This is a genomic window from Tatumella sp. UCD-D_suzukii (assembly GCF_000611875.2).
Classification (GTDB): Bacteria; Pseudomonadota; Gammaproteobacteria; order Enterobacterales; family Enterobacteriaceae; genus Tatumella; species Tatumella ptyseos.
This window is the reverse complement of record NZ_JFJX01000038.1, coordinates 1-56,658: the sequence shown is the minus strand read 5'-3', so window position 1 is coordinate 56,658 and position 56,658 is coordinate 1. Positions and strand designations below refer to the sequence as shown.

57 protein-coding genes and 1 other annotated feature (1 of these 58 only partly in view) are annotated in these 56,658 nt (G+C 53.0%); of the genes, 33 read left to right on the top strand and 24 right to left on the bottom strand.

Annotated elements, in window-relative coordinates; genetic code table 11:
- The 7 genes from emrB to CG67_RS07495 all read right to left on the bottom strand — a co-directional run.
- Positions 1-21, bottom strand: the 5' portion of a protein-coding gene (gene emrB / locus CG67_RS07525) for a multidrug efflux MFS transporter permease subunit EmrB (RefSeq protein ID WP_025902344.1). It extends 1,521 nt beyond the left edge of the window; only the first 21 of its 1,542 coding nucleotides appear in the window; it begins with the start codon at positions 19-21; the stop codon falls past the left edge of the window.
- Positions 22-38: 17 nt separating this feature from the next.
- Positions 39-1,205: a multidrug efflux MFS transporter periplasmic adaptor subunit EmrA gene (emrA, locus tag CG67_RS07520; RefSeq protein WP_025902343.1), complete on the bottom strand. Its 1,167-nt coding sequence runs from the start codon at positions 1,203-1,205 to the stop codon at positions 39-41.
- Positions 1,206-1,357: 152 nt separating this feature from the next.
- A complete protein-coding gene (gene mprA, locus CG67_RS07515) occupies positions 1,358-1,867 on the bottom strand; it encodes a transcriptional repressor MprA (protein WP_029991197.1) in 510 nt (169 codons plus the stop codon).
- Between the two features lie 367 nt (positions 1,868-2,234).
- The gene (gene proX, locus CG67_RS07510; RefSeq protein WP_025902342.1) at positions 2,235-3,230 is read right to left on the bottom strand and encodes a glycine betaine/L-proline ABC transporter substrate-binding protein ProX; all 996 of its coding nucleotides are present in this window, start codon (positions 3,228-3,230) and stop codon (positions 2,235-2,237) included.
- Between the two features lie 50 nt (positions 3,231-3,280).
- Positions 3,281-4,480 (bottom strand): glycine betaine/L-proline ABC transporter permease ProW, encoded by a 1,200-nt coding sequence (proW, locus tag CG67_RS07505; protein WP_025902341.1) that lies wholly within the window; start codon positions 4,478-4,480, stop codon positions 3,281-3,283.
- Complete coding sequence (proV, locus tag CG67_RS07500; protein ID WP_025902340.1) at positions 4,480-5,673, bottom strand: glycine betaine/L-proline ABC transporter ATP-binding protein ProV; 1,194 nt, start codon at positions 5,671-5,673, stop codon at positions 4,480-4,482. Before proV ends, proW begins: the two co-directional genes overlap by 1 nt.
- Before the next feature lie 1,093 nt (positions 5,674-6,766).
- Complete coding sequence (locus CG67_RS07495; protein WP_025902339.1) at positions 6,767-7,057, bottom strand: DUF883 family protein; 291 nt, start codon at positions 7,055-7,057, stop codon at positions 6,767-6,769.
- Positions 7,058-7,209: 152 nt separating this feature from the next.
- On the opposite strand from CG67_RS07495, the gene CG67_RS07490 reads away from it, so the two are divergent.
- Positions 7,210-7,545 carry a DUF2002 family protein gene (locus CG67_RS07490; RefSeq protein ID WP_025902338.1) on the top strand — a complete coding sequence of 112 codons (336 nt, stop codon included), beginning with the start codon at positions 7,210-7,212 and terminating at the stop codon, positions 7,543-7,545.
- 57 nt (positions 7,546-7,602) lie between these two features.
- Here the strand turns inward: CG67_RS07490 and speG are convergent, their stop codons facing one another.
- Entirely contained in the window at positions 7,603-8,151 is a 549-nt protein-coding gene (gene speG / locus CG67_RS07485) for a spermidine N1-acetyltransferase (protein ID WP_025902337.1), read from the bottom strand.
- Positions 8,152-8,340: 189 nt separating this feature from the next.
- Between speG and puuE the strand changes: the two genes are divergently transcribed.
- Positions 8,341-9,294 (top strand): allantoinase PuuE, encoded by a 954-nt coding sequence (gene puuE / locus CG67_RS07480; RefSeq protein WP_025902336.1) that lies wholly within the window; start codon positions 8,341-8,343, stop codon positions 9,292-9,294.
- A 39-nt stretch (positions 9,295-9,333) separates the two neighbouring features.
- Here the strand turns inward: puuE and hpxZ are convergent, their stop codons facing one another.
- Genes hpxZ through CG67_RS07460 form a run of 4 tightly spaced genes read right to left on the bottom strand, consistent with a single transcriptional unit; the run spans position 9,334 to position 12,896 of the window.
- Positions 9,334-9,717, bottom strand: a complete 384-nt coding sequence (gene hpxZ, locus CG67_RS07475; RefSeq protein ID WP_025902335.1) for an oxalurate catabolism protein HpxZ — start codon at positions 9,715-9,717, stop codon at positions 9,334-9,336.
- The gene (locus CG67_RS07470; RefSeq protein ID WP_025902334.1) at positions 9,714-11,117 is read right to left on the bottom strand and encodes an AtzE family amidohydrolase; all 1,404 of its coding nucleotides are present in this window, start codon (positions 11,115-11,117) and stop codon (positions 9,714-9,716) included. The genes hpxZ and CG67_RS07470 overlap by 4 nt, the downstream gene beginning before the upstream one ends.
- On the bottom strand, positions 11,114-11,299 hold the full coding sequence (hpxX, locus tag CG67_RS07465; protein WP_025902333.1) for an oxalurate catabolism protein HpxX: 186 nt from the start codon (positions 11,297-11,299) through the stop codon (positions 11,114-11,116). The genes CG67_RS07470 and hpxX overlap by 4 nt, the downstream gene beginning before the upstream one ends.
- Positions 11,300-11,309: 10 nt before the next feature.
- The gene (locus tag CG67_RS07460) at positions 11,310-12,896 is read right to left on the bottom strand and encodes a gamma-glutamyltransferase family protein (RefSeq protein ID WP_025902332.1); all 1,587 of its coding nucleotides are present in this window, start codon (positions 12,894-12,896) and stop codon (positions 11,310-11,312) included.
- A 137-nt stretch (positions 12,897-13,033) separates the two neighbouring features.
- Between CG67_RS07460 and CG67_RS07455 the strand changes: the two genes are divergently transcribed.
- From CG67_RS07455 to uraH, 9 genes are all read left to right on the top strand, one after another.
- On the top strand, positions 13,034-13,873 hold the full coding sequence (locus tag CG67_RS07455; RefSeq protein ID WP_025902331.1) for a MurR/RpiR family transcriptional regulator: 840 nt from the start codon (positions 13,034-13,036) through the stop codon (positions 13,871-13,873).
- Between the two features lie 186 nt (positions 13,874-14,059).
- Positions 14,060-14,845, top strand: a complete 786-nt coding sequence (locus CG67_RS07450; RefSeq protein WP_025902330.1) for a transporter substrate-binding domain-containing protein — start codon at positions 14,060-14,062, stop codon at positions 14,843-14,845.
- 9 nt (positions 14,846-14,854) lie between these two features.
- The gene (locus tag CG67_RS07445) at positions 14,855-15,523 is read left to right on the top strand and encodes an amino acid ABC transporter permease (protein WP_025902329.1); all 669 of its coding nucleotides are present in this window, start codon (positions 14,855-14,857) and stop codon (positions 15,521-15,523) included.
- A complete protein-coding gene (locus tag CG67_RS07440) occupies positions 15,520-16,176 on the top strand; it encodes an amino acid ABC transporter permease (RefSeq protein ID WP_025902328.1) in 657 nt (218 codons plus the stop codon). The genes CG67_RS07445 and CG67_RS07440 overlap by 4 nt, the downstream gene beginning before the upstream one ends.
- A complete protein-coding gene (locus tag CG67_RS07435; RefSeq protein ID WP_025902327.1) occupies positions 16,157-16,888 on the top strand; it encodes an amino acid ABC transporter ATP-binding protein in 732 nt (243 codons plus the stop codon). Before CG67_RS07440 ends, CG67_RS07435 begins: the two co-directional genes overlap by 20 nt.
- A gap of 23 nt (positions 16,889-16,911) precedes the next feature.
- Positions 16,912-18,159, top strand: coding sequence for an alanine--glyoxylate aminotransferase family protein (locus CG67_RS07430; protein ID WP_025902326.1), 1,248 nt, complete (start codon positions 16,912-16,914; stop codon positions 18,157-18,159).
- Positions 18,149-19,441: an allantoate amidohydrolase gene (gene hpxK / locus CG67_RS07425; RefSeq protein WP_025902325.1), complete on the top strand. Its 1,293-nt coding sequence runs from the start codon at positions 18,149-18,151 to the stop codon at positions 19,439-19,441. Before CG67_RS07430 ends, hpxK begins: the two co-directional genes overlap by 11 nt.
- Entirely contained in the window at positions 19,441-19,935 is a 495-nt protein-coding gene (gene uraD, locus CG67_RS07420) for a 2-oxo-4-hydroxy-4-carboxy-5-ureidoimidazoline decarboxylase (RefSeq protein WP_025902324.1), read from the top strand. Before hpxK ends, uraD begins: the two co-directional genes overlap by 1 nt.
- Entirely contained in the window at positions 19,932-20,267 is a 336-nt protein-coding gene (uraH, locus tag CG67_RS07415; RefSeq protein ID WP_025902323.1) for a hydroxyisourate hydrolase, read from the top strand. The genes uraD and uraH overlap by 4 nt, the downstream gene beginning before the upstream one ends.
- A gap of 48 nt (positions 20,268-20,315) precedes the next feature.
- Here the strand turns inward: uraH and CG67_RS07410 are convergent, their stop codons facing one another.
- Positions 20,316-21,086, bottom strand: coding sequence for an amidohydrolase (locus tag CG67_RS07410; protein WP_025902322.1), 771 nt, complete (start codon positions 21,084-21,086; stop codon positions 20,316-20,318).
- Entirely contained in the window at positions 21,074-22,234 is a 1,161-nt protein-coding gene (locus CG67_RS07405; RefSeq protein ID WP_025902321.1) for a pyridoxal phosphate-dependent aminotransferase, read from the bottom strand. The genes CG67_RS07410 and CG67_RS07405 overlap by 13 nt, the downstream gene beginning before the upstream one ends.
- A 202-nt stretch (positions 22,235-22,436) precedes the next feature.
- On the opposite strand from CG67_RS07405, the gene mtnC reads away from it, so the two are divergent.
- Both mtnC and CG67_RS07395 read left to right on the top strand, forming a co-directional pair.
- Positions 22,437-23,120, top strand: coding sequence for an acireductone synthase (gene mtnC, locus CG67_RS07400; protein ID WP_025902320.1), 684 nt, complete (start codon positions 22,437-22,439; stop codon positions 23,118-23,120).
- A gap of 1 nt (position 23,121) precedes the next feature.
- Entirely contained in the window at positions 23,122-23,664 is a 543-nt protein-coding gene (locus CG67_RS07395) for an acireductone dioxygenase (RefSeq protein ID WP_025902319.1), read from the top strand.
- 16 nt (positions 23,665-23,680) lie between these two features.
- Here CG67_RS07395 and mtnA read toward each other — a convergent pair whose 3' ends face one another.
- Positions 23,681-24,709, bottom strand: a complete 1,029-nt coding sequence (mtnA, locus tag CG67_RS07390) for an S-methyl-5-thioribose-1-phosphate isomerase (protein WP_025902318.1) — start codon at positions 24,707-24,709, stop codon at positions 23,681-23,683.
- Between the two features lie 115 nt (positions 24,710-24,824).
- Between mtnA and mtnK the strand changes: the two genes are divergently transcribed.
- From mtnK to CG67_RS07375, 3 genes are all read left to right on the top strand, one after another.
- The gene (gene mtnK / locus CG67_RS07385) at positions 24,825-26,024 is read left to right on the top strand and encodes an S-methyl-5-thioribose kinase (RefSeq protein ID WP_025902317.1); all 1,200 of its coding nucleotides are present in this window, start codon (positions 24,825-24,827) and stop codon (positions 26,022-26,024) included.
- Between the two features lie 330 nt (positions 26,025-26,354).
- Complete coding sequence (gene lpcA, locus CG67_RS07380; protein WP_025902316.1) at positions 26,355-26,933, top strand: D-sedoheptulose 7-phosphate isomerase; 579 nt, start codon at positions 26,355-26,357, stop codon at positions 26,931-26,933.
- A gap of 135 nt (positions 26,934-27,068) precedes the next feature.
- On the top strand, positions 27,069-27,833 hold the full coding sequence (locus CG67_RS07375; RefSeq protein ID WP_025902315.1) for a class II glutamine amidotransferase: 765 nt from the start codon (positions 27,069-27,071) through the stop codon (positions 27,831-27,833).
- On the opposite strand, the gene dpaA is transcribed toward CG67_RS07375, so the two are convergent.
- A complete protein-coding gene (gene dpaA / locus CG67_RS07370) occupies positions 27,807-28,547 on the bottom strand; it encodes a peptidoglycan meso-diaminopimelic acid protein amidase (protein WP_025902314.1) in 741 nt (246 codons plus the stop codon). The genes CG67_RS07375 and dpaA overlap by 27 nt on opposite strands.
- Positions 28,548-28,814: 267 nt before the next feature.
- Between dpaA and dinB the strand changes: the two genes are divergently transcribed.
- Entirely contained in the window at positions 28,815-29,870 is a 1,056-nt protein-coding gene (dinB, locus tag CG67_RS07365; RefSeq protein ID WP_025902313.1) for a DNA polymerase IV, read from the top strand.
- Between the two features lie 167 nt (positions 29,871-30,037).
- Here the strand turns inward: dinB and CG67_RS07360 are convergent, their stop codons facing one another.
- The 3 genes from CG67_RS07360 to pepD form a co-directional block, all read right to left on the bottom strand.
- On the bottom strand, positions 30,038-31,042 hold the full coding sequence (locus CG67_RS07360; RefSeq protein WP_025902312.1) for an ABC transporter permease: 1,005 nt from the start codon (positions 31,040-31,042) through the stop codon (positions 30,038-30,040).
- On the bottom strand, positions 31,039-32,544 hold the full coding sequence (locus tag CG67_RS07355; protein WP_025902311.1) for a sugar ABC transporter ATP-binding protein: 1,506 nt from the start codon (positions 32,542-32,544) through the stop codon (positions 31,039-31,041). Before CG67_RS07355 ends, CG67_RS07360 begins: the two co-directional genes overlap by 4 nt.
- Positions 32,545-32,866: 322 nt before the next feature.
- Positions 32,867-34,324 (bottom strand): beta-Ala-His dipeptidase, encoded by a 1,458-nt coding sequence (gene pepD, locus CG67_RS07350; protein ID WP_025902310.1) that lies wholly within the window; start codon positions 34,322-34,324, stop codon positions 32,867-32,869.
- Positions 34,325-34,577: 253 nt separating this feature from the next.
- On the opposite strand from pepD, the gene gpt reads away from it, so the two are divergent.
- The 3 genes from gpt to crl all read left to right on the top strand — a co-directional run bounded on the left by gpt (position 34,578) and on the right by crl (position 36,832).
- A complete protein-coding gene (gene gpt, locus CG67_RS07340) occupies positions 34,578-35,036 on the top strand; it encodes a xanthine phosphoribosyltransferase (protein ID WP_025902308.1) in 459 nt (152 codons plus the stop codon).
- A gap of 106 nt (positions 35,037-35,142) precedes the next feature.
- The gene (gene frsA, locus CG67_RS07335; protein WP_025902307.1) at positions 35,143-36,387 is read left to right on the top strand and encodes an esterase FrsA; all 1,245 of its coding nucleotides are present in this window, start codon (positions 35,143-35,145) and stop codon (positions 36,385-36,387) included.
- 58 nt (positions 36,388-36,445) lie between these two features.
- Positions 36,446-36,832: a sigma factor-binding protein Crl gene (gene crl, locus CG67_RS07330; RefSeq protein ID WP_025902306.1), complete on the top strand. Its 387-nt coding sequence runs from the start codon at positions 36,446-36,448 to the stop codon at positions 36,830-36,832.
- A gap of 63 nt (positions 36,833-36,895) precedes the next feature.
- On the opposite strand, the gene CG67_RS07325 is transcribed toward crl, so the two are convergent.
- A complete protein-coding gene (locus tag CG67_RS07325; RefSeq protein ID WP_025902305.1) occupies positions 36,896-38,002 on the bottom strand; it encodes a porin in 1,107 nt (368 codons plus the stop codon).
- 232 nt (positions 38,003-38,234) lie between these two features.
- On the opposite strand from CG67_RS07325, the gene proB reads away from it, so the two are divergent.
- From proB to CG67_RS07300, 5 genes are all read left to right on the top strand, one after another.
- The gene (proB, locus tag CG67_RS07320) at positions 38,235-39,338 is read left to right on the top strand and encodes a glutamate 5-kinase (RefSeq protein ID WP_025902304.1); all 1,104 of its coding nucleotides are present in this window, start codon (positions 38,235-38,237) and stop codon (positions 39,336-39,338) included.
- Positions 39,339-39,347: 9 nt separating this feature from the next.
- Positions 39,348-40,601, top strand: a complete 1,254-nt coding sequence (gene proA / locus CG67_RS07315; RefSeq protein ID WP_025902303.1) for a glutamate-5-semialdehyde dehydrogenase — start codon at positions 39,348-39,350, stop codon at positions 40,599-40,601.
- 394 nt (positions 40,602-40,995) lie between these two features.
- Positions 40,996-41,469, top strand: coding sequence for an RcnB family protein (locus CG67_RS07310; RefSeq protein WP_025902302.1), 474 nt, complete (start codon positions 40,996-40,998; stop codon positions 41,467-41,469).
- A 40-nt stretch (positions 41,470-41,509) separates the two neighbouring features.
- Complete coding sequence (locus tag CG67_RS07305) at positions 41,510-41,989, top strand: RcnB family protein (RefSeq protein ID WP_025902301.1); 480 nt, start codon at positions 41,510-41,512, stop codon at positions 41,987-41,989.
- A 257-nt stretch (positions 41,990-42,246) separates the two neighbouring features.
- The gene (locus CG67_RS07300) at positions 42,247-42,792 is read left to right on the top strand and encodes an isochorismatase family protein (RefSeq protein WP_025902300.1); all 546 of its coding nucleotides are present in this window, start codon (positions 42,247-42,249) and stop codon (positions 42,790-42,792) included.
- Here the strand turns inward: CG67_RS07300 and CG67_RS07295 are convergent.
- Entirely contained in the window at positions 42,746-43,612 is an 867-nt protein-coding gene (locus CG67_RS07295) for a LysR substrate-binding domain-containing protein (protein ID WP_025902299.1), read from the bottom strand. The two genes, CG67_RS07300 and CG67_RS07295, sit on opposite strands and share 47 nt — an antisense overlap.
- A 127-nt stretch (positions 43,613-43,739) precedes the next feature.
- Between CG67_RS07295 and CG67_RS07290 the strand changes: the two genes are divergently transcribed.
- From CG67_RS07290 to tyrA, 4 genes are all read left to right on the top strand, one after another.
- A complete protein-coding gene (locus CG67_RS07290; RefSeq protein WP_025902298.1) occupies positions 43,740-44,906 on the top strand; it encodes a methionine aminotransferase in 1,167 nt (388 codons plus the stop codon).
- A gap of 110 nt (positions 44,907-45,016) precedes the next feature.
- Positions 45,017-45,772, top strand: a complete 756-nt coding sequence (locus CG67_RS07285; protein WP_371190678.1) for an ABC transporter substrate-binding protein — start codon at positions 45,017-45,019, stop codon at positions 45,770-45,772.
- 346 nt (positions 45,773-46,118) lie between these two features.
- A complete protein-coding gene (locus tag CG67_RS07280) occupies positions 46,119-47,183 on the top strand; it encodes a 3-deoxy-7-phosphoheptulonate synthase (protein ID WP_025902296.1) in 1,065 nt (354 codons plus the stop codon).
- A gap of 15 nt (positions 47,184-47,198) precedes the next feature.
- Positions 47,199-48,320 carry a bifunctional chorismate mutase/prephenate dehydrogenase gene (gene tyrA, locus CG67_RS07275; RefSeq protein WP_025902295.1) on the top strand — a complete coding sequence of 374 codons (1,122 nt, stop codon included), beginning with the start codon at positions 47,199-47,201 and terminating at the stop codon, positions 48,318-48,320.
- Positions 48,321-48,359: 39 nt separating this feature from the next.
- On the opposite strand, the gene pheA is transcribed toward tyrA, so the two are convergent.
- On the bottom strand, positions 48,360-49,520 hold the full coding sequence (pheA, locus tag CG67_RS07270) for a bifunctional chorismate mutase/prephenate dehydratase (RefSeq protein ID WP_025902294.1): 1,161 nt from the start codon (positions 49,518-49,520) through the stop codon (positions 48,360-48,362).
- A gap of 34 nt (positions 49,521-49,554) precedes the next feature.
- Positions 49,555-49,680: a sequence feature (Phe leader region), on the bottom strand.
- 97 nt (positions 49,681-49,777) lie between these two features.
- Complete coding sequence (gene raiA, locus CG67_RS07265) at positions 49,778-50,110, bottom strand: ribosome-associated translation inhibitor RaiA (RefSeq protein WP_025902293.1); 333 nt, start codon at positions 50,108-50,110, stop codon at positions 49,778-49,780.
- A gap of 318 nt (positions 50,111-50,428) precedes the next feature.
- On the opposite strand from raiA, the gene CG67_RS07260 reads away from it, so the two are divergent.
- Complete coding sequence (locus CG67_RS07260; RefSeq protein WP_051546364.1) at positions 50,429-50,779, top strand: DUF6404 family protein; 351 nt, start codon at positions 50,429-50,431, stop codon at positions 50,777-50,779.
- Positions 50,780-50,995: 216 nt separating this feature from the next.
- Here the strand turns inward: CG67_RS07260 and bamD are convergent, their stop codons facing one another.
- Positions 50,996-51,730: an outer membrane protein assembly factor BamD gene (gene bamD / locus CG67_RS07255; protein ID WP_025902291.1), complete on the bottom strand. Its 735-nt coding sequence runs from the start codon at positions 51,728-51,730 to the stop codon at positions 50,996-50,998.
- 128 nt (positions 51,731-51,858) lie between these two features.
- On the opposite strand from bamD, the gene rluD reads away from it, so the two are divergent.
- From rluD to clpB, 3 genes are all read left to right on the top strand, one after another.
- Positions 51,859-52,839, top strand: coding sequence for a 23S rRNA pseudouridine(1911/1915/1917) synthase RluD (gene rluD / locus CG67_RS07250; RefSeq protein ID WP_025902290.1), 981 nt, complete (start codon positions 51,859-51,861; stop codon positions 52,837-52,839).
- A complete protein-coding gene (gene yfiH, locus CG67_RS07245) occupies positions 52,836-53,567 on the top strand; it encodes a purine nucleoside phosphorylase YfiH (protein WP_025902289.1) in 732 nt (243 codons plus the stop codon). The genes rluD and yfiH overlap by 4 nt, the downstream gene beginning before the upstream one ends.
- A 125-nt stretch (positions 53,568-53,692) precedes the next feature.
- Positions 53,693-56,266 carry an ATP-dependent chaperone ClpB gene (clpB, locus tag CG67_RS07240; RefSeq protein WP_025902288.1) on the top strand — a complete coding sequence of 858 codons (2,574 nt, stop codon included), beginning with the start codon at positions 53,693-53,695 and terminating at the stop codon, positions 56,264-56,266.
- The last annotated feature ends 392 nt before the right edge of the window (positions 56,267-56,658 follow it).

Here is a 56,658-nt window from a genome sequence, read left to right as displayed (position 1 = left end):
TTCCAGTGGTTTCTGTGGCATGACTTTATCCCCGGCCATTAACCGGCATTCGCCCTGATAACGTCAGAGATGACCTGGTTGACCTGGCCCAGTTGTAACTCAAGCGCGTTACTTTGATAGGCCGGTGTTTTGCGCACTGTACTGGCCAATACCGCCCCGCTCTGGTCACTGGTATCCACGGTGACCAGCGTAGATAAGCCGATACGCAGCGGATGTTTTGCTAAGTCGGCCGGGTCGATATCCACACGGACAGGTAAACGTTGTACCACTTTAATCCAGTTACCGGTCGCATTCTGGGCCGGAAGCAGAGAGAAGGCGCTACCGGTCCCCATATCCAGACCGACGACTTTACCGTGATAGACCACATTGTCGCCGTAGAGGTCAGAAACAATGGTCGCCGGTTGTCCGATACGGACACCCGCAAGTTGCGTTTCCTTAAAGTTAGCATCCACCCACAGTTGTTTATCCGGCACGACAGCCATCAGTGAACTTGAGGGGGAAATCTGTGCGCCGACCTGAACTGCACGGCGTGAAATATACCCATCAATCGGGCTGCGGATGTCGGTACGTTGCAGTGCCAGCCAGGCATCGCGTACGGCTGTCGCGGCTTGCTGAACGGCCGGCTGATTTTCCAGCGACGTATCCAGCAATATCGCCTGATTAGCATTGTATTGTTGTGTAGCGACATCCAGAGCAGCCTGAGCACTGGTTACCGCATCACGTGCGTGTTGCAGGTCTTCACGGCCGATTAACTGTGCTTTCCCTAAAGGGATCCGCCGTTGTAAATCTTCCTGAGCCTGCGAGAGGGCTATTTTTTTGAGGGTAATGTTGGCCAGGTACTGTTTACTGTTGATCATCGCCTGGCGGGTCTGACGCACGCTGGTGGCGAGTGCAGTGAGCGATTTTTCATACGCCTGTTCGGCGTCAGTTTTGTCCAGAGTGACCAGAACGTCGCCCTGTTTAACGTAATCGGTATCATCAAACCAGACCTTAGTCACACTCCCTGAGACCTGCGGCATGACCTGAACCTGATTGCCTGCGACATAAGCATCATCTGTATCCTGATAATGGCTCAGGACCAGGAACCAGTAGGCGAAATATCCGATGGCGATGACAACACACAAAACGGCCAGAAGCGTTAATAATGTTTTACGCGTTTTCTTTTTCTTACTTTGGGGCTGCAGAGTTTCCTCACCTGCACTCATAGAATTCTCCACCTATGATAAAATTTAAAATTCCAGCCCCGCTTTTCTGAATAAAGAACAGACGCCGCAGCCGGAAAAGGCACGGAAGCATAACCAAAACTGAATTACATGATTTAGCACTTCATGACATATTACGTCTTTTCAATCACATCTCAGGATTTACTGCCCATTTCATCCAGCCGGCCCAGTAATTTTCTTGATAACGTCTCCAGCTGTTGCTGTTCTTCTGCTGTCAGTACACTCCACAAATGCTTGAGGCTTTCATGCTGTGGCGGAAGCACTTCACACAGAAAATCATAGCCTTTTTGTGTCAGGTGCAGATGCAGGCAGCGCCTGTCGTTATCGCTTTCCTTACGTTCAATCCAGCCTCTCTTTTCCAGCTCATCGGCAATCCGTGTCGCGTTGGTGCGGGAAGACCCCAGTGCAGAACTCAGCTCAGAGGGCTGAATACTTTGATTTTCACGCGCGTCCAGTGTCATCAGCGCGGTAAACAGGGTGTCATTAATTCCGCGATCTTTTAGCATCTTATTACGATTATCGAGCAGTTTGCCCTGAATATGCATACATAGTCGTGTCAGCAGGACTTCATGAACCGGATAATTGGTATGACGTTCTGCCAGAACATCCAGCATTTTTTCAATCGGAGAAAATGAACTTTCCATGGAGTGACCTCACTGATAATAATTATTTTGGTTTCCATTCCCGTCAGTGACTGCTCCCTATCTCTGGCTCAGAAGAGAATCAGGTAATTTTGCAAGGCTAATAATTACTTGTGGGAAAGTCACCCGACTAAAAGAATATGCCGCTAACGATAGCAAACCCATCCGACACTTAATAGTACGGAACGATATTTTTGTTGTTTTATACGTTTGTTGGTGGCGGAATCGCACCATATGTTTACTGCATTGATATCAGGGCAGGGGCGGGGAACGTCAGTAAGGGTATCAATCCGGCGGAGAGGTTTTTGGTGAACAAAATGAAGATAAAAAAAGGGACAGCACCAGGCTGTCCCTTGTCTGACACGTTAAATCAGGATTTCGCGGCGGCTAAAGCATCGCTTACCCATTGATTAAAGACGGCCTGATGAGCGTGGATCCATCCGTCTACCTGACGGTTGATATCTGCATCACTGCTTTCACCTGCGTACATACGGGCATTCTGAGCATTGATGTCAGCCAGCGGCAGGCGCATCTCAGAGAAAAGCTTCGCAGCGGCCGGGTTTTTCAGTGCCCATGCTTTGTTTGCCACAATGTGCATGGTGTTTACCGGGAACCCATAGTTGGCGCCATTCGGTAATTGAGTGTTCACATTTTTCTGTGCACCCGGTAATGACGAGAACGGTACCTGTAACCAGACAACATCGCGTCCCGGTTTCAGGATATCGCTCACCCAATAAGGGGTCCAGGTGTAGTAAAAGATCGGTTTCCCTTGTTTGTAGCGGGAAATCGTATCGGCCATCATCGCGGAATAGTTACCCATGTTCGCCTGTACGGTATTCTGCAGCGAGTAAGCTTTGACCTGATGATTAATCACGGTTTCACAGCCCCAGCCCGGCGTACAACCCGTCAGGTCGGCTTTTCCGTCACCGTTGGTATCGAATAATTTCGCAATCTTAGGGTCTTTGAACTGAGCAATATTGGTAATGTGGTATTTATCGGCGGTTTTCTTATCGATCAGGTAACCCTGAGCCGCACCGGTCACATAAGTCCCTTCACGGTAAAAGACTTTATCGCCGCCTGCCGCCTGATACATATCATCATGCAGGGGCTGCCAGTTAACGGCAGTGAAGGTGGCATCCCCGGAGGCTATCGAGGTATATCCCACGTTATAGTCCACTTCATCCGGAGCATCGACGGTATAGCCCAGCTTTTCCAGCGCGCGGCTGACCAGTAATGTCTGGAACGTTTCGCCGCTGATGGTACTTTGAACCGGTTTTACGGTAATCCCTTTACCCGGCAGATCGGCCGCGTAGGTCTGACCCGCCATCAGCAAAGTCAGGGTTGTCGCTGTGAGTAATTTGCGCATAGTCTTTCCTCAGTTATCGGGATACCCGCAGGGGGCGGGTATTCGCTTGATTATTTGGTCGCTGAAGGTTTAACAAAGGGACGTAACAGTAATCCGACAGGACCCGTGAGATACCAATGACGCTGCAGACGATTACGTTTGCTGCTACCGACAGATTGCGTCAGGCGGTCGAGAATAATCGCCAGGATAACGATGCCGACACCGCCGACAGTGGCCAGACCCATATCCAGTCGACCAATACCCCGCAGAACCATCTGCCCCAGTCCGCCGACAGCGATCATGGACGCAATCACGACCATCGACAGGGATAACATCAGCGTCTGGTTCACGCCGGCCATGATGGTAGGCATGGCCAGAGGCAACTGAACTTTAAACAGCATCTGACGCGGGCTGGCACCGAAGGATTCGCTCGCTTCAATCAGGTCAGCCGGGACTTGTTTAATCCCCAGGATGGTCAGTCTGACAATCGGAGGAAGCGCGAAGATAATGGTAACCACGACCCCGGGCACATTACCGATACCAAACAACATCACGATCGGTACCAGGTAGACGAATGCCGGCGTTGTTTGCATAGCATCCAGGATCGGTCTGATGATTTTTGCTGCCCGGTCACTGCGTGCCAGCCAGATACCCAGAGGTAAACCGATGACAATACAGAACAGCAGGGAGGTCAGTACCAGAGAGAGCGTAACCATCGCATCCCCCCAGGCACCGATAGCCCCGATGACCACCAGTGATACCAGGGTAGCGATGCCCATCCCGCCGGTTGTCATCTGCCAGGCTATCAGGGTGAAGATCAGGATAGCGACAGGTGACGGCATTGACGTCAGTAAATGCTGGAACGCACTCAATATGTAATCAATCGGTACACGTATCCCCTGGAATAACGGACGGAAATTATTCACCACCCAGTCAATGCCGTGTGTCACCCAGCTATCCAAAGGAATTAACGTTTTATGGAACGGGTCCATAATATTAAAGTGTTCATGGGCGGGAGCTGCAGGGGCATTCAGCCAGCTGTCATTTGACGCTGCCGCGTGGCTGCTGCTGTCCCCGCCGCTGCTCCATGCATCACCCGCACTGCTGCTATCGGGAGTCCCGCTGGCAGGTGCTGAGCTTGCCGGTGCAGAAGAGGTTGTCGACCAGGGATCGCTTGCGCTGCTGTCAGCCGCCGGGGCCGCGGTATGTGCCGGTGCTGCACTGCCGGTCGCTGCAGAATCACCCCATGGATTAGTGTCTGGTTTACTCATTACTGATTACCCTCGCGATCCAGAGCCTTTAACAGACTGCTCTTTGAAATTATGCCGATATACTGGTTATCTTCGTCAGTGACAGGGACAGCACAAGGTGCTGCTGCAATGTGCGAAAATATTTCATTCAATGGTGTCGTTGCCGGAATCGGCTCAGGGTTTTCCAGGAATGCGCTTTCCAGAGGGGCACCGTCTTCCAGAGCTTTTTGTAACGAATCACCGGAAACAATCCCGGCAAACTTCTGTTTGTCCAGCACGTAACCGTATTCCCTGTCTTTGTCCCGCAGCAACTGCAATGCTGAGCGCGGGCCAAAGCCTGGGGTTTTTCGCAGCAGTCCGTCTGCACCACGGCGGGCGATGTCTTTCGCACTAAAGACCTGACTGATATCCACCCCCCGGAAGAAGGTTTTGACATAGTCATTGGCCGGGTTATTCAGGATTTCATCCGGCGTACCGACCTGAACAACTTCGCCGTTTTGCATAATGGCAATTCTGTCCCCGATACGCATCGCTTCGTCTAAATCATGGGAGATAAAGACAATGGTACGTTGCTGACGGGTCTGGAGTTTGACTAACTCATCCTGCATTTCAGTACGAATTAACGGGTCAAGTGCAGAGAAAGCCTCATCCATCAACAGGATATCAGGGTTGATAGCCAGTGCGCGGGCAAGACCAACACGCTGGCGCATTCCCCCGGAGAGTTCATCGGGGAATGAATGTGCATATTTATCAAGCCCTACCTGACGCAAGGCATCCATAGCTTTGGTTTCACGCTCTTTTGGCGGAACGCCAGCCAGTTCCATCCCAAAGGCCGTATTATTAACGACGTTCATATGGGGCATCAGTGCAAAAGACTGGAAGACCATGCTGATTTTACTGCGGCGAATATCTCTCAGTTGAGATTCCGGTATTTTCGCGATATCCAGGCCATCAATGAGAACCTGACCGCGGGTGGGTTCGATCAGACGATTGAGAAGGCGAACCATGGTTGATTTTCCGGAACCGGATAATCCCATGATCACAAAAATCTCGCCTTCTTCAATGGCCAGACTGGCGTTATTAACACCCACAGAAAGCCCGGTTTTTTCCAGGATCTGCTCTTTGTTGAGCCCCTGGTCCAGATATTTAAAGGCTTTGCCCGGGTGATCGCCAAAAATTTTATATAAATTTTTTACTTCAAGTTTAATTGCCATTCGGTCGTATTATCCTGGTTATATTTATTTTTTCATGGGTTTATATTGTCCGGAGGGTGATGTACTTATATAACCGTACCATACTCAGAATATCTGACAACCCTTGACTTTGTTAATTCCCGCGGGTGTCGGGTGCCCTATTTCCCGCTAGCGCAGTGCTGGCAAGGGATACGCGGCATCCGGGAAACGGATATATTATTTACCGTCGAGGCCCTATTCTTTGGTAATAATAAACAGAGTGACTTGATCCAACTGGCTGAAATTCATCAGTAAAAAAAGTCGTTATTTTAACCGGAAGCCACTTTCACCTTCTGTACACTATTTATGACCCAGGCTACAGATAATTGAGTGAATGCCGTGATATTTATGGGGAATAATACCTTTGTGAAATAACGATTTATTTTTGCAGTGTTATCTCTGTAGTTATTGGTTTATTGTCCTGACTTATACCTCATTCATTGGTGTTTAATTCTTGATATTGTTTTGTTTTTGGATTTTTGTGTTGGTTCGGTTTTCGGAAATACCCTTCTGTTTTTCGGACGGAAAGCATTAATTACCGATAGCTTTGAGGGGAGGTGACATTAGCGAAAAATGGCTTGAAATAATATCAATCAGCCACATTCCCGATGATGATTATTCAGCCCTCACCCGATGAAATATCAGTAACAGTATCGCCTCATATGTTATGGCGACAGTGGGCGGATATTGCCGGAATGTTATCTTTATTATTTTCTGTCTTTGAGGCGGGTAAGGGTAAATATAGGATGTCTGCAGCGTGTCAGAGGGGTACCGATATTTTTTACAGTCACCGGAAAATACCTGGCCGATCCGGGAGGGCATAGCAGACAGAATTCCGTTCAAAAAACAGGAGTATCCGGCCCCGTGCAGTCAGGGGAAATAGCCGGTTAACTGTAGAGAATACAGGGATAATATCAGAGGTCAGGGGGCATCAGCAGAGCAGAAATAACGGCAGCAGAGAGCGGGTGGAATTTCGAAACAATTTGGCAGGAAAACGACGTAAATATTTGGGTGAAAAGTTCCCGGTTAACGGGATAACTTACATTAACCGGGAGCTGATATCCTGGAATTAATATTAACGTTTCGCTAACAAAATCCCAAAGACAACACCGACAGCGGCACTGATACCGGCGGCAGGAAGCGGATTTTCACGGATCCAGTTACCTGCGCAACAGGTTTCACCGTCATCCCCCTTCAGGGTCGCACGGGCTTTTTTCAGTAACTGCTGTGCATTTTTTTGTGCTTCTTCCAGGCCATCCTGAGCATCATCCGAATAAGACTTCAGTAATGCTTCAAGGCTGTCCGCAAGTTCGCCCACTTCCAGTTCACTTTCTTCAGCTTCAGATTTTTTGTATTTCGTTGGCATGTGTTCTCTCCGTGTTATCTCAACCTGGTAATAAGCATAGCCCAATATTTAGGCTATGCTGTGAGTTAAGGAAAATTCCGAATGCTCTGAGCCACAATACAGGGTGGCTGCGTTACAGTGGGCGGGCATGATAAGAATTAAGGGGATTTGCTATGTACTTACGTCCGGATGAAGTGGCCCGTGTTCTGGAAAAAGCGGGTTTTGAAATGGACCTGGTCACACCCAAAGCTTACGGGTACCGCAGGGGTGAAAGCTATGTCTATGTCAACCGGGAAGCCCGGCTGGGGAGAACGGCGTTAGTCATTCATCCGACATTGAAGGAAAAAAGCCAGCATTTTGCTGAACCTGCATCCGAAATTAAAACCAGTGACCATTATAAAGAGTTCCCGGTCTATCTCGCGGCAGATGAGCAGGAGCATTACGGTATTCCTCATGGGTTCAGTTCCAGAATGGCTTTGGAACGCTATATCAGCGGAGTCTTTGGTTAAATCGTGACTCCGGTAGTGACAAACAGCACAGGGAGTGGCTGTTTGTCACTCTGCAACCTACTGAGCTGTCGGCTTAACCATCGGTGCCCGGTGAGGCTTGAACTTCTCCAGAAACTGATGCTGAAAAATACACATACGGATAGTGTTACGGTATTCCCCGTTAATGAAAAATTCGTGCTTCAACACTCCCTCGGTTTCAAATCCCAGCTTGCTATAAATATGAATCGCTTTCTCGTTTTCCTCATCAACGATGAGATAGAGCTTATAGAGATTAAGCACCGAGAAGCCGTATTCCATTGCCAGCCTGGCGGCCTGACTGGCCAGCCCTTTTCCCTGATGTGCCGGGTCGATAATTATCTGAAATTCAGCACGCCGGTGGACATGATTGATTTCGACCAGTTCCACCAGTCCTGCGTTCACACCCGCATGCTCTACCACAAACCGCCGCTCTGTCTGATCATGGATATGCTTATTATAAAGGTCGGTAAGCTCCACGAAGGCTTCATACGGTTCTTCAAACCAGTAGCGCATTACACTGGCATTGTTGTCCAGCTGGTGGACAAAGTGCAGGTCTTCCCGCTCCAGCGGGCGTAGTTTTATCGTCATTTGCGGTTCCTGAAATACTGAGTTGCTTTGCGTCAGAAAATTGTGCCGCGCCTGCTGTCTTCCCTGAAAACCAGGAGGGGCGACCTGAAGCGACTATAGTTCAGGATATCGCGCTCTGGCACAAGGATTGCATTGAAATAACTGATTAATTTGCAGAGGAGGCCAGCTCCTCTGATTCAGGAGATCAGCATGATGAAAAACAACGATTGCCGGCAATATGGTCTGGCAGAACCTTATCCGCGCGACCTGAGAGGCTACGCCGGTACTCCGCCACAGGCAGCCTGGCCGGGCGGGGCCAGGATAGCGGTTCAGTTTGTCCTGAATTACGAAGAGGGTGCCGAGAACCATATCTGGCACGGCGATGCGGGATCAGAACAGTTCCTGTCCGATATTATTGGCGCGGCCAGTTATCCCTCTCAGCATATGTCGATGGATTCACTGTATGAATATGGCTCCCGGGCCGGGTTCTGGCGTATCCATGGGGAGTTTGTTAAGCGGGGCCTGCCACTGACGGTTTTCGGGGTGGCGATGGCGCTGGCCCGTCACCCTGAAATCGTCTCAGCCATAAAAGCGGCCGATTTTGACGTGGTCAGTCATGGCTGGCGGTGGATCCACTATCAGGATATGTCGCCGGACCAGGAACGTCAGCATATGCAGCAGGCCATAGAGGTATTGACTGAGTTATTCGGTCAGCGGCCGACAGGCTGGTATACCGGACGTGACAGCCCGAACACCCGACGACTGCTGGTGGAACAAGGCGGCTTTCATTATGACAGCGATAATTACGGGGATGATTTACCTTTCTGGACCCCGGTCACGTGCAGCAGCGGAGAAACGCGGCAGCATCTGGTGATCCCTTATACCCTGGAATGCAATGACATGCGATTCTGCACGCCGCAGGGGTTTAATACCGCAGAGCACTTCTTCACCTATTTGCGGGACAGTTTCGATGTGCTGTATGAGGAAGGCGCGACCGCGCCTAAAATGATGTCGGTGGGTATGCACTGCCGTATTCTTGGCCGGCCCGGGCGCTTCCGCGCCCTGCAGAAGTTTCTTGATTACATCGGAGACTACCCGGAGGTCTGGGTCTGTACCCGTCAGCAGATCGCTGAGCACTGGACGACCCATCACCCTGCACCTTAACCGGCGTGTCCCTGTCCCTGCCGGGACAGGGACACGGGATTATGACATCAGGCTGACCTGAGCCGCCACTATCCGCCAGCCTTCGGGGAATCGTACCCAGCTTTGTTGTTGCCGGCCGATTTTATCGGTCGTGCTGCGGGTGAACTCCGTACTGCAGACCGCAAAATCATTGCCATAGGTCGTGATCACCGTGTTCTGCAGGACCCGTTGCAGGTTGGCTGAAGGCCTGCCGGCACGGAATGTCTGGATCTGTTCGATGCCGTATAAATTCTCGCCGGCACCCAGGCGGACGGTATGGGGGCTGTGCCAGAATAATTCGTCCAGCACCTCAATATCATTGGTCGTCAGGGCGGTTTCGTAGCGACAGAACTGGGCTGTGACTTCTTCCAGCACATCGGGCTGGTTAATGACCGGAGTATTCATGCATGAGCATCCATTAATGAAAAGGGCGGCAGGGTAATATTCATCTGTTCCAGGGCCCGCGCTGCACGTAGCGCGACCGCTTCTTTAAACGGTGCGGCAATAATCTGTACCCCGACAGAGAGGCCGTTTGCCGCGGCCAGTGGCACGGTACAGACCGGTAAGCCGAGGAAGGAGATGGGCTGTGTCAGCATCCCCATACTGGCCCGGACCGGCAGATCCTGCTGGTTTATTCGCATCGTTTCCTGGTTAATCACGGTGGCACTGCAGGGAGTCGCCGGTGCCAGTAAAATATCCACATTATCGAATAAGGGCAGGATCTGGTCACGGAAGTGACGACGGAAGCGCTGGGCCTGAACGTACCAGCTGGCGGGAAGCATGGCACCGGCCAGCAGACGTTCACGTGAGTGAGGTTCAAACAGCTCCGGCGACTGTCGCAGTGCCGGCAGGTACTGGTTGCCCCCTTCACAGGCACTCAGGATAAAGGCGGCCTGCCTTGCCAGTTCGGCCCCGGGAAGTTCAGTCTCTTCTGTGGCATTCAGCGCCCGGGCCACGGTGGCGACGGCCCCCCGGGCCTCATCATCACACCACTGAGAGAAATATCCCCCCAGAACACCGACCCGTAACCCGGAAACGGACTGAGTCAGTGCCGGTGTTGCGGCCTCCGGGGGGCGTGAGGACTGAAAAGCATCCTGCGGATCATGGCCCTGCAACTGGTCATAAACCAGCGCCAGATCACCGACGGTCCGGGCAAACGGACCGATGTGATCGAGGCTGCCGACAAAAGGATGAGTACCGTGGCGGGATAACCGGCCAAAAGTCGGTTTTAGCCCGAAGACACCACACAAGGCCGCGGGCACCCGTATCGAACCATTGGTGTCGGAGCCGAGCGCGAAGGGGACGAGTCCGGCAGCAACGGCGGCGGCTGAGCCACCGGAGGAACCGCCGGCAATACGCTGTAAATCTCTCGGGTTATGACAGGGGCCATAGTGCGTGTTTTCGGTAGTAAAGCCGTACGCATAAGCATCCATATTCAGCATGCCGGAAAGCAGGGCACCTGACTGATGTAACAGAGCGACGGCCCGGGCATCGGCGGTCGCCGGCGGACGGTTGCAAAACAGTTTAGCCCCGGCCACGGTGGTGTACCCTTTGACATCGAACAGATTCTTTACCGCATAAGGGATCCCCGCCAGCGGGCTGCCCGTCTGACCGGCCTGAAACTGTTTATCCACGGCGGCGGCTTCCTGTAACATGCGCTCCCCGGTGACCTCGGTCCAGGCATTCAGCCGGGGATTGTAAGTGGCGATGGACTGTAATGTCTGCCGGGCAATATCGGTTGCACTTATCTCACCACGCAGCCGGGCCTGGCGGAGTTCGCTGATACTTAATGCGTTAATTGTCATAACGTATAAACCCCGGCAACATCCAGACGATCATCCAGCGGGTAATCCATCAAGGGCTGTGCCATACCGGCAATACGTGTCAGCTGTACCAGCAGTTCGGCTCTGCGATCGTCGGTCAGCGTCAGGTCCAGAATTTGCTCCATCAGGGTCAGGTAGGCTGACCAGGTGTCGGATTGTGTCATAGTTTTCTCCTCAGAAGCCGGCAGCACTGCCGTTACTGCGTGGGTCAGATGCACCTTCAAGCATGCCATTCACATGGCGGACAATGGCACCGGCATGGCCGGTGGCTTCACTGAAATCGCTGAGTAATTCGACGTCATGGCCCATTTTTTTCAGTGCTTCCACGGTGTCGGTACTGAAACGGCTTTCCAGTTTCAGAGACTCAGACGAATCTCCCCAGGTCCGGCCAAGCAGCCAGCGCGGTGCAGTAATGGATTGTTGTAAAGGCTGGTTCTGCAGGACATAACGGGTAAACAGGGTCGCCTGAGTTTGTGGCTGACCATCGCCGCCCATCGATCCGTAGACCATGACGCGGCCGTCCTTAAGGCGGACAGCGGCGGGGTTCAGGGTATGAAAGGGTTGTTTACCGGGCGCCAGGGTCAGCAGGTGATCCTTTTGCAGCGTAAAGGCGGCACCACGGTTCTGCCACAGGATCCCGGTGTCAGGGATCACCACACCGCTGCCAAATTCGTGGTAAATGCTCTGGATAAAGGAAACGGCCATTCCGTCTTTATCGATAACTCCCATCCACACCGTATCCCCGGGATCGCGCTGCCCCGTATCTGAAGCGGCGTGCTGCAGGTCAATCGCCGAGGCTAAGCTGTCGAGTCTGTCGGCTGACAGCAGGTCTTGTGCTTCTGCCTGCATTTCCCGCGGGTCAGTCAGCCAGTTATCCCGTAGCGTAAATGCCTGCCGGGTGGCTTCAACGATACGATGAATGGTATCGACTTCACTGGCTTCCGGCAGGCCGAGCCTGTCAGTGATACCGTTAATCGCCAGGGATACCAGCCCCTGCGTCGGCGGGGCCAGATTATACAGGGTGCCTGTGCTGTGGTTTAAGCGGAGCGGTGCTTTCTGTTTTGCATGGTGGGCTTGCAGATCACTTAAGGTGACCGGCATCCCCAGAGACTCCATTCCGCGGGCGATCCTGCGGGCCAGCGAGCCCCGGTAAAAGCTATCCAGCCCTTCCGAGGCCAGCGTTCTCAGGGTGTCTGCCAGCGCAGGCTGAGTAAAGCGGCTGCCGGCGTCGGGTGCTTGTCCCCCGGGAAGATAAATATCTGCAAATCCGGGCTGCCCCTGCAATTCCTGCTGCTTCGCGGCACTGGCTGCCGACTGAGATCCCGAGACCGGCATACCTGAAGCGGCGTAATGAATGGCGTCGTCCAGTAATTCAGCCACACTCGCCGGGGCATAGCCCAGCGTTTCCGAAAGTGTCAGGGCTTTCTGCCAGCCACTGACGGTGCCGGCGACCGTCAGAGCCGCTTTCGGCCCGCGGTAAGGAATGCGGTCCATTCCCTGATAGAAATCGTGATTTGCCAGGCTGCCTGCAGCACCGCTTGCATCAATGGTGATCGGTTCACCTTCCGGGGGCACAATCAGCCAGAAACTGTCGCCACCCAGACCATTCATATGCGGATAAACCACCGCGATGGTGGCCGCGGCTGCGACCATCGCCTCAATGGCGTTGCCCCCTTTTCGAAGCACGGCCAGAGCACTTTCACTGGCCAGATGGTGCGGGGTCACCGCCATACCGTTTGGCGCAATATTGCTTTGTATCATCTCTTCCTCAGAACGGGTCTTACAGTCATACCGACTACCTAGCAATTTTTGTTCCGCTTCTGGTTTTTTTTGGCAGAACAGTAACAATGGATCGAATTGTGCTAGCTTCTGCTGTAACAAATGTTGCAGGAGGGATGATGAAACCACTGGACCAACGGCTGGAATGCCATTACGACCAGCTTTCTCCTCAGGAGAAGCGGGTCGCTGATTTTGTGATCGATCATTTTGATGATGTGATCAGTTACAACAGTGCTGAACTGGCTCGTCTTAGCGGGGTCTCGAAAGCCACGGTCAGTCGCCTGTTTAAGCGTCTGGGATATGAAAAGTATAAAGATATGCACGATGAACTGCGTACTCTGCGCCAGACAGGTATGCCGTTAACCGATAACCGGGATGCGGTGCAGGGCAATACGCTGCTGGCCAGACATTATAAACAGGAAATGGCTAACCTGGCGCACTGGTCCGGCACACTGGATGCACAGCAGTTCACCCGCATCATTGACGCGCTAAGCCGTGCCCGTCGGGTCGCTATCTTTGGTCTGCGTAATGCCTATCCGGTGGCGATGCACCTGCGGTTGCAGCTAATGCAGGTTCGCCGGCAGGTACAACTGTTACCGACACCGGGGCAAACATTGTCTGAAGAACTGGTCGACCTGGAGCCGGACGATCTGGTCGTGGTGGTGGCGTTCCGTCGGCGTCCGGCGATTATCCGGCCATTACTGGAACAGTTGCAGCGTCAGTCAGTGCCGGTCGTGCTGATCAGTGAGCCGAATGTGGGAGCTCTGCAAGGGCTGGTGGACTGGCATCTGGCGTGTCCTCTGGAAAGTGTGTCGGCGTTTGACAGTTACAGTGCGGCCATGAGTCTGGTGAATTTGCTGGCGAATGCCCTGCTGCATGAATTACTGATGAGCGGGCGTCAGCGCATCCATCAGATAGCCGATCTTTATCAGCAACTTGAGGAGCTGGAACGTCGATGACGGGGCACCATGCTGGTGCTTTGCATTATTATAGTGCGCAATTATTGCGCATTGATCTCCGCAGTCACCGGTAAGCCTTTTTAAATCTGCTGTTTTCTGACATTTCCCCGGAGTATGTGGTTGGCACATTAGTTGCAACAACTGAGTCTGAAGAATCTTTTGTTTCATAACAGCTCAGGGGAAAATATGAAAAAGTTATTGATGGTTTTCGCGGGAGTGGCCTTACTGGCAGCACAGAGCACCGCCGTACTCGCAGATCAATTGCAGGATATCCAGAAACGCGGGGTTCTGCGGGTGGCTGTCCCTCAGGATTTTCCTCCGTTTGGATCGGTCGGCACCGATCTCCAGCCCGAAGGGTATGACATTGATATGGCCGGGTATCTGGCCAAAAAGATGAAACTAAAGTTACAGCTGGTCCCGGTCAGTAGTGCTAACCGGGTCGCATACCTGCAAACGAATAAAGTCGACCTGGTCATTTCGAGTCTGGGGAAAAACGCAGAGCGTGAAAAAGTCATCGATTTCAGCCGCGCTTATGCCCCGTTTTTCCTGGGTGTTTTTGGTCCGAAAGGACAGCCACTGAAAGACCCGGCGGCACTGAGTGGTAAGACTATCGGCGTCACCCGCGGGGCTGTTGAAGATATGGTACTGACGGCGATTGCCCCTAAAGATGCCACTATCCAGCGTTATGAAGACAACAATACCACGTTGTCTGCTTATCTCTCCGGTCAGGTTCAGTATGTGGCGACCGGCAACCTGGTCGTTGCGGCGATTAACCGTGAACATCCGTCAGCGGCACTGACCTCTCAGTTTACCCTGAAAGATTCTCCCTGCTTTATCGGTCTGAAAAAAGATGAACCGGATCTGAAAAATGAGGTTAACACGCTCATTGGCGAAGGTATTAAAGACGGAACCCTGAATAAGATGTCTGAAACCTGGATGAAAGCCCCTCTGCCGGCAAGCCTGGGGAGCTAAGAGTCGTATATGACAGGACATCTTGATTTTCCGGCTCTCTGGCCCTACCGGCAGGAATTGCTCTCCGGGCTGTGGGTCACTATTCAGCTGAGTGTGCTGGCGACCCTGGGGGGCGTGGGCCTGGGGATCCTCGGGGCGGCTATCCGTAGCGGTAAAACAACCCTGCTTAGCCGTCTGTGGGGGGGATACGTGGCGGTGATCCGCAATACCCCGTTTATGGTCCAGTTATTCTTTATTGTTTTCGGCCTGCCAAATATCGGGTTCCGTCTGACGGCCGGAGAAGCCGCATTGCTGACCATGATCATTAACCTCGGGGCATACAGTACGGAAATTATTCGTGCAGGGATCCAGGTCACTCCGAAAGGACAATGGGAAGCCTGCCGGGTACTGGGCTTCACCCGGCTGCAGACCTTTTTACGGGTCATCCTGCCTCCCGCATTACAACGTATTTATCCGTCGCTGGTAGGGCAATGCATCATCGTGATGCTGGGGTCGTCGGTCGTTTCTCAGGTTTCTTATCAGGAGCTGACCTTCCAGAGCAGCCTTATTCAGTCGCGCACTTTCCTGAGTTTTGAGGTTTATCTGGTCACGACGGCCATTTATCTGCTGCTATCCATTGCCATGCGCCAGCTCCTGATGTTAATCGGCCGCCGCTGGCTGGGAGTCACCGCAAAATGATGACATTTACTGACTGGGATATTGTCCGTAATTTACTGCTCGCCGGGCGCTGGACAATCCTGTTATCGCTGGTCGCTTTTTTTGGCGGCACGCTGACAACACTCCCTCTGTTGCTGATGCGCCTGAGCCGTTTCCGTTGCCTGCACCTGCTGGTACGTGCCTATTGCGGACTGTTCCAGGGCACCCCGCTGCTGATGCAGCTTTTCCTGGCGTTTTTTGGTGTGGCGTTATTCGGGATCGATGTCTCGGCCTGGACGGCCGCGTCTGTGGCGCTGACCTTATACACCAGTGCGTATTTGCTGGATATCTGGTACGGGAGCATCCGCTCGCTGCCGAAAGGGCAGTGGGAAGCCTCCCGCTGTGTCGGACTCACTTTTACGCAAACGCTTATCCATGTTGTTGCCCCTCAGGCATTCCGCGTGGCCCTGGCACCGACCGTCGGGTTCGCCGTGCAGGTCATTAAAGGTACCGCGCTGGCTTCCATTATCGGCTTCGTCGAACTGACCAAAGCCGGCACCATGCTGACTAACGTGACTTTTGAGCCGTTCAAGGTCTTTGCTCTGGTGGCCCTGGGGTATTTTATTTTGTGTTATCCGCTGTCCCGTTACAGCCTCTATCTGGAGAAGAAATTCGATGCCTCTCATCACCATTAATCAGATGCAGAAATTCTACGGTGATAACCATGTTCTGAAAGGGATCGATCTTGATATCGATGCCGGTGAAGTGGTGTCTATCATCGGGCGTAGCGGTTCAGGAAAAAGTACCTTGTTGCGCTGTATTAACGGCCTTGAGAGCTATCAGGAAGGCAGTATTAAACTGGGCGGCATGACTATCACCTCCAGTGACAGTCAGGCCAAAACGATCAGCCAATCCATTGGCATGGTTTTCCAGAGCTTTAATCTGTTCCCCCATATGACAGCACTGGAAAATGTCATGCTGGCCCCGCGGCTGGTACTCAAAAAAAGTCGGGCAGAGAGCCGGGATCTGGCCGCCCGTATGCTGGAGAAAGTCGGGCTGGGAGAGCGACTGAACTATTCACCGGCCAGCCTTTCCGGCGGACAACAGCAGCGTGTTGCCATTGCCAGGGCACTGGCGATGCAACCGAAGGTATTGCTGTGTGACGAAATTACCTCTGCACTGGACCCCGAGCTTGTCGGGGAGGTGTTGCGGGTACTGGAACAACTGGCTGCTGATGGCATGACCCTGATTCTGGTGACGCATGAAATGAATTTTGCGCGAGAGGTCGGGGATCGGGTGGTGTTTATGCATCAGGGGAAAGTCCGTGAACAGGGGGACAGCAAAACCTTCTTTACTCACCCGCAGACCGCAGAACTCAAACAGTTCATCTCTACGGTTCGTTTGTAATCACTCTTTTTAAGGAACGCATTATGGATCTCAGCCAGATTTCCTCTATCAATCCGCCCCAACGATTACTGATGGGCCCCGGTCCGATCAATGCCGATCCGCGGGTACTGCGGGCGATGTCCAGTCAACTGATCGGACAATATGATCCCGCCATGACCGGCTACATGAATGAGGTGATGGCACTGTACCGCGGGGTCTTTTGTACCCAAAATCAGTGGACACTGCTGGTTAACGGGACCTCCCGTGCCGGAATTGAAGCGATTCTGTTATCCGCCATTAAACCGGGCGACAAAGTGCTGGTCCCCGTGTTCGGGCGCTTCGGACACCTGTTATGTGAAATCGCACATCGCTGCCGTGCAGAAGTGCACACCATTGACGTTCCATGGGGAGAGGTGTTCACGGCAGATCAGATTGAAGATGCCGTTCGCCGTATTAAACCGCGTCTGTTACTGACGGTACAGGGTGATACATCGACCACGATGTTACAGCCGCTGGCGGAACTCGGTGAAATCTGCCGTCGGTATGGCGTGTTGTTCTATACAGATGCGACCGCCTCGCTGGGCGGAAATGCGCTGGAGACGGATGCCTGGGGACTGGATGCCGTATCGGCCGGGATGCAGAAATGCCTGGGCGGGCCTTCGGGCACGTCACCGGTCACCCTCAGCGCACAAATGACAGAGGTGATCAGACGACGCAGACGTGTTGAACAGGGGATCCGCACGGACGCTCACCAGCAGGGTGAGGATGAAATGATCTATTCCAACTATTTTGATCTGGGCATGATCATGGATTACTGGGGTGCGGAACGGTTAAACCACCATACGGAAGCGACCAGTGCATTATTTGCCGCCCGCGAATGTGCGCGCATCCTTCTGCAGGAAGGGATCGACGAGGGGATTGCCCGACATAAGCTGCATGGTGATGCGATGCTGCAGGGGATCCGGGCCATGGGGCTTACGGTCTTTGGCGATGTCCGTCATAAAATGAATAATGTGCTGGGCGTGATGAGCCCTGCACAGGTCAATGGCGATCAGGTGCGTAGCATGATGCTGAACGACTTCGGGATCGAGATCGGCACCTCATTCGGACCGTTACATGGCAAAGTCTGGCGTATCGGCACCATGGGCTATAACGCGCGTAAACAATGCGTCCTGCAAACCCTGACCGCTCTCGAAGCGGTACTGAATCGCCTCGGCTTTATCACCCGTCAGGGGGCTGCGATGCAGGCCGCGTGGGATCACTATCTGACGGAAGCACCTCATGCAGAATAAAATGAGCGTCCGGCAGGCGCAACAGGCCGGGGAGCGGGCGATGGCCCGCTGTGATTCTCTGGCTGAGATCAGTGAAACCGAAGGACAACTGACCCGGGTGTATCTCTCGGCGGAGCATCTCCGTGCTAATCATCTGACCGGTCAGTGGATGAAAGAAGCGGGGATGGCGGTCTGGCAGGATGAGGTCGGGAATATCTGCGGGCGTTATGAAGGGCAGACACCGGATGCCCCGGCAATCTTACTGGGATCCCATCTGGACAGCGTGCGTAATGCGGGAAAATACGACGGGCCGCTGGGGGTACTGACGGCGATAGAAACCGTCAGCTGGCTGAATGAGCAGCAAATCCGTCTGCCGGTCGCCATTGAAATTATCGGTTTTGCCGATGAGGAAGGGACGCGTTTCGGGATCACGCTGCTGGGTAGCAAAGGCATTACCGGACGCTGGCCTGATAGCTGGACGGCACAGCCGGACAGTGAAGGGATCACTGTCGCGCAGGCGATGCAGTCAGTCGGCCTGCAGGCGGAGACTATTGCACAGGCCACCCGACGCCGGGACGCCTTTATCGCCTATCTTGAGTTACATATCGAGCAGGGACCCTGTCTGGAAGAGGCCGGACTGGCACTGGGGGTGGTGACGGCGATCAACGGCGCACGTCGCCTGAACTGTTCCTTTACCGGGATGGCGGGCCATGCCGGCACCGTCCCGATGACTCACCGGAAGGATGCTCTGGCCGCGGCGGCGGAGTGGATGGTCTTTATTGAACGGGTGACGTGTGAGGCCGATCCGTTATTAGTCGCAACGGTCGGGACCCTGACCTGTGAACCGGGAGCGGTGAATGTGATCCCGGGCGACGTCAGGCTTTCTCTGGATATCCGCGGGCCGGAAGATGGCCCGCTGGCAGAACTGCTGGCCACGCTGTTGCAGGAAGGTGAGCAGATTGCGGCGCGGCGGGGACTGTCATTCCGCGCAGAAGAGTATTATGGCATTCAGGCAACGACCTGCGATCCGGCACTGCGTGATGCTTTCAGTGAAGCGGTCACTGAGATTCAGGGGCAGTCGCTCCTGCTGCCCAGCGGAGCCGGACACGACGCCATTGCTATTGCAGAGTGCTGGCCTGTGGCGATGTTGTTCGTCCGCTGTGCCGGGGGGATTAGTCATCATCCGGAGGAGTCGGTGACCACGGAGGATGTATCGCTGGCCATACAGGCGTATTTACAGGCTATTATTAAGGTGGCGGATTCGGCCATTAGCGGGAACTCACGTAATGCGGAGAACGTCTGATGAATATTGAGCAGTTTAATCAGTTGTCGCCCTCAGAGGCGAGGGCGGCCATTGAAAGCTGTGTGGCGATCCCCTCCTGGCAACAGCAACTGGTGGCTGCCCGTCCTTTCCTGTCGGTACAACAGGCGCTGGACTATGCCGACGGATTATCCCGGCAGTGGCAGCAGACCGAATTAGCTCAGGCGTTCAGCGCTCACCCACGGATTGGCGAAAGAGCCACAGGTCAGCAGGCACATCAGCAGGCCTCCCGCAGTGAGCAGGCAGCGGTACTGACGGCAGATAGCCAGGTCAGGCAGGCGATGGCCGAGGGAAACCAGGCGTATGAAGCACGTTTTGGCCGTATTTTTCTGATCCGTGCCAAAGGACGGACGCCGCAGGATATTCTGGAGCAACTCCGCCGGCGTCTGCATAATGATGACAGTGAAGAGCTGGGGGAAACCCTGGCGCAATTACGTGAAATTACGTTATTGCGATTACAGGAGGTATTGTCATGAGTACCATCACCACACATATTCTGGATACGGCGCTGGGTAAACCTGCCCGTGACGTCCGCATTACGCTTGAGCAGCAATCGACAGAAGGCTGGGCTGAACTGGCGCAGGGTAAGACGGACGATGACGGGCGTCTGAAAAACCTGACACCGGAACCGGTGACTCCGGGGCATTACCGGCTGACCGCCGAAATCGGGGATTATTTTGCGATAGCCGGGCGGCAGTCGCTGTATCTGACGGCACAGATTGATTTTGTGATCCCGGAAGCCGGCAGTCACTACCATCTGCCGTTTCTGATCACCCCCTGGTCATGGTCGACCTATCGGGGAAGTTAACCCCCTGGTTGTGATGGCGGGCAGTCACACCGCCCGCTATCACGGCGGTTATTCCAGGGTAAAGCTGTCCGCATCACGCCAGGCCGGGAAGCGCTGACGGTAAGCCTGAAGTTCTTCCAGAAAGAGTGTGGCTGAGATAACTTCCGCCGCATCCGCGGCAGCGGTCGCCAGCAACTCGCCAGTCGGGCTGATAATGCGGCTATCACCACTGTAGCTCAATGCGTTAGCGTCCTGGCCGACGCGGTTACATCCCGCGATATACGTCTGGTTTTCAATCGCCCTGGCCAGCAGGAGTGCCTGCCAGTGTGCGCTGCGTGCCGCCGGCCAGCTGGCGATATATAGAGCCAGGTCGTAATCATTCCGGTTCCGCGAAAACACCGGGAAGCGCAGGTCATAGCAGATCTGCGGAAGAATTCGCCATCCCCGCCACTCGATAATGACCCGTTCACGGCCCGCCTCGTAATGGTGATGTTCCTCACCCATTCTGAACAGATGGCGTTTATCGTAACGGTGTACTTCACCTGCAGGAGTGACCAGCAGAAAACGGTTAACCGCGCCCTGATCCGTTTGCAGTGCCACACTGCCACCGGCCAGCGCGTCATACTTTTTCGCCTGCGCCGACAGCCATTCAATGACGATGGATTCCGGTAGCGAAGACCGGGCAGCCTCCATGGCAAAACCGGTGGTAAACATCTCCGGTAACAGGATCAGATCACTGTCGGGGACGGTCTCCAGTACCTGCCCGAAATGACGTAAATTGGCCTCCCCGTCCATCCAGACCAGAGGCTGCTGAAGTAAGCTAATCTTTAAATCCGGCATAAGCGCTCCGCGGCAGCCTGCAGAGTCGGCTCCTGTTTGGCAAAACAGAGACGGATCAGCTTATGCGGAAATTCACCGTCACAAAACACTGACAGCGGGATCGCCGCCACACCCACTTCTTTGGTCAGCCACTGACAGAAGCTGACATCATCCAGATCTGAAATCGCGCTGTAATCCAGTAACAGGAAGTAGGTACCTTCACAAGGCAGGACCCGGAAGCGGCTCTCCTGTAAGGCATTGATCAGGAAGTCACGACGCTGGCGGTAGAATGCCGGCAGATCGAGATAATGCTCCGGTTCTTTACGCAGCATATCCGCCAGCGCCAGCTGTGCCGGGGTATTGACGGCAAAGGTCAGGTACTGGTGAACCTTACGGATTTCGGCGGAGATCGCCGCCGGTGCCACACAGTAACCCACTTTCCAGCCGGTCATATGATACGTTTTCCCGAAGGAGGAAACGGCAATCCCGCGTTCCCGCAATTGCGGATGCTGCAGAATACTGAAGTGTCCCCCTTCAGCAAAACAGATGTGTTCGTAGACTTCATCGCTCAGGACATAGGTTTCCTGCTGGCCGATAGCCTGCCAGAGTGCATCAAAATCGGCAGCCTGCCAGACGGTTGCCGTCGGATTATGTGGTGTATTGAGGATAACCAGGCGTGTTTTATCCGACAGTAATTCAGAAAAGGCCTGCCAGTCAGGGCGAAAGGCCGGGGGCTGCAGGGCAATACGTTTCAGTACACCGCCGGAAAGTGCCACGGCAGGCGCATAACTGTCATAACTCGGGTCAAAGCAGATCACTTCATCACCCGGCCTGACCAGCGCCGTAATGGCCGCAAACAGTGCTTCGGTGGCACCCGCAGTGACGGTAATATCGGTGTTCACATCCGGCGTATAACCATAGCAACGCTGTGTTTTTTCAGCGATGGCTTCGCGAAGTGGCTGAACACCGGTCATCGGTGCATACTGGTTGGCCCCCTGACTGACATGCCAGGCCAGTTGCTGTTGCAGGTATTCCGGGCCATCAAAGTCAGGGAAGCCCTGTGACAGGTTAATTGCCTGATATTCTTGTGCCAGCGCACTCATCTGACTGAAAATAGTGGTGCCCAGGGCCGGAAGTTTACTGTCGGGAGTGAAAGTATGCTGCGTCATTATTACTCTGCCTTATCGACGGCTATCTGTATTAAGAGATAAATCGTGTGTGTGACCAAAGCCTTTATTGATGCCACTATAAACAGGATGGTAATATTTGGCAATCAAGACACTTAGATGGCTAAACAGACAAACAGCCGGCAGATCCTGAAATAATCATGTTTTTACTGCAAATATCAGGCAGCTGTGCTGCGGAGGTAGAATGATTCGAGCAATTGTGACGGATATTGAAGGCACGACCAGTGATATCCGCTTTGTACACCAGGTGCTGTTTCCTTATGCACGTCAGCATCTGGAAAGCTATATCCGTAAAAATGCACAGGCACCGGAAGTGTCTCAGGCGCTGGAGAGTTTACGCCAGGAACTGGCTCAGCCGGAGGCCGGTACGGATCAGCTGATCGAAGCGTTATACCGGTTTATGGATGAAGACCGTAAGTCCACTGCCCTGAAAGCCCTGCAGGGCATGATCTGGCAGGACGGCTACGTTAACGGGAATTTTACCGGGCACCTCTATCCGGACGTTTTACCGGCCCTGAAACAATGGCAGGCTCAGGGGCTGACCCTATGTGTCTATTCCTCGGGTTCCGTGGCCGCACAGAAACTGCTGTTCGGTTACAGCGATGCCGGGGATATTACCGGGGTCTTCAGCGACTATTTTGATACCCATGTCGGTGCCAAGCGGGAAGAGCAATCCTACCGGAATATCGCCGGTAAGCTGGGGCTGCCGGGCGAAGACTTACTGTTTTTATCGGATATTCATCAGGAACTGGATGCCGCACGCGCGGCGGGCTGGAAAACCGTTCAGCTGATCCGCGGAGAGGCTGACCCGGAAAGCGTACATCCGGCGGTGAGCAGTTTTGAACAGATTACACCGGAGACCTTCTGAAATGAGTGCATTAACGATTTTTAGCGATAAAGACGCCAGCCAGCCGATCTGGCAGAGTGAAGATGCCGCGCAGATCCGTGAAAAACTGGCGCAACAGGATGTCCGTTTTGAGCGCTGGGCGGCCGACCGTGATTTAGGGGCCGACCCGACGCCGGAGACGGTACTTGAGGCCTATCAGCATGCGATTGATAAACTGGTGGCAGAAAAAGGTTATCAGAGCTGGGATGTGATCAGCATGCGTGCCAGCCATCCGGAGAAACAGGCATTACGCGAAAAATTTCTCTCTGAGCACACCCACGGTGAGGACGAGGTGCGCTTTTTTGTCGAAGGGGCAGGGTTGTTTTGCCTGCATCTGGACGGGCACGTGTATCAGATCCTGTGTGAGAAAAATGATCTGATCTCGGTCCCTGCAGGCACGCCTCACTGGTTCGATATGGGATCGGAACCCAACTTCACGGCTATCCGCATTTTTGATAATCCGGAAGGCTGGATCGCCCGCTTTACCGGCGATCCGATTGCCGAAAGTTACCCCCGGCTGGCCTGACCGGGATTGACCGGGGTCAGGCCGTCTGTGGCCGGAAAATGCCTTCGGCCACCTGCTCCGGCGTGATAAGCCCGGTATCCAGTACCCAGCCACTGATCAGCGCCGCAGGGGTGACATCAAAGGCCGGATTATGGACCCGGATATTCTCCGGTGCCCATTGTACGGCCCCGAAACTGCCGGCAACACCGGTCACTTCCGCGGCCGCTCTTTGCTCTATAGGAATATCTTTTCCTGACGGACAGTGACGATCCAGAGTGGTGTGCGGGGCAGCCACGTAAAACGGGATCCCATGATAGCGGGCCAGTACCGCCAGGCTGTAAGTGCCGATTTTATTGGCCACATCGCCGTTTGCCGCAATCCGGTCAGCACCGACCCAGATAGCATCGACCTGTCCGTCGGCCATCAGTGCCGCAGCCATGCTATCGGTGATCAGCTGGCAGGGAATACCGGATTCCGACAGTTCCCAGGCCGTCAGGCGTCCGCCCTGCAGCAGAGGACGGGTTTCACCTACCCAGACATGGGCCACTTTCCCCTGTTGCCAGCCACGGGTAATTACGCCCAGTGCGGTACCGACGCCGGCCGTAGCCAGGCCTCCGGTATTACAGTGCGTCAGAATACGGCTGCCCGCGGTGATCAGCGGCGTGCCGGCCTGCGCGATATTGTCACAAAGCTGCCTGTCTTCATCGACCAGACGCAATGCCTCACGGACCAGTGCGGTGACATAGTCTTCTGCCGCCAGCGCTTCCTGCATTCTGTCCAGATTATTCATCAGATTCACGGCCGTCGGACGGGCTGCCCGTAGCGTGAGTAATGAGTCCTGAAGGTCGGCACGTGACATTCCCTGCTCAGCCTGCAGGGCCAGCAGGAGTGAAGCCGAAAGGCCAATCAGTGGCGCTCCCCTGACACGTAAGGCATGGATATGGCTGACAAGCGCGTCGGTACTGCCGGCACTGAGCCAGTTTTTTTGTTGCGGAAGGGCCTGCTGGTCAAGGATCCAGAGCTGGTTATCAATCATTTTCAGGCTGGTCGTTTGCAGAGTTTGCATCAATATTATTTCCGGGTTGCTTCACTGAGGAATAGTATGCCAATATGCGGGGCAGAATAGAAGTGTAGACGTCTGAAAGGCTCAGGCGCAGAGAATAATAAGAGAGGAAAAGGCAATGTCACAATACCGAACCTTCACCGCCACAGATGCTGTGGAATACGCCAGGCAGTTTTCCGGGCTGGAAAATCCGGAACAACTGACAGAAGCGCTGGAAGTGGGGGACGGTAACCTGAATCTGGTGTTTAAAATTCTGGATCAGCAAGGTAAAAGTCGTGTCATTGTCAAACAGGCCCTTCCTTATGTGCGTTGTGTCGGTGAGTCCTGGCCGCTGACCCTTGACCGTGCCCGGCTGGAAGCAGAAACGCTGATTGAGCATTATAAATACAGTCCTGAGCATACGGTCCGTGTGACCCATCTTGATGCCAGCCTGGCGGTGATGGTGATGGAAGACCTCTCTGAATATCACATCTGGCGAGGGGAGCTGGTGGCGGGTAAATCCTATCCGCAGGCGGCCCGGCAACTGGGGCATTACCTGGCCAGTGTCCTGTTTTCTACCTCTGATTTCGCCCTGCATCCTCATGAAAAAAAGGCGCAGGTCGCACGCTTTATCAATACGGAAATGTGCGAAATTACCGAGGATTTGTTCTTTAACGATCCTTACATTGAGCATCCGCGTAATGATTATCCGCAGGCTCTCGAACCGTTAGTGGCCTCACTGCGGGAAGATGCTGAATTGCGCATTGCCGTTGCGGAACTGAAACACCGTTTTCTGACCCATGCTGAAGCCCTGCTGCACGGAGATATTCACACCGGCTCGGTTTTTGTGACCGACAGCGGACTGAAAGCCATCGATGCGGAATTCGGTTATTACGGTCCGATGGGCTTTGACCTCGGCACCGCGATGGGGAATTTACTGCTGAACTACTGCGGCGTCCCCGGCCTGCTGGCCCCGAGAGAAGCGGCGGAAGCCAGGGACCAGCGTCTGGCTGAGATCATTACGTTGTGGCAGACCTTCAGTGATGAATTCCTGACACGCAGCCAGCAGTCCACCCGCGATGTTGCGCTGGCGGTGCCGGGGTATGCACAGAAGTTTCTGCAGAAAGTCTGGTGTGATGCTATCGGGTTCTGCGGGACTGAATTGATCCGCCGTACGGTCGGCATGTCTCATGTTGCCGATATCAGTCACATTGAAGACGATATGATGCGCACCGACTGTCTGCGCCATGCCATCACGCTGGGACGTACTCTGATTCTGGCAGCAGGCCATATCAGTGATGCCGAATCACTCGTCGCCCGAATCCGTCAGGTAGCCTGATCAGCAGGTCATGCCACACTCGTGGCATGACCCCGTAACAGAACACTGGCACAGACGCAGATACGTCTGAAGCAACAGCCTTCGTTTACCTGCCCGTCATTCCATCGTGATAACGCCGCCACGTGGGCTTCCGCTATGGCTCACTGCCACGAACGCATACCGGACAGACTAAGACCCGACAAACCCTGAAACAGGGGGGAACGGGGAATATCTCATGGTTAAGACGGGATCCGTATAACACAGTGTGCAGGATCCTGTGACAGAGGCTTGCGCTGCCCGACGATTGGGCTACACTGGCGGCGTTAATTTTCCGATGTAAGGACATCCCCTATGTACCAGGATATTATTCGTTCAGAACTGAATGAAGCCGCAGAAACGCTTAATGCCTTCCTGAAAGATGAAAACAATATTCATGCCATTCAGCAGGCGGCGACGCTGCTGGCTGACAGTTTCAAAGCTGGCGGAAAGGTACTCTCTTGCGGCAATGGTGGTTCTCACTGTGATGCAATGCATTTCGCTGAAGAACTGACCGGACGCTACCGTGAGAACCGTCCGGGGTATCCGGCGATTGCGATTTCGGATGTCAGTCATATTTCCTGCGTCAGTAATGACTTCGGCTATGATTATGTTTTTTCTCGGTATACCGAAGCCGTCGGTCGCCAGGGGGATGTGCTGTTAGGTATTTCCACCTCCGGAAACTCCGCCAATATTATTAAAGCGATTGAAGCTGCCCGCAGCCGGGGGATGAAAGTGATCACCCTGACCGGAAAAGATGGCGGCAAAATGGCCGGCAGTGCCGATGTGGAAATTCGTGTCCCGCATTTTGGTTTTGCTGATCGGATCCAGGAAATACACATTAAAATTATTCATATTTTGATTTTGCTGATCGAAAAAGAGATGGAAAAATAATCAGCGCACACCTTTCCCGAAAAATACGCAGGCAGGCGGGCTATGGTGACTTGCCAGACCGCTGACTGCGTGTTATTTCTTTGGGTTATTACGGCTAAAAACGCCGGACCATGGGATTGTGAGAGGTGATAACTGATGTGTGAATTGCTCGGGATGAGCGCCAACATACCTACGGATATCTGTTTCAGTTTTTCCGGGCTCGTGCAGCGCGGGGGAGGCACCGGGCCGCACAAAGATGGCTGGGGCATTACTTTTTATGAAGGTAAAGGGTGCCGCACTTTTAAAGACCCGCTTCCCAGTATTCACTCGCCGATAGCCAGACTGGTGCAGGAATATCCTATCAAATCACATTCCGTAGTGGCGCATATTCGTCAGGCAAATCGCGGAAATGTCTCGCTGGAAAATACTCATCCTTTCACCCGTGAGCTCTGGGGGCGTCACTGGACTTATGCTCATAACGGGCAACTCAGTGACTATGAGGACCTGGATACGGGGTCCTTCCGGCCGGTCGGGGAAACCGACAGTGAAAAAGCTTTTTGCTGGATCCTGCATAAACTGGCCACGCGTTATCCGGAGCCTCCGGAAGACTGGCCGGCGATGTTCCGTTATATTGCGACACTGGCGGCGGAGCTGAAAGAGAAAGGGGTCTTTAATATGCTGCTGTCAGACGGCCGTTATCTGATGGCATATTGTTCCACTCATCTTCACTGGATCACCCGGCGTGCGCCCTTTGGTAAAGCCACCTTACTGGATCAGGATGTTGAAATTGATTTTCAGCAGCACACGACACCTCAGGACATCGTCAGTGTGGTGGCGACACAGCCATTAACCGGCAATGAAACCTGGCACAAAATTGTGCCAGGAGAGTGGGTATTATTTTGTCTTGGTGAGCGTCAGTAAGGTCTTTGAGTCAGTCTCACTGTTGCCGCTGAACGGATTTTTTCGAACCACATACCGGCCGTTTTCTACCGTCACTGAAGGCGGCTGTTGATGTTGCAGGAAGTAGTCGTAGCCCGGTTTCAGCTGTTGCCAGAAACTGTAATACGCTGAATCCTGATGCCGCTGCATATTTTGTGCTGTCATACGGAACGGAAAAATATCCACTTCAACTTCGGACTGCCCATTGCGCAGGGCGGCATTCACAAAGTCATAAATCTGCTCCATATAGGCGTTGGTCATGGCATAACAGCCAATCGACACACAGTTACCATGGATCATCAGATATTTACCGCTGTAACCATTGTCGCGATCATACTGGTTCGGAAAGCCGATGTTGATGGCCCGGTAAAAATGGCTGTCGGGATTCAGCTGATCCAGCTTTACTGAGTAAAACCCTTCCGGACTTTTAAAATCACCCTCCACGCGTTTCGGACCCAGCCCGCCGGAAAACTTACAGATTTTGAAACTGTTCAGTAAACGGTATTCGTTACCGACTTTACCGTATAAATCGAGTGTCCGTTCTTCCTTAAAGATCTGAATAAATACCGGCGTCCCCAAAAGCTGCTGAGTGAGCGGTTTACTCACGGGGGGCAACAGGCTGACGGAGTTCTGAGACGCGGCCAGACAATATGCCGGGAGTAAAAACATCGCAAGTAAGAGTGCGATTTTACGCATGCTGCAAATACCTTGAAAATGAGGGTGGAAAAGAACGTAACTTCGTTTATCGTGCAGATATCCACGGTGCGGCGAAGACTCAGCGCAACATTAGCACTGTCTGTCTTTTTAGCAAGAGAACGGTGAAGATATTTATCAGTTACGCTCTGTGATAGTGACCCTCCATACAAAAGGAGGGGGGCGTCCGTAACGGTACTTCACCGTGATTGATCTTTACACTGATTATTTATACAGTATTGATGTTTCTTTTCTGCGGAGCCGTCACCCATGCGTAAAATCATTCATGTCGATATGGACTGTTTTTATGCTGCGGTCGAAATGCGGGATAACCCGTCGTTACGCGACATCCCCCTGGCCATCGGTGGCAGTCGTGAGCGACGGGGAGTTATCAGTACGGCAAACTACCTTGCCCGGCAATATGGTGTGCGCAGTGCCATGCCGACCGCGACCGCACTGAAACTTTGTCCCTCCCTGACCTTAGTGCCCGGGCGTTTTGATGTCTATAAAGATGTGTCGGCCCATCTCCGGCAGATATTTTCGCGCTATACCTCACTGATTGAGCCGCTCTCTCTGGATGAAGCCTATCTGGATGTCACCCATTGCACGCACTTTCGCGGGTCAGCCACGCTGATTGCGGAGGATATTCGTCAGGCCATCCGTCAGGAATTGAAACTGACCGCTTCTGCCGGTATTGCTCCGGTGAAATTTCTGGCGAAAATCGCCTCTGATCTGAATAAGCCGGACGGTCAGTATGTGATCACGCCGGCCGGTATGGATAACTTCGTTTATAGCCTGGCTCTGGAGAAAATTCCTGGCGTTGGCCAGGTTTCTGCCAGAAAGCTTGCTGATATGGGGCTGAAGACCTGTGCGGATGTCCGGCAGACCGACCTGGCCCTGCTTCTGAAACGGTTCGGCAAGTTTGGCAGGGCGTTATGGGAACGAAGCCACGGTATTGATGAACGCGAAATCGTGGTTGACCGGCTACGTAAATCGGTCGGTGTTGAAACCACGCTGGCACAGGACATTGATCAGTGGGAGCAATGCCTGGAGGTGCTGGAGAGACTCTATCCCGAACTGGAAAGACGTCTGAGGAATGTCCGACCGGATCTGCGGATACTGCGTCAGGGTGTGAAGCTCCGGTTTTCCGACTTTCAGCAAACCACCCGTGAGCATGTCTGGTCTGTTCTGAATAAAGAAGACCTGCTGACGATCGCCTATGAAACCTGGCAGCAACGCCGGGCAGGCAGAGGGGTGAGGCTGGTGGGATTACATGTGACCTTACCGGAACCGGACACCGGGCGGCAATTACAGCTAACGTTGTGACTGACCCTGCTATAGGCCATCGCCGGAGCCCTTTCTGTATCAGGCGTCAACAGGGCAGGTTGTGCTTGCGGGCGGAGAATACCGTCAGGGGCAAGGATATGCCGGACGGCCACAGGGCGGCACGTCCGGTGACAGACCGGGAAGACTGAGGCGCTTCCCGGCGGGGATCAGGCTTGTCGTCCCCGGAAGTAGGTCAACGCCAGGGCCAGCGCAAGTACCAGCCCCTTAATGATATCCATGGCGTAGTAAGGCACGGACAGCATCACCAGACCATTCTGTAATACGCCCAGGATAATGGCGCCAATCAGAGTCCCCAGTGCATTCGGCTTACCGGAACCTGCCAGTGACAGGCCAATCCAGGCGGCTGCCACCGCATCCATCAGATAACCACTGCCGGCATTGACCTGTGACGATCCAATTCTTGAGGCCAGCAGGATCCCGCCTAACCCTGCCAGTAAAGAGGCCAGCAGATAGGCGATGACCCGATAGCGGGTCGTACGGATCCCGGATAAGCGGGCCGCTTCAGGGTTTCCGCCGAGCGCATACATTCTGCGACCGTGTTTGGTCAGAGAGAGGCCAATCTGTGTCAGGATCGTCACCACCAGCATAATGATCACGATCCCCGGGATCTCGCCCAGCCAGTTAAAATTCGCCGGAATGATCCCTTCAGCCATATCACCGCTCGGCATCACCATATTCTGGGTAATCGACCCCCCAAAGCTGTAAGTCATTGCGACCCCCTGGACAACAAACAGGGTCGCCAGTGTGGCCAGCATATCCGGAATTCGCAGCACAACAATCAGGAAACTATTGAACAGTCCGACCAGCAGACAAAGCGCCAGGGTGATAATGATTGCCGTCGCCGTGCCATAGCCATGCCAGACAAACATCGAGATCACCAGCGTATTTGCCAGTGAAGCGGTGGATCCCACGGAAAGGTCAAAGCCACCGACGGTCAGCGAGATTGCTACCGCCATCGCGATCACCGTTACAATAGCGATAGAGCGCAGAATGTTCAGCAGATTATCGGGTTCCAGAAAGCCATCGGCGGTCAGCCCGAAGCCTGCCAGAAGCAGTACGACGGTCAGCAGCATGCCCCACTTATACAGGAAATCGAATAACCGGTGATGCCATGCCGGGGATGAAGTTAATGAGTTAGGGTTGCTGCTCACGCAGGGGTACCTCCGGTTGAATAAAGCAATAATAATTCTTCGCTGGCCTGTTTGCCGTCTATTTCGGCGACAATCCTGCCATCCCACAAAACACAAATACGGTCACACAGCCCGACCAGTTCGGCAAACTCACCGGACGCATAAATAATACCTTTACCTTCCCTGGCAAGTTCATCCACCAGCAGGAAGAGATCCGACTTCGCTTTTACGTCGACACCTTTGGTCGGCTCATCGAAAATTAAAAGGTCAGATCCGCTGGCCAGCCATTTTCCGATGGCGACCTTCTGCTGATTACCGCCGGAAAGACGACGTAATACCTGCTCAGGACCGCGGCTGCGAACGGATAATTTACCAATGATCTCCTGTGCCCATTTCACCGACTGCCTCACGCTGAAGAAGCCATAGCGGGAAAAACGATCATCGGCAGCAGCGGAAAGATTCATGGCAATATTTTCATCAATAAAAATACCTTCTTTCCGGCGTTCTTCGGGCACCAGCGCGATCCCTGCCGTGACCGAATGATAAGGCGATTTGGGTTTCCAGGGTTTCCCGTGCAGACGACCGGTTTTCAGGCGGCTTTTAGTGGCCCCGAACAACGCCTTACACAGCTCAGTTTTACCGGCCCCGGCCAGCCCCGCGATCCCCAGAATCTCCCCTTTATGTAATGTCAGGTCGATATCCTGCAGCAGCTTGTGGTCATGTAAGCCTTCAACCCTGAGTAATTCTTCTGCAGTATGAGGAGGGCGGCGCGGAGGGTACAGGTCGGTCAGGGTATGGCCTGTCATCTTCTCGACGATCTGCTCCCCGCTCAGGGCATTCATCGGGCAGGTCCCGATTAATTTCCCATCCCGCAGAACCGTCAGCTGGTCACAGATACTTTTCAGTTCGTGAATACGGTGAGAAATAAACACGATCCCGATCCCCTGTTGCTGCAGATGACGTACGACCCGGAATAACTGCTCGCTTTCATGCTGGTCCAGCGGTGCCGTCGGTTCATCCAGGATCAGGAAACGACAATCATGGGAAAGCGCCCTGGCCAGTAAAATCTGCTGTTTTTCTGCCAGTGAGCATCGCTCAACCGGCTGACGCAGATCGAGGGTGACATTCAGTTGTTCCAGTAAGGCCGCAGCCTTGCGATAGACCTCTTTTCGTCGATAGAGATGACCGGCATCCGCCATACTGTCCAGCATGATGTTTTCAGCAACACTGAGCGCAGGCACTAATCCGTTATCCACTTCCTGCTGTACCAGATGGATCCCGGCACTTTTTGCCTGACGCGGACTGCGGATGTTCAGGGGCTGCCCGTCCATCAGGATTTCGCCCTGGTAATGGTGATGGGCTCCTGACAATACTGCCATCAGGGTCGACTTTCCGGCTCCGTTAGCGCCGGTCAGTGCATGCACTGAATGGCCTTCAATAGAAAAATCGACATTATCCAGTGCGGCGAACCCGGCAAAATTAATCGAGATATTGCGCATCTCGAGGCGATGAGCTTCAGCCATAGTTATGTCACTACCTGGTTAGTTATTGCTACGGAAATTTCCCTGGCGGGCTTCTGTTGCCCTTATCATCGGGCAGGCAGGGGGCATAAGCTACCATAAAAGACATTTAGCCATCCAGAAGTCTGTCTATATAAGTCGAAAACCCCGGTGATGGCTAACGTAGCAGTTTAAGACGTTGCACTGAACTCAAGATATAGCGATAAATGCTGACGTCCTGATCTGTCGTGATACTTAGTGCGTTACGGAAGGTCGGAAGCGGATGAAGGCCGGGATGAAAAAAACCAGAGCACAGGGCTCTGGTTTTCTGAGAGGAACGGGACCGTTATTTGACAGGAACTTCTTTCAATAGTCCGGTCAGTAACTTCCAGTAAAGATCAACACTGCCGATATGTACCTGTTCATCCGGGGAGTGTGGCCCGGTGATGGTCGGTCCGATAGACACCATATCTAAGTGCGGGTACGGTTTTTTAAATAACCCGCATTCCAGACCTGCGTGGATCACCTGGATATCGGGCATTTTACCGAACAGAGACTGATAAATTTCACGGGTTCTGGCCATAATCGGTGAATCTTTATCCGGTTCCCAGCCCGGGTAGCTGCCTGAAGCTTCAGTCGTGGCACCGGCAAGCTCACCCAGCGATGTCAGTGTATCGACAACGTACTCTTTTCCGCTATCAATCAGTGAACGGATCAGGCTCAGGATTTCAGCATGAGAATCATTCAGGCTGACGATACCGACGTTCAGGGAGGTTTCGACGACGCCGGGAACGACATCAGAAAAACGAACAACGCCGTTCGGTGTGGCATTTAGTAATCGCAGAAACGTATCGCGGCTGTTCCGGGTCAGGGCTGCGTGCTGGCTGTCGGCCGTTTCGGTCAGCAGAACAACATTTTCATCCTTCGGACCGGCTTCATTTTTCAGTAACTGACGGGCAGCATTCACGGCCTGTTCAAACTCTGCCTGTTGTGACGGGCTGAACGCGACAGTGGCGACGGCTTCACGCGGAATAGCATTACGCAGAGTACCGCCGTTAAAGCCGAGTAGCTGGTAATTAACGCTTTTTGACAGGGTGACCAGAACACGGGCTAATAATTTGTTTGCGTTACCCAGGCCCATATGAATATTGGCACCGGAATGTCCGCCACGTAGTCCTTTCAGAGTCAGCGAGACCTGAACGCTGCCTTCCGCCAGGGGTTCACGCTGTACCGGCAGTGTCGTGACGGCATCAATACCCCCGGCACAGCCCATATAGATCTCACCTTCTTCTTCAGAGTCGGTATTGATCAGAATATCGGCCTGTAACCAGTTTGCCTGCAGTCCGAAAGCACCTTCCATGCCGGCTTCTTCGGTCATGGTCAGCAGCACTTCCAGCGGACCATGCTCGACACTGTCGTCGGCCAGAACGGCCAGCGCCGAAGCCATACCAATACCATTATCGGCCCCCAGGGTGGTTCCCCGGGCTTTCAGCCACTCACCGTCGATATAAGGCTGGATAGGGTCGGTGGTGAAGTCGTGGACGGTATCATTATTTTTCTGTGGCACCATATCGAGGTGAGCCTGCAGTGCGACCGGGGTACGGTTTTCCATGCCCGGAGTTGCCGCTTTACGGATAAGAATATTGCCCACGGCATCACGTTCATTCCACAGACCGCGCTCATTTGCCCAGGCCAGAATATGTTGTGCCAGAGCTTCTTCATGATAAGAGGGATGCGGGATGGAACAGATGGTTGCAAAAATATCCCACAAAGGCTGCGGGCTGAGCTTAGACAGTTCTGACATGATTCAGTCTCCTGTGCTGGCGCCGGAAAAAGTAAAAACCGGCAGGAAAAGGGTTAAGAAAAGCGAAAACAGAGGCTTTCGGCATACATTCAGAATACCACTGTTTACAGGCCGGAGGACGTACCGGGCAGGAAAAAAAGCCTCCGGAGGCAGCGGATGCTGGTTTTTAGCTCATCATATCCTTATAATCCCGCGCAAACTTTTTCACCTTGCACTTAAATTAGGCTTTTTTAATGGCCGGGGTTCCTAAAAAATGAGCGAAAAATACGTTGTCACCTGGGATATGCTACAGATCCATGCCCGTACCCTCGCCAGGCGTTTACTGCCGGTAGACCAGTGGACAGGCATCATTGCTGTCAGCCGTGGTGGCCTGGTTCCTGCAGCACTGCTGGCTCGTGAATTGGGGATCCGTCATGTCGATACGGTCTGTATTTCCAGTTACGACCATGATCATCAGCGCGAGATGAAAGTCGTCAAACGTGCAGAAGGTGACGGGGAAGGTTTCATTGTCATCGATGACCTGGTGGATACCGGCGGTACCGCGAAAGCTATCCGCGAAATGTATTCCAAAGCGCATTTTGTGACCATTTTTGCCAAACCGGCGGGCCGTCCGTTAGTGGACGATTATGTGATCGATATCCCTCAGAATACCTGGATTGAACAGCCCTGGGACATGGGCGTGGCTTATATTCCGCCTATCGTAGAAGACTGAGTTAGCTTTAAGTAGCATCCGCCTGACCGGATGCTACTTTCTTTTCCCCTCGTTATCGTTCTTCAGGTACACTCACTCATCATCTTCCGGTTCCGGAGTTATGAGCATGCAGACGAAAAATCTGAGTGAAGAACTGTTTAAACCCCGCTTTGAACACCCTGAAACTTCCGCATTAGTCCGCCGCATTTCCGGCAGAGTCCCGGGTTCCGGCGCATTTCCTGATACCCGATCGCCACATTGCTGGTACCGGACATTAACGCCTTTACTCTGGAGCTGGCGCGGAGTTTCACCGATAGAAATTAATGAGGTGTTATCACGGATTGCTGCCAGTACACTTGCCAGAACTAACGAACAATTGCTGGATACCGTTCGGGGCTACCGGAACGGTAACTGGATTTATGAATGGTCTGTGCAGGCGGCCCGATGGCAGGAGAAGGCGAAGTTAAAGACGGGCGACCTGGCCGGGCAGTCCTGGCTGCATGCGGCGAATCTGTTCAGTATAGCGGCGTATCCGCACCTGAACGAAGATGAGCTTGCCGATCAGGCCCGGGTACTGGCGTACCGGGCGTATGAACAGGCAACAACCTGCCTGAAAGGGGAACTGCGCCCTTTAAAATTTCGCGTGGATGACGGTAAAACCGTTGATGCTTTCCTGCATCTTCCGGAACAGGGGAATGGCCCGTTTCCGACGGTGCTGGTCTGCGGAGGCCTGGATACATTACAGCTCGACTATTTCCGTCTGTTCCATGACTATCTGGCCCCGAGAGGCATGGCGATGTTAACCCTGGATATGCCTTCGGTAGGTTACAGCGTCCGCTGGCGGCTGACGCAGGATACCAGCATGTTACATCAGCAGGTCTTGAAACAGCTTGCAGAGGTCCCCTGGATAGATCATCGCAGGGTAGGTTTATGGGGACAACGCTTCGGTGCTAACGTTGCGGTTCGCCTGGCGTATCTTGAAAGCGGATTACTCCGTGCGATAGCCTGCCATTCGCCCATCGTCCATTGCCTGCTGACTCAGGAGCCACTGCAACGCAAAGTTCCTGATATGTTCCTGGATATTCTGGCCAGCAGGATGGGGAAAAATGTCCGGGATAATCAGACTCTGGCGACGGAAATCAGCGCCTATTCCTTAAAAAACCAGGGATTACTGGGGCGCCGGACCCCGGTGCCGATGTTATCAGCCTTCCGTAAAAATGATTTCTACAGCCCGGAGGAGGAATCTCAGTTAATCGTTAATTCTTCCGTGCAGGGGAAACTCTTGCGTATACCGGCGTTGCCGGCCATGAAGTCGCTGGCGGGCACTCTGGAGCAAATCAGTGACTGGCTCGAAAAGCAACTCAAAAGATAAGTTGCGATTATTGTCAGGTTTGTTAAAAATTAATTTATCTTATTAAGGAGGATCAGTTATGACATTACCTGGCGGACATTCCAGGGGGCGCATTTTAAAGCGATTGCATGAGTTAGGCCCTTACCTCCGGGAGGATAAGTGCGGTACTGACCGCTTCTTTTTTGATTGTCTGGCAGTCTGTGTCAATGTAAAACCGGCACCGGATAAAAGAGAATTCTGGGGATGGTGGCTGACGCTGGAGGCAAAAGAAACACATTTTGCTTATCACTATGCGTTCGGACTTTTTGATAAAGAAGGCCACTGGCAGGAAATGCCGGTTAAAAAGGACGAAGATAAAGCCAGTGTTGAAAAAACATTGCAGGCTTTCTTTCAGCGGCTCGAAGCCCTGCTGGCACAACAGGATATTACCCTGGTACCGGCAGAAGGGGTGGTCAAGCCGGTCTGACCGGGAATTAAATGAACAAAGGGACAGCGCTTTTGCCTGTCCCTTTGTTTTATCTTCGGGTTATCAGAACTGATATGTCAGGCCTAATGCCACAATGTTATCGGTATTCAGTGACAGGCGGTTATCGTTATTCAGGCGGTTAATTTTATAGTCCACAAACGCTGACATATTTTTGTTGAAGTAGTAAGTGGCTCCGGCATCGATGTATTTTACTAAATCCACGTCCCCGATCCCGTTCTCTATATTCTTCCCTTTCGTCTGCACATATCCCAGTGAAGGACGCAGACCGTTTTCGAACTGATACTGTGCTACCAGCTCAATATTTTGTGCTGTGTTCGCCGCACCGGTGACTTTAGTCCCGGTCAGGCGGTTAGTCCCGCTGATCGGAGTCATATTGCTGGTCTGGGTATAGATAGCCGCCAGGTAAATCTGGTTCGCATCATATTTAATACCGGTCCCCCAGGAGGTGGCTTTATCGCCATGACCATAGCTGGCTGCTTCCTGACTTTGGGTACGGTCAGAGCTGGTGGCGGCCCCCATCAGGCTGATCCCGGTATCTGCAATCCGGTACCCGAGAGAGGCACCGAAACCGTCACCATTCTGGCGGGTAATATCGGTGCGTGAGTTCGCAGTGTTGTCATCATTTTTACCCTGATACTGGACGGCAAAACGTAATCCGTCCACCAGACCGAAGAAATCGGTGTTTCTCCAGGTCAGCAGGCCGGTGGAACGCTGAGTCATATAGTTATCCGAGCGTGCAGTACCGTCACCGCCGAACTCCGGGAACATATCGGTCCAGGCTTCCACATCATATAACACACCATAATTCCGGCCGTAGTCGATAGAACCCAGGGTCGGGTTACGGAGACCGGCAAAACCGAGGCGGGTTTTGTTACCATTGCTGGCATCACTGCCTTCTGAATTCTTCAGGCTGTACTGATATTCCCACTGCCCATAGCCGGTCAGCTGATCATTAATCCGGGTCTGGCCCTTAAAACCCAGCCTGGCGTAAGACTGGTCTCCGTCGGAGCTATTGTTGTCGGTGATGTAATGTTCAGCTTTTACCTTGCCATAGAAATCCAGCTGATTACCGTCTTTGTTATACACTTCAGCAGCATGGCTGACTGACGTCAGGCTGCATAATAAGAGTGCTAACGTACTTTTTTTCATTGTCCGGTATCCCCGTTATCAAAGTATTTTATTCAAAATTGTGAAAGCGCAGCCTCGTTTTACTGGAGAACAGTGAACGATTTATGACAGAGCGCCATTTAATGAAAAAAATGAAAACAGTGATTTCATCGCCCTCCCGGCGTTATCTGCTGATAAGCGCAGATAAAGGGTTGGATTCCGCGGCGACACCTGATAAAAGGGAAGTTTGTTTAATATATAAATGGCAGGAAATATGAGTGGCAGTCAGACCCTTGTGGTCAAATTGGGAACCAGCGTGCTCACCGGGGGATCCCGCCGGTTAGATCGCGCACATATCCTGGAACTGGTCCGGCAGTGTTCGCAGGCGATTAACGCCGGCCACCGGATAGTTATTGTGACCTCAGGCGCGATTGCCGCCGGGCGAGAGCATCTGGGATACCCCGAACTGCCCCCCACCATCGCCTCTAAGCAGCTGCTGGCCGCCGTGGGTCAGAGTCAGTTGATCCGTGTCTGGGAACAACTGTTTGGTATTTACGGGCTCCATGTCGGACAGATGCTGCTGACCCGTGCCGATATGGAAGATCGTGAACGTTTCCTGAATGCGCACGATATGCTGCATGCATTGCTTGATAACCGCATTATCCCGGTCATCAATGAAAATGATGCCGTGGCAACCGCCGAGATTAAGGTGGGAGATAACGATAACCTTTCGGCGCTGGCCGCTATTCTTTCCGGTGCGGATAAACTGCTGCTGCTGACCGATCAGCGCGGGCTTTTCAGTGCCGATCCAAGAAGTAATCCTCAGGCAGAGCTTATCACCGATGTGCATGTGATTGATGACGAACTGCGGATGATCGCCGGTGGCAGTGTCTCCGGTCTCGGTACGGGCGGAATGGCCACCAAATTGCAGGCAGCAGATGTTGCATGCCGGGCCGGTATTGATGTCATTATTGCCAGCGGGAATGAGCCGGAGCTTATCAATGAAGTGCTGAACGGTAAACCGGCAGGTACGCTGTTTCATGCCCAGAAAAATAAACTGGAAAACCGTAAACACTGGATTTTTGGCGCACCTCCGGCCGGTGCGGTCACGATTGATGACGGGGCTCTGGCGGCATTACTGGAACGGGGCAGTTCGCTGTTACCTAAAGGGATCACTTGTGTCGAGGGGGATTTCTCCCGTGGCGAGGTGATCTCTATCCGTAGCCAGCAAGGGCGGGATCTCGCGCACGGTGTTTCACGATATAATAGCGATGCCCTTCGCATGATCGCCGGGCATCACAGCCAGCAGATCAGTGAAATACTGGGGTATGAATACGGTTCAGTCGCCGTTCATCGCGACGATATGATTGTCAGCTAAGGAGCAGTCATGCTGGAAATGATGGGGAAAGCAGCACGGGCTGCCTCATATCAGTTATCAACATTAAGCACGGCACAAAAAAATCAGGTATTGCTGACCATTGCCAGCCGCCTTGAAGAAGAGTCTGCGGTAATTCTGGAAGCCAATGCCCTGGATGTGGCCACTGCCCGTGAGAACGGGATGGGTGAAGCCCTGCTGGATCGTCTGACACTGACCCCGGAACGTCTGAAGGGGATCGCTGACGATGTGCGTCAGGTTTGCCGTCTGGCCGATCCGGTCGGGCAGTTAATTGATGGTGGCTTACTGGACAGCGGGTTGCGTATTGAGCGCCGCCGTGTACCACTGGGTGTGGTAGGGGTTATTTACGAAGCCCGTCCGAATGTCACGGTCGATGTGGCCTCGTTGTGCCTGAAAACCGGTAATGCCGTCATTTTACGTGGTGGTAAAGAAACCTGTAAAACCAATGCTGCAACCGTCAGTGTAATTCAGAACGCACTGGCTCTGCATGGTATTCCGGCAGGAGCTATCCAGGCGATTGATAATCCGGATCGCCAGCTGGTGGCTGAAATGCTGAAGATGGATCGCTACATTGATATGCTGATCCCGCGGGGCGGGGCTGGCCTGCATAAACTTTGCCGTGAACAGTCCACCATCCCGGTGATCACCGGAGGGATCGGGGTCTGTCATCTGTTCGTCGATGAGACGATGGAAACAGAAGCCGCACTGGAGGTGATCGTCAATGCGAAAAAGCAGCGGCCAAGCGCCTGTAATTCGCTGGAAACTCTGCTGATCCATGAAAATATCATGGCGGAGTTTTTGCCTCAGTTCTGTCAACGGATGTCCCGCGAAGGGATTAGTCTGCATGCCGATGAGAATATTATCGCTGAGCTGCGACGTTATCAGGCAGATGTACTGCCGGTGGCTGCCGGCGAGTATGATGATGAGTGGTTATCTCTGGACCTGAATGTGAAAGCGGTTGCCTCTCTTGATGACGCGGTTGCTCATATTCGTGAGCACGGCACGCAGCACTCCGACGGTATTCTCAGCCGCAGTCTGAAAAACGCACAAGATTTCATCAATAAAGTCGATTCGTCTGCAGTGTATGTGAATGCCAGTACCCGCTTTACCGATGGTGCACAATTCGGGCTGGGAGCAGAAGTGGCTGTCAGTACGCAGAAGTTACATGCCCGCGGCCCTATGGGCCTCGAAGCCCTGACCACTTATAAGTGGGTGGCCTGGGGGGAGGATACGCTTCGTAAGTGACACCGCTGAATTGGCCTTTGTAACTTCAGACTGAATGATCCTTCATGAGCCGGCAAGATGCGTTGCCGGCTCATTTTCGTTCAGTGGATCGCGTTATCTCTCGTATCGTTTGCCAGCCTGTTTATTGATGTAAAAACGTATTCACAGCGCTCCTTTCCCGGACAGTTATATGCTCTCCGTGGGTGACTGACTGATGATTTACCCGCGGTTTATTTATCCTGCCCGGTGCATAAAATCCGGCCAATTACAGAGTAGTGTAAGGATTAGGTTAAAGAAAATAGCCGATGCAATGACTGTACACACTCTGCCGTCTCAAACCAGGAATAATCTTCATAAAATAGTGATGAGTATTCGCCATAGTAACAGTCATATATTTCCTGTGAGGAACATAACAATGAAACGTACAGCTATTACTTTATTAACAACTTTACTGATTGCCAATGGGTTTGCAGCTTCCTCTGCGATGGCCGCACCGGGTGATAACCAGGGGGGGCCGGTTATCCCTCATCAGCAGAATGGTCAGCCACAGCGTCAGGGGCAGGGTCCGCAACAGGGGCCGGGTAACGGACCAGGCCATCAGCGCCACGGTCAGGATCGTCCTCAGCAGGGCGGTGATCGCGGACGGGGTGAACCTCATCGTCAGCAGGGTGACCGCTTCGCTTATCACGGTAATGATTTCCGCAGAGGCCATGCCGCGCCAAAAAGTTTCCGTGGCGACAAATACCGCGTCAATGACTGGCGTGCCCGCGGGCTTTCTCAGCCCCCGCAGGGCCATTACTGGGCAGCCATCAATGGTAATTACGTATTAATGGCGGCGACCACCGGGATCATTACGTCAATCATCATGAACAGTGCATTATCCCGCTAACGGGTGATTTCACCCGGTATCGGTTTTCCGGAGGAAAAATATGAAAAAAACACGGATGACATACCTGATCTCAGCTGTTTTGTTGAGCAGCCTGGTATCTTCTGTTGCCGTCCGCGCAGATGATCATGGTCCCTGGCAGCCGCATGGCGGCGGTCATCAGGAAGGGCCCGGTCGTGGCGGACCCGGAGGTCCGGGAGGTCCGGGAGGTCCGGGGCCACACGGCGGACCGGGAGGCCATTACGGTGGCCCTCATGGCGGGCCTCAGTCATACGGCCCAGGCCCCGGCGGCCCCGGCAGAGGAGACTCCTTTGCCTGGCGGGGACACCGCTTTGAACCCGGTCAGCGTTTTCCGCATGATTTCCGCGGTCCACGATACCGGATAGATGACTGGCACCGGCGGGGTCTGCCGGCACCGCCTTATGGCCAGCGCTGGTCATATATCGATGGCAATTATGTGCTGGTGGCGGTGGCGACCGGAGTCATTACCTCGATTATTCTGAATAATGCCTTTCATCCGTAATCGGTTTTGAGATAGCGCAAGGTCCCCGTCTGCTGAACAGCTGCGGGGGCCTTTTTTATGCTCACCGCGGGTGTTGCCATGTGTTAAACGGTCACGGCTTCTGCTCCCTCGGGAACGTCACTCACCCGCTCAGGCGCTTTGCGGTCTCTGCGAACAGCCATCCTGTATTCCGGTTTCTGTTGCCGGGGAGAGTTTGCAGACCTTCAGCCGGAAATAGTCTACTGTAATGACAGAGAATCTTGCCGGCAGGAAAACGGATGAAAAATGTACTGGTTGTGATCGATATGCAAGCCGGGGTACTGGCTGTGGAGCGGTTTCAAATCAACGAAAAAATTGCATTGATTAACCAGCTTATTGAGGCCGCTGATGAAGTCATTTTTGTCCGGCATTGTGAGGGGGAAATGCAGCCTGGCACGATGGCCTGGCAAATTGTTCCGGGAGTTATTCAGCCGGAAAACGCACGTTATGTCAGTAAAACCGCCTGTGATAGCTTCTTTCAGACAACCCTTGCCCGTGAGCTGAACGCGTGCGGTGAGCATGCTTTTACGGTATGTGGTTGTGCAACGGATTATTGTGTGGATACCACCATTAAAACAGGAGCCAGCCTCGGATACGCCATCACCGTGGCAGAAGATGCCCATACCACCGCGGAGAGAACATTTGTCAGCGCACAGCAATTAATCAGCCACCACAATGAGCTATGGGCAGATCTGACTGTCCCCGGTCACCCGGTGCAGGTAGCAGCGACCCTGAACATTATTCAGCGCTGGCTATCGGCGGAACAGGCCGGTGTAACCAGTTGATCAGTGACTGTAATGCACTTTCAGGAAGGCTATCGGTGCGATGTATTAAACGATAGGCGGCCCCGGTTTTTACCGTGAGGTTAAAGGGGACGACCAGTCTGCCGCGGGCAATTTCTTCCGCCGCGAGGTGAATATCCGCCACGGTGATCCCGAACCCCTGTACCGCAGCATTGAGTGCCAGATCCATGGTTTCAAAATGCTGGTTACGTAGCATAGCGATCGGTAAGTCATGTTGACGGAGCCATAATAACCAGTCTCTGGTATCGGGAGTGGGATGCAGAAACGTGTAGTTTTGCAGGTCATTAACCTCTGACGGCAGGGGCAGGTGACTGGCCATGACCGGGATAAGTTCCTCATCAAAGAGCGTTACTCCGCCTGAATCTGCCGTACCATACACCACGGCAGCATCAAAATCCTCCAGCTGACGCCGGTGATCCAGTGTGGTCGTCAGGGCAACATGGACATGAGGGGCATACTGTTCAAATGCGACCAGCCTGGGAACCAGCCAGCGCATTGCACAACTGGGGGCCTTCAGGCGTAACTGGTCAGGCGTTAGCCGGATTTTCTCTGTCAGGTGGTTCAGCTGTTCCAGTAGCTGACGGAGTTCCGGTAACAGTTGTCCGGCGCGCGGGGTCAGGGAAAGTCCGCGGGCATGACGGCGAAATAACGGGAAGCCGAACCAGGCCTCCAGAGCCTGAATCTGACGGCTCACTGCGCCCTGAGTGATACAGAGTTCCGTGGCTGCATGAGTCAGATTCAGGTGACGTGCGGTCACCAGGAAAGTCTGCAGCCCATTGAGCGGTAAATCACGTCGCGTCATACATCCCCCGGTTATGCATAAAAGTCATGGCTATTATGACAATATTTCGATTGTTCTCCTATGCCCCTCGCCGTTAGATAAACAACAGTTCACTAGTTTATTAATGCATTATCGCTCAGGGGTTGTGATGTCTATCCATTCTTCAGTGGCTTTACCCTCGAAACTTCCGGATGTCGGAACCACAATTTTCAGTGTTATCGGGGAGCTTTCCGCTAAACACCAGGCCATAAACCTGTCACAGGGGGCACCTGATTTTCCCTGTGATCCGGCACTGACGGAATCAGTGACCCGTGCCATGCAAAACGGTCATAACCAGTACGCGCCGATGGCCGGATTACTTACCCTCAGGGAAGCCATCGCCGGGAAAGTCCGGCAGTTGTATGGCCAGGCGTATGATCCGGCAAGCGAAATACTGGTCACCGGCAGCGCCAGCCAGGGGCTTTTTATGGCGATTTCTGCGCTGGTACACCCCGGTGATGAAGTGATCTTCTTTGAACCTGCGTTCGACAGCTATGCACCTGTCGTGCGTTTACAGGGGGCGACCCCTGTCGGGATTGCGCTGAACGTACCGGCATTTACCATCGACTGGCAGGCGGTTGCGGCAGCGATCACCCCGAAAACCCGGATGATTATTCTGAACAGTCCGCATAATCCCGGGGCTCAGATCCTAAGCGCTGATGATCTGCAGCAACTGATCAGGCTGACGAAAAATACCGACATCGTGATCCTGTCGGATGAAGTCTATGAGCATGTAATTTTTGACGGGCGGCAACACCTGAGTATGGCGACACATCCGTCGCTGGCGGAACGCAGTGTGATCGTCTCTTCGTTCGGAAAAACATTTCATGTCACCGGCTGGCGGGTAGGGTATTGCCTGGCTCCGGCGGCTATCATGCACGAAATTATCGGTATACATCAGTTTATGATGTATGCCGCAGATACCCCGATGCAGTGGGCATTTGCGGAATATTTACGCCATCCGGAGCATTACCTGGGGCTATCGGCTTTCTATCAGCAAAAGAGAGACCGGCTGGTGGCATTACTGGCGGACTCGCCTTTCCGTTTACAGCCTTCAGCCGGTTCTTTCTTTATGCTGGCCGGTTACGGGCATCTCAGTCAGCAATCCGACAGTGAGATCGTGCAACGGCTGATTACTGAGTGTGGGGTAGCCACGATCCCGCTGTCTGCGTTTTATACCGACGGCACAGATAATAAATTTATCCGCCTTTCATTTTCAAAAGATGATAAAACGCTGCTGGCCGGTGCAGAAGCGTTATGCCGCTTCACGGTCTGATACTGGCCGGAGAAGGGAGCAGTATCCGGGGGGATGCCTCCGGCAAAGACCATTATAACAGTGATATTCAGGGTGACAGAAAAATGCAAAAGAAAGTAAAAGCAGTATGGATGGCAGCAGGGCTGTGCGCAGCATTTCAGGTATTCGCCGGGGATACGTTGCGTTTTGGTCTGGAATCTCAATACCCGCCCTTTGAAAGCCGGAACACGCAGGGGCAACCGGTCGGATTTGATATTGATTTAGGGAATGCGGTATGTAAAGCCGCACACCTGAAATGTCAGTGGGTGGAAAGCAGTTTTGATGCCCTGATCCCGGCGCTTGAAGCCAAAAAGTTTGATGCCATCAATTCTGCAATGAATATCACCGCACAGCGGGAAAAAATCATCGATTTCACGGTGCCGGTTTACCGTATTCCAAGCATGCTGGTCGCCCGGAAAGGCCTGAATTTGCAGGTCACGGCGGAGGGGCTGCAGGGGAAAAATGTGGGTGTATTACAGGGGTCGATTCAGGAAGCGTATGCCAAAAAACACTGGGAAACTCACGGTGTGAATGTGGTCTCTTATCAGGACCAGAACCAGGTCTATAACGATATGGTGGCAGGAAGGCTTGATGCGACCCTGGTCATGTCAGCGGCCGGTCAGTCCGGTTTCCTGAATAAGCCTGAAGGGAAAGACTTTGCGTTTGCCGGTAAGCCGGTGGAAGACGATGCCATCCTTGGGACTGGCATCGGGTTCGGACTGCGTAAAGGGGATACCGCCCTGAAGCAGCAACTGGATACCGCCATTGAAACCGTGAAGAAAGACGGAACGCTGACCCGACTGGCAGCCCGTTACTTCCCGGGGATCGATGTCAACGTCAAACCCTGACAGCTAATACTTCCCCGGACGTATCACTCACTCCGCACGTCCGGGGTTTTTGTTCTTATCGCCAGCCAGCATCCGGCGGGTGTCCTCTCTGCTTTATGCCTCCGTTTTCGCAGAAAAAAAGATCATCGCCTGCCGCTGACGGGATATCCGCTGAATTAACGAATATTCAGTCACTTACTTTAGTCTTGTAATTATTTGTTTACGCGCGGCAGGGTAAAAACCCTTTTTATACTATTGTTGTAAATAAATCAGTACACCGCGTGGATTGAAATGTTTACTGTGTATGGTAGGCTGTGGCCACGCTTACCAGAGCGAAGTGACGAGCCGTGATAACAGGATGCCAACCATGCAAAAAGATACGCTGAATAATTTACATATCACCGAAGAACGGATAATGATGACGCCGGAACAGCTTAAAGCTCAGTATCCGCTGTCCGTTCAGTTGCAGGACCAAATAGCGCACTCCCGCCAGGTAATTTCAGATATTATCGCCGGGCGTGATCGCCGGTTACTGGTGGTTTGCGGGCCATGCTCTATTCATGATCCTGACGCGGCGCTGGAATATGCTGAGCGTTATCAGCAGTTGGCAGAAAAGTACAGCGATAGTCTCTATCTGGTAATGCGGGTTTATTTTGAAAAACCGCGGACGACCGTGGGCTGGAAGGGGCTGATCAATGACCCGCATATGGACGGGTCATTCGATGTTGAGCACGGATTACAGATTGCCCGTGATCTGCTGGTGAAACTGGCGGAGAAGGGGCTGCCGCTGGCGACCGAAGCTCTGGATCCGAATTCACCACAATATCTGGGGGATTTGTTCAGCTGGGCGGCTATCGGCGCCCGGACAACGGAATCACAGACCCACCGGGAAATGGCTTCCGGGCTTTCTCTGCCAGTCGGTTTTAAAAACGGCACCGATGGCAGCCTGAGCACGGCTATCAATGCCATGAAGGCAGCTTCTATGCCTCACCGCTTTATGGGGATCAACCAGGCCGGACAGGTGTGTTTACTGCAAACCCGGGGCAACCCCGATGGCCATGTTATTCTTCGTGGGGGTAAAACCCCGAATTACGGCCCGGAAGATGTGGCTGCCTGTGAAAAAGAGATGCAGAATGCGGGTCTCAGACCGGCATTGATGATAGATTGCAGTCATGGCAACTCCTGTAAAGACTATCGCCGTCAGTCGCTGGTGGCTGAATCAGCCATGGCCCAAATCAAAGACGGTAATCGTTCCATTATGGGTCTGATGCTGGAAAGTCATCTTTATGAAGGAAATCAGTCACCGGATCAGCCTCGTTCGGCCATGCGCTACGGTGTCTCGGTGACCGATGCCTGTATCAGCTGGGAAACTACAGAAACCCTGCTGCGCGATATTCATCAGGATATGAGTGCCGCGCTGCGGGTGTCATAAGAGGTGTTATAGATTATGGTGGCCGAATTAACCGCGCTACGCGATAAAATTGATGAAACGGATAAAGCCTTGCTGCAATTGCTGGCCAGGCGTCTTGAACTGGTCGCTGAAGTCGGTGAAGTCAAAAGCCGTTATGGATTACCTATTTATGTGCCTGAACGTGAAGCCAGTATGCTGGAGTCGCGCAGGAAAGAAGCTGAACAGCTCGGTGTACCGCCGGATTTGATCGAGGATGTATTGCGCCGGGTGATGCGGGAATCTTATTCCAGCGAAAATGATAAAGGTTTCAAAACACTGAACCCGGATCTGGGCCCGGTCGTCATTGTCGGTGGTGAAGGGCAGATGGGGCGTTTGTTCGGCAAGATGCTGACGCTGTCAGGCTATCAGGTCAGGACGCTGGAAAAAGATGACTGGGGCAACGCTGAACAGTTACTCAGTGATGCCGGTATGGTCGTTATCAGTGTGCCTATCCATCTGACAGAGCAGGTTATCCAACAATTACCGCCATTGCCGGATTCCTGTATTTTGCTGGATCTGTGCTCGATTAAAAACAAACCACTGCAGGCGATGCTCGCAGCGCACCAGGGGCCGGTACTGGGGCTGCACCCGATGTTTGGCCCTGACAGTGGCAGTCTGGCGAAACAGGTTGTGGTCTGGTGTGACGGTCGTCAGCCAGAGGCTTATCAATGGTTGCTGGAACAGATTCAGGTCTGGGGAGCGCGGTTACATCGCACCAGTGCAGTTGAGCATGATCAGAATATGGCTTTTATCCAGGCACTGCGTCACTTTGCCACTTTCGCCTATGGCCTGCATCTGGCTGAAGAGAATGTCGATCTCAGCCAGTTGCTGGCGCTCTCTTCACCCATTTACCGTCTGGAACTGGCGATGGTCGGGCGTCTGTTTGCCCAGGACCCGCAGCTGTATGCGGATATCATTATGTCTTCAGAAAATAACCTGGCGCTTATCAAACGTTATTATCAGCGGTTTGGTGAGGCGATCGCGTTACTGGAGTCCGGGGATAAAGCAGAATTCATCGACAGCTTCCGCAGTATTGAACGCTGGTTCGGCGATTATGCCGGTTCATTCCTTGCAGAAAGCCGGGGGCTGTTACGCTCAGCGAATGACAGTCGCGCTTAACGGGCCGGAAATCAGGGCACCTGAAGGTGCCCTGAGCCATCAGTCGACGGAGACCGGAATGACGTTATCTCCCGGATAACAGCCAAGAACTTTAACGAAACGGGTCAGAGCCGTCAGCTCTTCCAGAGACTGTTGCATTTCTTCTGAATGCACATTGGCCTGAATATCCAGATAGAACATCTCTTCCCAGGGATTTCCGTTGATCGGACGGGATTCCAGTTTGGTCATCACCAGACCATATTTCCTTAGCACCATCAATGCATCGACCAGCGCCCCGGATTGCTGGCCTGTGGCCATCAGTAAGGTGGTTTTGGCCGGAACCTGTGCTGAGACTTTCACCGGCTTACGGGCCAGGATAATAAAGCGGGTCATATTTTGTTGCTGATTCGCCAGATTACGTTCCAGTACCTGCAGATTATACAGGTTACCGCCGGCTTCACTGCCGAGAGCTACGGCCTGGCTGTCCTGCAATTCTGCCACTTTTTCCATGGCGGCCGCGGTGCTTTCGGTATATTTAATCTTCCAGTGCGGATACCGGGCCAGAAAGTGGCTGCATTGCTGGAAAGGCTGCGGGTGGCTGTAAACGGTGGTGATATTATCCAGGCAGGTGTCGGCGGGGACCAGAATACAGTGGTCAATCGGTAGTGTGAGCTCTCCGACAATATGCAGGCTGGTATGCTGCAACAGGTCATAGACATCGTTTATGGAACCGGAACTGGTATTTTCCAGGGGTAATACAGCATAGTCAGCCAGCCCGGTTTCGACCTGTTGCAAAATGTCCGGGAATTTACTGCAACCGACTTCGGTCATATGAGAAAAGTGACGGGAGGCATACTGACGGGCTGCCAGGTGCGAGTATGAGCCCTTAGGTCCGAGGAAGGCGACCCGGGCACTGTTTTCCTGTGCCTGATTCAGAGCTTTCTGCAGCAGAGCCTGTTGGGTCAGTACCGACTCTTCAATGATCAGTTGGAAAATACGGGTGATGTACTGGCTGTCTAATGACTGGCTACGTCCCTTTTCAATCAGTGTTTCCAGTAGCTGCTTCTCCCTTTCGATATCACGGATAGGGCGGTGGGTAGTCATTTTGAATTTCCCTACCGCGACAGCCACCTCCTGACGCTCTGCCAGTAAAGACAGAAGCTGTTCATCCAGGCGGGTGATCCTTTCCCGTAAATGCTCTAAAGAAGGCTCTGCGCTCATTTTTGTCACCTGTATTCCTGTTATTTTTATACCCAATAAAAAAGCCCCCCTTACGGGAGGCTTTGCTGTTTGTCTTCTCATTCATTCTTATACGACAACATCTCTCCCGGAAGAAGGCATGCTAAAAAAGAATGAGAAGAAAAACACGAGGGGTTGCATAGCAGGTTGTCCCTGAAAGATGTTTCCCGAGATTAACTTTTGCGCCAGGGCACGTCAACTAAAAACGCGCCCTGCGGGCGCGTTCGTGGGATCTCAGGTTATTCTGTTTCAGCAGGGATAATATCTTTTACGCTGGCTGAGGCACGTCTTGCCTCACCTTTATGCTGAACCTTATTCAGCTGGCGTTCAAGTTTACTGAGCAGGTCATTAATAGCAGCATACATATCAGCGTGTCTGCCGGTCGCGACCAGCGGGCCATTCGGTGTATTTATGGTCGCATCGGCGACAAATTCTTTTGGCTCTTTCGACAGCACAATATGAGGATTAATTAGCTGGGTTTGCCACTTTTCCAGTTTGGTCAGACGGTCTTCAACATGGTTGCGGATAGCGTCGGTAATTTCCATTTGTTTACTGGTGATGTTCATAATCATCGCACTTACCTCTCTGTTGTTACCATCGTGTGACATTCAGATTAACGGCTTCAGTTAAGAATAATGTGATCTGGATCACAAAATAAAGTCACTTTTTGCTAATTAGTAAAATTCCTAATCAGTACCGCAAAAAGCAAAGATAATGATTGAACCCGTGAATATTACCCGCCATTATTGACCGGATAAGCAGATGATGGCCGTCATGTTTTCCGTGGCTTCTATAGACCCGCGACGGGGCATTAAGTGCTTTCTCCCGGGGTTGTGGTAGCACAAGTCAACAGGATGGGAATGACGTAAAGGCTTAGCAGGAAGGGGACTATGGTGTCGTTTGACGAAAGAAAAAAAACAGCCATTCGGATTTTAGAAGAAAAAAAGATATGGCAACCTAATCGTACGCCGCTTCTGATGAAGTGCTTATGGCATATGGGAGTGCGGATCCCCCCTTTCCCGGTCGCGCCATTCTGGCTAATCGCCCTGGTCACAGCGCTGGGATTTGGTTTGTCATGGGGAGTGTTCATGTGGTTTTTCGCATGGCAAAAAGAAGGTTACACGATAACCGCGGCCTTAATCGCGAGTAGTGTGGCGGGTATCTTGTTCGGCTTAATGGCGGCAGGTTCGCACCTGTACCGCAGGAAGGCCCAACAACTGCCGGAATGGAAAAGTCTTTAACACCCGAAGCACAGGTATCCAGCTATCACCTGATGTGAATAAAAAATTCAGCGACTGAGACCGTCAGGGGAAGAGGTACTGCAACGGCCCGACGGATGTATTCATCATCCCGCTTATGCGAACCTTTTGCAGACTAAGACACCAGAAACGGGTTTACAAAAAAAGCAGCCGGCATGGGCTGCTTTTCTCTTTATACCCGCGGAAAGGTTCCCTGAATCAACGCTTCTGGTTATCCGCAATGATTTTGGCCACTTTATCGGCCTCGGTGTTGAGTTGCATCTGGCGGTAAGCATTTTCCATCAGCGGAAGTGCCTGGCGGGTCGCCTCAGTATCTGCATAGTTTGTCAGCATGTCCTGTGCCCGGTTAACAACCGCGACATAAGCCCCTCTTTTGGTATAGTATTGCACCACAGAAAGTTCATGTTTAGCCAGACGGTCTTTTAAAGCCACCAAACGCAGTCTGGCATCAGCGGCGTACTGACTGTTCGGGTAGCTCTGCAGCAGTTGAGAGAAATCGGTAAATGCCTGACGGGCATAGGCCGGGTCTCTGTCAGAGCGATCGATACCGAAGAAGTGTTGCACTGCTGACTCATCCATCGCCATGTCGGTCAGACCCTTCATATACATGACATAGTCAATATTAGGATGTGTCGGGTTCAGTCGCATAAAACGGAGAATGGTGGCCTGGGCCATCGGCATATCTCCGTTTTTATAGTAGGCATAGATCAGATCAAGCTGCACCTGCTGAGAATACGGACCAAACGGGTAACGATTATCCAGTGCTTCTAACTGAGTAATGGCAGCCCTGAAGTTCCCGTCCTGCAGTTTTTGCTGGGCGGTTGCATAGATCACCGAAGGCGGGTTGTCCGGGACAATGTCTTTAGAGCCGGAGCAACCTACCAGTGCCAGGCCCAGAGTGGCAACGGCCACCAGATGTTTCATACGCGTCATGACGAAATGATTATCCTCAAAGGTTTAGCGGAGGCTTTCTGTGAAGCGTCCATTGATGATCAGCTAAGATAGCACATTATAGTAAACGGCTTTGCCGTGAAAACCCAACGTTAACGAAAGAAGCTTATATGGCACAACAAGTACAACTCACCGCGACAGTCTCCGAAGCGCAACTTGGACAACGCTTAGATCAGTCTTTAGCGGAATTGTTCCCTGATTATTCACGTTCACGCATAAAAGAGTGGATTTTACAGGGCCGGGTCACCCTGAATGGTATCCCGACCACCGTTCCTAAGGAAAAAGTCCTCGGTGGTGAACGGATCACTATTGATGCCGAAATAGAAGAGGAACTTCGCTGGGAACCTCAGGATATCGCGCTCGATATCGTGTACGAGGACGATGACATTCTGGTTATCAATAAGCCGCGCGGGTTCGTCGTTCATCCCGGAGCCGGTAATCCCGATGGTACGGTATTAAACGCATTATTACATTATTATCCTGCCATTGCGGATGTTCCGCGGGCGGGTATCGTGCATCGTCTGGATAAAGATACCACCGGACTGATGGTCGTTGCCAAGACTGTACCGGCGCAAACTCATCTCGTTGACTCTTTACAACGACGTGAAATTACCCGTGAATATGAGGCGGTTGCCATTGGTACGATGACGGCCGGGGGCTTTGTTGATGAGCCTATCTCTCGTCACCCTACCAAACGTACCCATATGAGCGTGCATCCGATGGGGAAACCGGCGGTTACCCACTACCGTATTATGGAACATTTCCGTGCCCATACCCGGTTACGCTTGCGCCTGGAAACCGGCCGTACTCACCAGATCCGTGTACATATGTCTCATCTCAGTCACCCGCTGGTCGGGGATCAGCTGTATGGGGGACGTCCACGCCCGCCTAAGAATGCGTCAGAGGAATTTATCTCGGTTCTGAGAGGGTTTGACCGGCAGGCACTCCATGCCACAATGTTACGTCTCTACCATCCGATCACCGGTATAGAAATGGAATGGCATGCGGCACTGCCGCAGGATATGGTCGAATTAATCGATGCACTGAAAGCAGACACGGAATTACATAAAGACGACATGGACTGGTTATGAGTTCACTGATTATTCCGGAGTGGCCGGCACCGGCGAACGTCAGAGCCTGCTCGACAACCCGAATCGGGGGAGTCAGTCAGCAGCCTTACGATAGCCTGAACCTGGGGGCCCATGTTGCAGATGACCCTGTGCATGTCCTCAAAAATCGCCACCTTCTGTGTGATATTGCCGGCTTACCGGCGATGCCGCTCTGGCTTAATCAGGTTCACGGAACCCATGTTGTGACCTTGCCGCATACCGGTGATTGTGTTCCGCAGGCCGATGCCTGTTATACCCGGGCAGAAGGCCAGGTTTGCGCAGTGATGACGGCAGACTGCCTGCCGGTTATTTTCTGCTCAAAAGACGGGCGGGAAGTTGCAGCTGCCCATGCCGGCTGGCGGGGGTTATGTGCCGGTGTTCTTGAAAGCACGCTGGCAACGTTCCGGCGCCCGCCGGAAGATATCCTGGTATGGCTGGGACCGGCCATCGGCCCGCAGGCGTTTGAGGTTGGCCCGGAAGTGCGCGAGGCGTTTATTGCCCACGACCCCGCAGCCGCAGAAGCCTTTATCCCTTACCAGCATAAGTATCTCGCGGATCTCTGGACATTATCCAGGCAGCGTCTTTCCCGCGCGGGTGTCACGGCTGTCTATGGTGGCGGTCGCTGTACCTATTCTGAAAGCGGGTCTTTTTTCTCCTACCGGCGGGAGCGCGTGACCGGACGTATGGCAACTTTGGTGTGGCTGGTATAATCTTAGCCACTGGACGATCCTGTATGTGTAATTTTTCTCTGTTTTCCGGGTGATAAAACTTGAATATTTGAGGGATTGACCTCATTTAATCTCCTGTAGCATTTTGACCTTTAACAGGAGGAATTATGCGTCTGGATCGTCTAACCAATAAATTCCAACAAGCGCTGGCTGACGCTCAGTCACTGGCACTCGGCAACGACAACCAATTTATCGAACCTCTTCATCTGATGAGTGCTCTGCTGACTCAGGAAGGGGGATCGCTGACTCCTTTACTTTCTTCCGCCGGGCTCGATGTGGCAGCTCTCCGGGAAAAAATCACACAGTCAATAAAACGGCTTCCTCAGGTTGAAGGCAGTGACGGCGACGTACAACCTTCAGCTGATCTCATCCGCGTGCTTAATCTGTGCGACAAGCTGGCACAAAAGCGCGGTGATACTTTTATTTCATCTGAACTTTTTGTTCTGGCTGCGCTGGATTCACGCGGAGCTCTGGCGGATATCCTGAAATCAGCCGGAGCAAATAGCGACAAACTCACCAGAGCCATAGAACAGTTGCGTGGGGGCGAAAACGTGAACGAACAGGGTGCTGAAGACCAGCGTCAGGCATTAAAAAAATACACTATCGATCTGACTGAACGTGCAGAACAGGGGAAACTTGACCCTGTCATTGGTCGTGATGAAGAAATCCGCCGCACCATCCAGGTGCTGCAACGGCGTACCAAAAATAACCCCGTCCTGATAGGTGAGCCCGGCGTCGGTAAAACGGCCATCGTTGAAGGACTGGCGCAGCGTATTATTAACGGTGAAGTGCCGGAAGGCCTGAAAGGTCGCCGTGTGCTGGCGCTGGATATGGGGGCGCTGGTGGCCGGGGCGAAATACCGCGGAGAGTTCGAAGAACGCCTGAAAGGGGTTCTCAATGACCTTTCAAAGCAGGAAGGTAACGTTATCCTGTTTATTGATGAGCTGCACACGATGGTCGGTGCCGGTAAAGCCGACGGTGCGATGGATGCCGGCAATATGCTTAAGCCTGCGCTGGCTCGCGGTGAACTGCACTGCGTCGGGGCGACTACCCTGGATGAATACCGTCAGTATATAGAGAAAGATGCAGCACTGGAGCGCCGGTTCCAGAAAGTGCTGGTGGATGAACCTTCGGTCGAAGATACCATTGCTATTCTTCGCGGGCTGAAAGAGCGTTATGAGTTACACCACCATGTACAAATTACGGACCCGGCCATTGTCGCCGCGGCTAATTTGTCACACCGGTATATCGCTGACCGGCAACTGCCGGATAAAGCTATCGATTTGATCGATGAAGCCGCCTCCAGCATTCGTATGCAGATTGATTCAAAACCTGAATCGCTGGATCGTCTGGAGCGACGGATCATTCAGTTAAAGCTGGAGCAGCAGGCACTGAAAAAAGAGTCAGATGATGCCAGCGTTAAGCGCCTTGAGATGCTTGAGAGCGAGCTGAATCAGAAAGAACGCGAATATGCTGAGCTGGATGAAGAGTGGAAAGCGGAAAAAGCGTCTCTGACCGGCACGCAGAATATTAAAGCGGATCTGGAACAGGCACGTATTGCTCTGGAGCAGGCTCGTCGTACCGGTAACCTGGCCGAAATGTCTGAACTGCAATACGGTAAAATCCCTGAACTCGAAAAGCAGCTTGCCGCTGCGACTCAGGCTGAAGGCAAATCGATGAAGATGTTGCGTAACCGCGTGACGGATACAGAGATTGCCGATGTGCTTGCGCGCTGGACCGGGATTCCGGTCGCCAGAATGCTGGAAGGCGAGCGTGACAAACTGCTGCGGATGGAAGAGGCATTGCATGATCGTGTTATCGGCCAGAATGAAGCCGTCGAAGCGGTCGCTAATGCTATCCGCCGTAGTCGCGCGGGGCTGGCGGATCCCAACCGTCCGGTGGGGTCTTTCCTGTTCCTTGGGCCGACCGGGGTAGGTAAAACCGAACTGTGTAAATCTCTGGCTAACTTCCTGTTCGACAGCGATGACGCCATGGTGCGAATCGATATGTCCGAGTTTATGGAGAAACATTCGGTTTCCCGACTGGTGGGTGCCCCTCCGGGTTATGTCGGATATGAAGAAGGGGGATACCTGACCGAAGCCGTCAGACGCCGTCCTTATTCTGTGATCCTGCTCGATGAAGTTGAAAAAGCGCATCCGGATGTCTTTAACATTCTGTTGCAGGTGCTGGACGACGGACGCTTGACCGACGGACAAGGGCGTACGGTTGATTTCCGTAATGCGGTCATCATCATGACCTCAAACCTGGGGTCAGACATGATTCAGGAACGCTTTGGTGATCTGGATTACGGTGAGATGAAAGCACTGGTCATGAGTGTCGTCGGCCAGCACTTCCGTCCGGAATTCATTAACCGTATAGATGAAGTTGTGGTTTTCCACCCTCTGGGGGCAGAGCATATTGCCTCTATTGCACGTATCCAGTTGCAAAGGTTGTACCAGCGTCTGGAAGAGCGGGGCTATCAGCTGCACATCTCTGATGATGCGCTGAAGTTATTGGGTGAAAACGGATTTGACCCGGTATACGGTGCACGTCCGCTGAAACGGGCTATCCAGCAGGAAATAGAAAACCCGTTAGCTCAGCAAATTCTGTCCGGGCAACTGGTTCCTGGTAAAACCATAGAAATGGATGTCAGAGACGGTGAAATCGTGGCGCATCAGTAATCTGAGTGCGAACAGAAACAGGAAAGCGGACGTTTATCGTCCGCTTTTTTTATGGATATCCCCGACTTTGTGCTTTTTTAACCCGAAATGGCGGAAAAAGCGACACTCAGAAATTAATTTGAAATAAACCCTTGTCAGAAAAAATTATCTCCCTATAATGCGCTCCCACTGACACGGCAAAGCGCGATGCGCAGCGACGTGACAGGGACTGAAGCGATTCGGTCCGGGAGAAAAAATCACGAAATAGTGGTTGACTCCTGAGGTGAAAAGCGTAATATACGCCACCTCGCAACAACAACCTAAACGGTTGAGTTGCAACGCTCTTTAACAATTTATCAGACAATCTGTGTGGGCACTCGCAGGATTGATATCAACGTCTCCGGACGTAAAAC

What these genes read in the sequence shown, in the direction of transcription:
- emrA (WP_025902343.1), bottom strand. Translation starts at nt 1,205, where the DNA reads ATGAGTGCAGGTGAGGAAACTCTGCAGCCCCAAAGTAAGAAAAAGAAA.
- mprA (WP_029991197.1), bottom strand. Translation starts at nt 1,867, where the DNA reads ATGGAAAGTTCATTTTCTCCGATTGAAAAAATGCTGGATGTTCTGGCA.
- proX (WP_025902342.1), bottom strand. Translation starts at nt 3,230, where the DNA reads ATGCGCAAATTACTCACAGCGACAACCCTGACTTTGCTGATGGCGGGT.
- proW (WP_025902341.1), bottom strand. Translation starts at nt 4,480, where the DNA reads ATGAGTAAACCAGACACTAATCCATGGGGTGATTCTGCAGCGACCGGC.
- proV (WP_025902340.1), bottom strand. Translation starts at nt 5,673, where the DNA reads ATGGCAATTAAACTTGAAGTAAAAAATTTATATAAAATTTTTGGCGAT.
- CG67_RS07495 (WP_025902339.1), bottom strand. Translation starts at nt 7,057, where the DNA reads ATGCCAACGAAATACAAAAAATCTGAAGCTGAAGAAAGTGAACTGGAA.
- CG67_RS07490 (WP_025902338.1), top strand. Translation starts at nt 7,210, where the DNA reads ATGTACTTACGTCCGGATGAAGTGGCCCGTGTTCTGGAAAAAGCGGGT.
- speG (WP_025902337.1), bottom strand. Translation starts at nt 8,151, where the DNA reads ATGACGATAAAACTACGCCCGCTGGAGCGGGAAGACCTGCACTTTGTC.
- puuE (WP_025902336.1), top strand. Translation starts at nt 8,341, where the DNA reads ATGATGAAAAACAACGATTGCCGGCAATATGGTCTGGCAGAACCTTAT.
- hpxZ (WP_025902335.1), bottom strand. Translation starts at nt 9,717, where the DNA reads ATGAATACTCCGGTCATTAACCAGCCCGATGTGCTGGAAGAAGTCACA.
- CG67_RS07470 (WP_025902334.1), bottom strand. Translation starts at nt 11,117, where the DNA reads ATGACAATTAACGCATTAAGTATCAGCGAACTCCGCCAGGCCCGGCTG.
- hpxX (WP_025902333.1), bottom strand. Translation starts at nt 11,299, where the DNA reads ATGACACAATCCGACACCTGGTCAGCCTACCTGACCCTGATGGAGCAA.
- CG67_RS07460 (WP_025902332.1), bottom strand. Translation starts at nt 12,896, where the DNA reads ATGATACAAAGCAATATTGCGCCAAACGGTATGGCGGTGACCCCGCAC.
- CG67_RS07455 (WP_025902331.1), top strand. Translation starts at nt 13,034, where the DNA reads ATGAAACCACTGGACCAACGGCTGGAATGCCATTACGACCAGCTTTCT.
- CG67_RS07450 (WP_025902330.1), top strand. Translation starts at nt 14,060, where the DNA reads ATGAAAAAGTTATTGATGGTTTTCGCGGGAGTGGCCTTACTGGCAGCA.
- CG67_RS07445 (WP_025902329.1), top strand. Translation starts at nt 14,855, where the DNA reads ATGACAGGACATCTTGATTTTCCGGCTCTCTGGCCCTACCGGCAGGAA.
- CG67_RS07440 (WP_025902328.1), top strand. Translation starts at nt 15,520, where the DNA reads ATGATGACATTTACTGACTGGGATATTGTCCGTAATTTACTGCTCGCC.
- CG67_RS07435 (WP_025902327.1), top strand. Translation starts at nt 16,157, where the DNA reads ATGCCTCTCATCACCATTAATCAGATGCAGAAATTCTACGGTGATAAC.
- CG67_RS07430 (WP_025902326.1), top strand. Translation starts at nt 16,912, where the DNA reads ATGGATCTCAGCCAGATTTCCTCTATCAATCCGCCCCAACGATTACTG.
- hpxK (WP_025902325.1), top strand. Translation starts at nt 18,149, where the DNA reads ATGCAGAATAAAATGAGCGTCCGGCAGGCGCAACAGGCCGGGGAGCGG.
- uraD (WP_025902324.1), top strand. Translation starts at nt 19,441, where the DNA reads ATGAATATTGAGCAGTTTAATCAGTTGTCGCCCTCAGAGGCGAGGGCG.
- uraH (WP_025902323.1), top strand. Translation starts at nt 19,932, where the DNA reads ATGAGTACCATCACCACACATATTCTGGATACGGCGCTGGGTAAACCT.
- CG67_RS07410 (WP_025902322.1), bottom strand. Translation starts at nt 21,086, where the DNA reads ATGCCGGATTTAAAGATTAGCTTACTTCAGCAGCCTCTGGTCTGGATG.
- CG67_RS07405 (WP_025902321.1), bottom strand. Translation starts at nt 22,234, where the DNA reads ATGACGCAGCATACTTTCACTCCCGACAGTAAACTTCCGGCCCTGGGC.
- mtnC (WP_025902320.1), top strand. Translation starts at nt 22,437, where the DNA reads ATGATTCGAGCAATTGTGACGGATATTGAAGGCACGACCAGTGATATC.
- CG67_RS07395 (WP_025902319.1), top strand. Translation starts at nt 23,122, where the DNA reads ATGAGTGCATTAACGATTTTTAGCGATAAAGACGCCAGCCAGCCGATC.
- mtnA (WP_025902318.1), bottom strand. Translation starts at nt 24,709, where the DNA reads ATGCAAACTCTGCAAACGACCAGCCTGAAAATGATTGATAACCAGCTC.
- mtnK (WP_025902317.1), top strand. Translation starts at nt 24,825, where the DNA reads ATGTCACAATACCGAACCTTCACCGCCACAGATGCTGTGGAATACGCC.
- lpcA (WP_025902316.1), top strand. Translation starts at nt 26,355, where the DNA reads ATGTACCAGGATATTATTCGTTCAGAACTGAATGAAGCCGCAGAAACG.
- CG67_RS07375 (WP_025902315.1), top strand. Translation starts at nt 27,069, where the DNA reads ATGTGTGAATTGCTCGGGATGAGCGCCAACATACCTACGGATATCTGT.
- dpaA (WP_025902314.1), bottom strand. Translation starts at nt 28,547, where the DNA reads ATGCGTAAAATCGCACTCTTACTTGCGATGTTTTTACTCCCGGCATAT.
- dinB (WP_025902313.1), top strand. Translation starts at nt 28,815, where the DNA reads ATGCGTAAAATCATTCATGTCGATATGGACTGTTTTTATGCTGCGGTC.
- CG67_RS07355 (WP_025902311.1), bottom strand. Translation starts at nt 32,544, where the DNA reads ATGGCTGAAGCTCATCGCCTCGAGATGCGCAATATCTCGATTAATTTT.
- pepD (WP_025902310.1), bottom strand. Translation starts at nt 34,324, where the DNA reads ATGTCAGAACTGTCTAAGCTCAGCCCGCAGCCTTTGTGGGATATTTTT.
- gpt (WP_025902308.1), top strand. Translation starts at nt 34,578, where the DNA reads ATGAGCGAAAAATACGTTGTCACCTGGGATATGCTACAGATCCATGCC.
- frsA (WP_025902307.1), top strand. Translation starts at nt 35,143, where the DNA reads ATGCAGACGAAAAATCTGAGTGAAGAACTGTTTAAACCCCGCTTTGAA.
- crl (WP_025902306.1), top strand. Translation starts at nt 36,446, where the DNA reads ATGACATTACCTGGCGGACATTCCAGGGGGCGCATTTTAAAGCGATTG.
- CG67_RS07325 (WP_025902305.1), bottom strand. Translation starts at nt 38,002, where the DNA reads ATGAAAAAAAGTACGTTAGCACTCTTATTATGCAGCCTGACGTCAGTC.
- proB (WP_025902304.1), top strand. Translation starts at nt 38,235, where the DNA reads ATGAGTGGCAGTCAGACCCTTGTGGTCAAATTGGGAACCAGCGTGCTC.
- proA (WP_025902303.1), top strand. Translation starts at nt 39,348, where the DNA reads ATGCTGGAAATGATGGGGAAAGCAGCACGGGCTGCCTCATATCAGTTA.
- CG67_RS07310 (WP_025902302.1), top strand. Translation starts at nt 40,996, where the DNA reads ATGAAACGTACAGCTATTACTTTATTAACAACTTTACTGATTGCCAAT.
- CG67_RS07305 (WP_025902301.1), top strand. Translation starts at nt 41,510, where the DNA reads ATGAAAAAAACACGGATGACATACCTGATCTCAGCTGTTTTGTTGAGC.
- CG67_RS07300 (WP_025902300.1), top strand. Translation starts at nt 42,247, where the DNA reads ATGAAAAATGTACTGGTTGTGATCGATATGCAAGCCGGGGTACTGGCT.
- CG67_RS07295 (WP_025902299.1), bottom strand. Translation starts at nt 43,612, where the DNA reads ATGACGCGACGTGATTTACCGCTCAATGGGCTGCAGACTTTCCTGGTG.
- CG67_RS07290 (WP_025902298.1), top strand. Translation starts at nt 43,740, where the DNA reads ATGTCTATCCATTCTTCAGTGGCTTTACCCTCGAAACTTCCGGATGTC.
- CG67_RS07285 (WP_371190678.1), top strand. Translation starts at nt 45,017, where the DNA reads ATGGCAGCAGGGCTGTGCGCAGCATTTCAGGTATTCGCCGGGGATACG.
- CG67_RS07280 (WP_025902296.1), top strand. Translation starts at nt 46,119, where the DNA reads ATGCAAAAAGATACGCTGAATAATTTACATATCACCGAAGAACGGATA.
- tyrA (WP_025902295.1), top strand. Translation starts at nt 47,199, where the DNA reads ATGGTGGCCGAATTAACCGCGCTACGCGATAAAATTGATGAAACGGAT.
- pheA (WP_025902294.1), bottom strand. Translation starts at nt 49,520, where the DNA reads ATGAGCGCAGAGCCTTCTTTAGAGCATTTACGGGAAAGGATCACCCGC.
- raiA (WP_025902293.1), bottom strand. Translation starts at nt 50,110, where the DNA reads ATGATTATGAACATCACCAGTAAACAAATGGAAATTACCGACGCTATC.
- CG67_RS07260 (WP_051546364.1), top strand. Translation starts at nt 50,429, where the DNA reads ATGGTGTCGTTTGACGAAAGAAAAAAAACAGCCATTCGGATTTTAGAA.
- bamD (WP_025902291.1), bottom strand. Translation starts at nt 51,730, where the DNA reads ATGACGCGTATGAAACATCTGGTGGCCGTTGCCACTCTGGGCCTGGCA.
- rluD (WP_025902290.1), top strand. Translation starts at nt 51,859, where the DNA reads ATGGCACAACAAGTACAACTCACCGCGACAGTCTCCGAAGCGCAACTT.
- yfiH (WP_025902289.1), top strand. Translation starts at nt 52,836, where the DNA reads ATGAGTTCACTGATTATTCCGGAGTGGCCGGCACCGGCGAACGTCAGA.
- clpB (WP_025902288.1), top strand. Translation starts at nt 53,693, where the DNA reads ATGCGTCTGGATCGTCTAACCAATAAATTCCAACAAGCGCTGGCTGAC.